At 60.7% G+C, this 55,717-nt stretch carries 54 protein-coding genes, 2 tRNA genes and 3 pseudogenes (1 of these 59 cut by a window edge); 40 read left to right on the top strand and 19 right to left on the bottom strand.

The genetic code is table 11. The features are described 5' to 3' along the window. Window positions 1-140 carry the 3' portion of a helix-turn-helix domain-containing protein gene (locus ATY75_RS35125; protein ID WP_348627415.1) on the top strand. It extends 118 nt beyond the left edge of the window, so only the last 140 of its 258 coding nucleotides appear in the window; its start codon lies beyond the left edge, outside the window; the stop codon is at window positions 138-140. Between the two features lie 225 nt (window positions 141-365). Here ATY75_RS35125 and ATY75_RS20055 read toward each other — a convergent pair. Next, window positions 366-442, bottom strand: a tRNA-Arg gene (locus ATY75_RS20055). A gap of 57 nt (window positions 443-499) precedes the next feature. Continuing rightward, a complete protein-coding gene (locus tag ATY75_RS20050) occupies window positions 500-805 on the bottom strand; it encodes an ETC complex I subunit (RefSeq protein WP_064838320.1) in 306 nt (101 codons plus the stop codon). Window positions 806-901: 96 nt separating this feature from the next. Between ATY75_RS20050 and ATY75_RS34670 the strand changes: the two genes are divergently transcribed. Together ATY75_RS34670 and ATY75_RS20045 are read left to right on the top strand one after the other, a co-directional pair. Next, complete coding sequence (locus ATY75_RS34670) at window positions 902-1,045, top strand: hypothetical protein (RefSeq protein ID WP_190241392.1); 144 nt, start codon at window positions 902-904, stop codon at window positions 1,043-1,045. Window positions 1,046-1,387: 342 nt separating this feature from the next. Then, a tRNA-Pro gene (locus tag ATY75_RS20045) sits at window positions 1,388-1,464 on the top strand. Window positions 1,465-1,753: 289 nt separating this feature from the next. Here the strand turns inward: ATY75_RS20045 and ATY75_RS20040 are convergent. Beyond that, window positions 1,754-3,790 carry a choice-of-anchor Q domain-containing protein gene (locus tag ATY75_RS20040; RefSeq protein ID WP_088938885.1) on the bottom strand — a complete coding sequence of 679 codons (2,037 nt, stop codon included), beginning with the start codon at window positions 3,788-3,790 and terminating at the stop codon, window positions 1,754-1,756. A gap of 487 nt (window positions 3,791-4,277) precedes the next feature. Here ATY75_RS20040 and ATY75_RS35120 point away from each other — a divergent pair. Then, window positions 4,278-4,432, top strand: a pseudogene (locus ATY75_RS35120) (NADH-ubiquinone oxidoreductase); the annotation flags it as partial. Between the two features lie 238 nt (window positions 4,433-4,670). On the opposite strand, the gene ATY75_RS20030 reads toward ATY75_RS35120, so the two are convergent. The 4 genes from ATY75_RS20030 to ATY75_RS20015 all read right to left on the bottom strand — a co-directional run bounded on the left by ATY75_RS20030 (window position 4,671) and on the right by ATY75_RS20015 (window position 7,541). Further along, window positions 4,671-5,900 carry an RDD family protein gene (locus ATY75_RS20030; RefSeq protein ID WP_088938884.1) on the bottom strand — a complete coding sequence of 410 codons (1,230 nt, stop codon included), beginning with the start codon at window positions 5,898-5,900 and terminating at the stop codon, window positions 4,671-4,673. A gap of 154 nt (window positions 5,901-6,054) precedes the next feature. Beyond that, complete coding sequence (locus ATY75_RS20025; protein WP_088938883.1) at window positions 6,055-6,387, bottom strand: hypothetical protein; 333 nt, start codon at window positions 6,385-6,387, stop codon at window positions 6,055-6,057. 214 nt (window positions 6,388-6,601) lie between these two features. Further along, a complete protein-coding gene (locus tag ATY75_RS20020; RefSeq protein WP_088938882.1) occupies window positions 6,602-6,913 on the bottom strand; it encodes a hypothetical protein in 312 nt (103 codons plus the stop codon). Window positions 6,914-7,100: 187 nt separating this feature from the next. Continuing rightward, a complete protein-coding gene (locus tag ATY75_RS20015; protein WP_088938881.1) occupies window positions 7,101-7,541 on the bottom strand; it encodes a DUF3597 domain-containing protein in 441 nt (146 codons plus the stop codon). 499 nt (window positions 7,542-8,040) lie between these two features. Here ATY75_RS20015 and ATY75_RS20010 point away from each other — a divergent pair, with 499 nt between their 5' ends. Further along, window positions 8,041-8,697 (top strand): hypothetical protein, encoded by a 657-nt coding sequence (locus ATY75_RS20010; protein WP_088938893.1) that lies wholly within the window; start codon window positions 8,041-8,043, stop codon window positions 8,695-8,697. A 64-nt stretch (window positions 8,698-8,761) separates the two neighbouring features. Here ATY75_RS20010 and ATY75_RS20005 read toward each other — a convergent pair whose 3' ends face one another. The 4 genes from ATY75_RS20005 to ATY75_RS19990 form a co-directional block, all read right to left on the bottom strand. Further along, window positions 8,762-9,535, bottom strand: coding sequence for an amino acid ABC transporter ATP-binding protein (locus ATY75_RS20005; RefSeq protein ID WP_064838327.1), 774 nt, complete (start codon window positions 9,533-9,535; stop codon window positions 8,762-8,764). Window positions 9,536-9,570: 35 nt separating this feature from the next. Further along, window positions 9,571-10,725 (bottom strand): amino acid ABC transporter permease, encoded by a 1,155-nt coding sequence (locus ATY75_RS20000; RefSeq protein WP_088938880.1) that lies wholly within the window; start codon window positions 10,723-10,725, stop codon window positions 9,571-9,573. A gap of 1 nt (window position 10,726) precedes the next feature. Beyond that, on the bottom strand, window positions 10,727-11,929 hold the full coding sequence (locus ATY75_RS19995) for an amino acid ABC transporter permease (RefSeq protein ID WP_088938879.1): 1,203 nt from the start codon (window positions 11,927-11,929) through the stop codon (window positions 10,727-10,729). A 102-nt stretch (window positions 11,930-12,031) separates the two neighbouring features. Continuing rightward, entirely contained in the window at window positions 12,032-13,057 is a 1,026-nt protein-coding gene (locus ATY75_RS19990; protein WP_064838330.1) for an amino acid ABC transporter substrate-binding protein, read from the bottom strand. A 359-nt stretch (window positions 13,058-13,416) separates the two neighbouring features. On the opposite strand from ATY75_RS19990, the gene ATY75_RS19985 reads away from it, so the two are divergent. Next, window positions 13,417-14,607, top strand: a complete 1,191-nt coding sequence (locus tag ATY75_RS19985; RefSeq protein ID WP_088938878.1) for a cystathionine beta-lyase — start codon at window positions 13,417-13,419, stop codon at window positions 14,605-14,607. Between the two features lie 15 nt (window positions 14,608-14,622). On the opposite strand, the gene ATY75_RS19980 is transcribed toward ATY75_RS19985, so the two are convergent. Both ATY75_RS19980 and ATY75_RS19975 read right to left on the bottom strand, forming a co-directional pair. Further along, entirely contained in the window at window positions 14,623-15,777 is a 1,155-nt protein-coding gene (locus ATY75_RS19980; RefSeq protein WP_088938877.1) for an FAD-dependent monooxygenase, read from the bottom strand. Window positions 15,778-15,804: 27 nt separating this feature from the next. After that, entirely contained in the window at window positions 15,805-16,050 is a 246-nt protein-coding gene (locus ATY75_RS19975) for a zinc-finger domain-containing protein (RefSeq protein ID WP_003539274.1), read from the bottom strand. Window positions 16,051-16,206: 156 nt separating this feature from the next. Between ATY75_RS19975 and ATY75_RS19970 the strand changes: the two genes are divergently transcribed. The 6 genes from ATY75_RS19970 (at window position 16,207) to clpA (ending at window position 22,084) form a co-directional block, all read left to right on the top strand. Continuing rightward, entirely contained in the window at window positions 16,207-16,992 is a 786-nt protein-coding gene (locus ATY75_RS19970; protein ID WP_088938876.1) for an alpha/beta fold hydrolase, read from the top strand. Window positions 16,993-17,132: 140 nt separating this feature from the next. Beyond that, window positions 17,133-17,966 carry a serine O-acetyltransferase gene (gene cysE, locus ATY75_RS19965; protein WP_064838334.1) on the top strand — a complete coding sequence of 278 codons (834 nt, stop codon included), beginning with the start codon at window positions 17,133-17,135 and terminating at the stop codon, window positions 17,964-17,966. A gap of 139 nt (window positions 17,967-18,105) precedes the next feature. Then, complete coding sequence (locus ATY75_RS19960; protein ID WP_037094675.1) at window positions 18,106-18,309, top strand: DUF3126 family protein; 204 nt, start codon at window positions 18,106-18,108, stop codon at window positions 18,307-18,309. 273 nt (window positions 18,310-18,582) lie between these two features. Beyond that, window positions 18,583-18,954 carry a phasin family protein gene (locus tag ATY75_RS19955; protein ID WP_088938875.1) on the top strand — a complete coding sequence of 124 codons (372 nt, stop codon included), beginning with the start codon at window positions 18,583-18,585 and terminating at the stop codon, window positions 18,952-18,954. A 276-nt stretch (window positions 18,955-19,230) separates the two neighbouring features. Continuing rightward, the gene (gene clpS / locus ATY75_RS19950) at window positions 19,231-19,581 is read left to right on the top strand and encodes an ATP-dependent Clp protease adapter ClpS (protein ID WP_003586692.1); all 351 of its coding nucleotides are present in this window, start codon (window positions 19,231-19,233) and stop codon (window positions 19,579-19,581) included. Window positions 19,582-19,591: 10 nt separating this feature from the next. Then, window positions 19,592-22,084, top strand: coding sequence for an ATP-dependent Clp protease ATP-binding subunit ClpA (gene clpA / locus ATY75_RS19945; protein WP_088938874.1), 2,493 nt, complete (start codon window positions 19,592-19,594; stop codon window positions 22,082-22,084). Between the two features lie 92 nt (window positions 22,085-22,176). On the opposite strand, the gene ATY75_RS19940 is transcribed toward clpA, so the two are convergent. From ATY75_RS19940 to ATY75_RS19925, 4 genes are all read right to left on the bottom strand, one after another. Continuing rightward, the gene (locus ATY75_RS19940) at window positions 22,177-22,602 is read right to left on the bottom strand and encodes an HIT family protein (RefSeq protein ID WP_088938873.1); all 426 of its coding nucleotides are present in this window, start codon (window positions 22,600-22,602) and stop codon (window positions 22,177-22,179) included. A 57-nt stretch (window positions 22,603-22,659) separates the two neighbouring features. Then, the gene (locus ATY75_RS19935; protein WP_088938872.1) at window positions 22,660-23,850 is read right to left on the bottom strand and encodes a GNAT family N-acetyltransferase; all 1,191 of its coding nucleotides are present in this window, start codon (window positions 23,848-23,850) and stop codon (window positions 22,660-22,662) included. A gap of 77 nt (window positions 23,851-23,927) precedes the next feature. Next, entirely contained in the window at window positions 23,928-24,647 is a 720-nt protein-coding gene (locus ATY75_RS19930) for a glycerophosphodiester phosphodiesterase (RefSeq protein WP_088938871.1), read from the bottom strand. After that, window positions 24,644-25,114, bottom strand: coding sequence for a RidA family protein (locus tag ATY75_RS19925; protein WP_088938870.1), 471 nt, complete (start codon window positions 25,112-25,114; stop codon window positions 24,644-24,646). Before ATY75_RS19925 ends, ATY75_RS19930 begins: the two co-directional genes overlap by 4 nt. 136 nt (window positions 25,115-25,250) lie before the next feature. Here ATY75_RS19925 and ATY75_RS19920 point away from each other — a divergent pair, with 136 nt between their 5' ends. The 14 genes from ATY75_RS19920 (at window position 25,251) to lpxB (ending at window position 39,488) form a co-directional block, all read left to right on the top strand. Further along, window positions 25,251-26,087 (top strand): cell envelope integrity EipB family protein, encoded by an 837-nt coding sequence (locus ATY75_RS19920; protein WP_088938869.1) that lies wholly within the window; start codon window positions 25,251-25,253, stop codon window positions 26,085-26,087. 272 nt (window positions 26,088-26,359) lie between these two features. Then, on the top strand, window positions 26,360-27,127 hold the full coding sequence (gene rpsB / locus ATY75_RS19915) for a 30S ribosomal protein S2 (RefSeq protein ID WP_003559062.1): 768 nt from the start codon (window positions 26,360-26,362) through the stop codon (window positions 27,125-27,127). Between the two features lie 238 nt (window positions 27,128-27,365). Continuing rightward, on the top strand, window positions 27,366-28,292 hold the full coding sequence (tsf, locus tag ATY75_RS19910) for a translation elongation factor Ts (protein ID WP_003586678.1): 927 nt from the start codon (window positions 27,366-27,368) through the stop codon (window positions 28,290-28,292). A gap of 96 nt (window positions 28,293-28,388) precedes the next feature. After that, entirely contained in the window at window positions 28,389-29,111 is a 723-nt protein-coding gene (gene pyrH / locus ATY75_RS19905) for a UMP kinase (protein ID WP_064838348.1), read from the top strand. 62 nt (window positions 29,112-29,173) lie between these two features. Beyond that, window positions 29,174-29,734 (top strand): ribosome recycling factor, encoded by a 561-nt coding sequence (gene frr / locus ATY75_RS19900; protein ID WP_088938868.1) that lies wholly within the window; start codon window positions 29,174-29,176, stop codon window positions 29,732-29,734. A gap of 37 nt (window positions 29,735-29,771) precedes the next feature. After that, window positions 29,772-30,515 (top strand): isoprenyl transferase, encoded by a 744-nt coding sequence (locus ATY75_RS19895; protein WP_088938867.1) that lies wholly within the window; start codon window positions 29,772-29,774, stop codon window positions 30,513-30,515. Continuing rightward, a complete protein-coding gene (locus tag ATY75_RS19890; RefSeq protein ID WP_088938866.1) occupies window positions 30,515-31,345 on the top strand; it encodes a phosphatidate cytidylyltransferase in 831 nt (276 codons plus the stop codon). Before ATY75_RS19895 ends, ATY75_RS19890 begins: the two co-directional genes overlap by 1 nt. Window positions 31,346-31,373: 28 nt before the next feature. Continuing rightward, the gene (rseP, locus tag ATY75_RS19885) at window positions 31,374-32,507 is read left to right on the top strand and encodes an RIP metalloprotease RseP (protein WP_172599214.1); all 1,134 of its coding nucleotides are present in this window, start codon (window positions 31,374-31,376) and stop codon (window positions 32,505-32,507) included. A gap of 197 nt (window positions 32,508-32,704) precedes the next feature. Then, on the top strand, window positions 32,705-35,044 hold the full coding sequence (gene bamA, locus ATY75_RS19880; protein ID WP_064838352.1) for an outer membrane protein assembly factor BamA: 2,340 nt from the start codon (window positions 32,705-32,707) through the stop codon (window positions 35,042-35,044). Between the two features lie 50 nt (window positions 35,045-35,094). Further along, the gene (gene lpxD / locus ATY75_RS19875) at window positions 35,095-36,162 is read left to right on the top strand and encodes a UDP-3-O-(3-hydroxymyristoyl)glucosamine N-acyltransferase (protein WP_088938864.1); all 1,068 of its coding nucleotides are present in this window, start codon (window positions 35,095-35,097) and stop codon (window positions 36,160-36,162) included. Beyond that, window positions 36,155-36,622, top strand: coding sequence for a 3-hydroxyacyl-ACP dehydratase FabZ (fabZ, locus tag ATY75_RS19870; RefSeq protein ID WP_003586669.1), 468 nt, complete (start codon window positions 36,155-36,157; stop codon window positions 36,620-36,622). Before lpxD ends, fabZ begins: the two co-directional genes overlap by 8 nt. Then, on the top strand, window positions 36,619-37,437 hold the full coding sequence (lpxA, locus tag ATY75_RS19865; RefSeq protein WP_064838354.1) for an acyl-ACP--UDP-N-acetylglucosamine O-acyltransferase: 819 nt from the start codon (window positions 36,619-36,621) through the stop codon (window positions 37,435-37,437). The genes fabZ and lpxA overlap by 4 nt, the downstream gene beginning before the upstream one ends. A 3-nt stretch (window positions 37,438-37,440) precedes the next feature. Continuing rightward, window positions 37,441-38,322: an LpxI family protein gene (locus ATY75_RS19860; protein ID WP_088938863.1), complete on the top strand. Its 882-nt coding sequence runs from the start codon at window positions 37,441-37,443 to the stop codon at window positions 38,320-38,322. Beyond that, complete coding sequence (gene lpxB / locus ATY75_RS19855) at window positions 38,319-39,488, top strand: lipid-A-disaccharide synthase (RefSeq protein WP_088938862.1); 1,170 nt, start codon at window positions 38,319-38,321, stop codon at window positions 39,486-39,488. The genes ATY75_RS19860 and lpxB overlap by 4 nt, the downstream gene beginning before the upstream one ends. Window positions 39,489-39,529: 41 nt before the next feature. Here lpxB and gltA read toward each other — a convergent pair whose 3' ends face one another. Then, window positions 39,530-40,819 carry a citrate synthase gene (gene gltA / locus ATY75_RS19850; protein ID WP_049735207.1) on the bottom strand — a complete coding sequence of 430 codons (1,290 nt, stop codon included), beginning with the start codon at window positions 40,817-40,819 and terminating at the stop codon, window positions 39,530-39,532. A 289-nt stretch (window positions 40,820-41,108) separates the two neighbouring features. Between gltA and ATY75_RS19845 the strand changes: the two genes are divergently transcribed. Beyond that, window positions 41,109-43,526: a ComEC/Rec2 family competence protein gene (locus tag ATY75_RS19845; RefSeq protein ID WP_088938861.1), complete on the top strand. Its 2,418-nt coding sequence runs from the start codon at window positions 41,109-41,111 to the stop codon at window positions 43,524-43,526. On the opposite strand, the gene lexA is transcribed toward ATY75_RS19845, so the two are convergent. Next, entirely contained in the window at window positions 43,507-44,226 is a 720-nt protein-coding gene (gene lexA, locus ATY75_RS19840; RefSeq protein WP_029873161.1) for a transcriptional repressor LexA, read from the bottom strand. The two genes, ATY75_RS19845 and lexA, sit on opposite strands and share 20 nt — an antisense overlap. Window positions 44,227-44,422: 196 nt before the next feature. Between lexA and ATY75_RS19835 the strand changes: the two genes are divergently transcribed. The 13 genes and pseudogenes from ATY75_RS19835 to ATY75_RS19775 form a co-directional block, all read left to right on the top strand. Beyond that, complete coding sequence (locus tag ATY75_RS19835) at window positions 44,423-45,316, top strand: VOC family protein (protein ID WP_088938892.1); 894 nt, start codon at window positions 44,423-44,425, stop codon at window positions 45,314-45,316. Next, window positions 45,316-46,161 (top strand): 3-deoxy-8-phosphooctulonate synthase, encoded by an 846-nt coding sequence (kdsA, locus tag ATY75_RS19830; RefSeq protein ID WP_088938860.1) that lies wholly within the window; start codon window positions 45,316-45,318, stop codon window positions 46,159-46,161. The genes ATY75_RS19835 and kdsA overlap by 1 nt, the downstream gene beginning before the upstream one ends. Window positions 46,162-46,302: 141 nt before the next feature. After that, window positions 46,303-47,577 (top strand): phosphopyruvate hydratase, encoded by a 1,275-nt coding sequence (gene eno / locus ATY75_RS19825; protein WP_088938859.1) that lies wholly within the window; start codon window positions 46,303-46,305, stop codon window positions 47,575-47,577. A gap of 136 nt (window positions 47,578-47,713) precedes the next feature. After that, window positions 47,714-48,034 carry a septum formation initiator family protein gene (locus tag ATY75_RS19820; protein WP_049735204.1) on the top strand — a complete coding sequence of 107 codons (321 nt, stop codon included), beginning with the start codon at window positions 47,714-47,716 and terminating at the stop codon, window positions 48,032-48,034. A 145-nt stretch (window positions 48,035-48,179) separates the two neighbouring features. Further along, window positions 48,180-49,226, top strand: a complete 1,047-nt coding sequence (pdhA, locus tag ATY75_RS19815; protein ID WP_064838360.1) for a pyruvate dehydrogenase (acetyl-transferring) E1 component subunit alpha — start codon at window positions 48,180-48,182, stop codon at window positions 49,224-49,226. Window positions 49,227-49,242: 16 nt separating this feature from the next. Continuing rightward, complete coding sequence (locus tag ATY75_RS19810; RefSeq protein ID WP_088938858.1) at window positions 49,243-50,634, top strand: pyruvate dehydrogenase complex E1 component subunit beta; 1,392 nt, start codon at window positions 49,243-49,245, stop codon at window positions 50,632-50,634. A gap of 15 nt (window positions 50,635-50,649) precedes the next feature. Next, window positions 50,650-52,002 carry a pyruvate dehydrogenase complex dihydrolipoamide acetyltransferase gene (locus ATY75_RS19805; protein WP_088938857.1) on the top strand — a complete coding sequence of 451 codons (1,353 nt, stop codon included), beginning with the start codon at window positions 50,650-50,652 and terminating at the stop codon, window positions 52,000-52,002. A 19-nt stretch (window positions 52,003-52,021) separates the two neighbouring features. Then, window positions 52,022-52,663 carry an SGNH/GDSL hydrolase family protein gene (locus ATY75_RS19800; RefSeq protein ID WP_088938856.1) on the top strand — a complete coding sequence of 214 codons (642 nt, stop codon included), beginning with the start codon at window positions 52,022-52,024 and terminating at the stop codon, window positions 52,661-52,663. 2 nt (window positions 52,664-52,665) lie between these two features. Next, window positions 52,666-53,247 carry a GNAT family N-acetyltransferase gene (locus tag ATY75_RS19795; protein WP_088938855.1) on the top strand — a complete coding sequence of 194 codons (582 nt, stop codon included), beginning with the start codon at window positions 52,666-52,668 and terminating at the stop codon, window positions 53,245-53,247. A 17-nt stretch (window positions 53,248-53,264) separates the two neighbouring features. Further along, a complete protein-coding gene (gene lpdA / locus ATY75_RS19790) occupies window positions 53,265-54,710 on the top strand; it encodes a dihydrolipoyl dehydrogenase (protein WP_088938854.1) in 1,446 nt (481 codons plus the stop codon). A gap of 92 nt (window positions 54,711-54,802) precedes the next feature. Beyond that, window positions 54,803-55,057, top strand: coding sequence for a GlsB/YeaQ/YmgE family stress response membrane protein (locus tag ATY75_RS19785; protein WP_003573335.1), 255 nt, complete (start codon window positions 54,803-54,805; stop codon window positions 55,055-55,057). A 14-nt stretch (window positions 55,058-55,071) separates the two neighbouring features. After that, window positions 55,072-55,319 (top strand): annotated as a pseudogene (locus ATY75_RS19780) (GlsB/YeaQ/YmgE family stress response membrane protein). 46 nt (window positions 55,320-55,365) lie between these two features. Then, window positions 55,366-55,717, top strand: a pseudogene (locus ATY75_RS19775) (lipoyl synthase); the annotation flags it as partial.

Below are 55,717 nucleotides of genomic sequence, written 5' to 3'. Positions count from 1 at the left end.
CCTGCGGACTGGAAGGACTGACGGATCGCTCGCGACGTCCTTACCGGCACGCCAATCAGCTTCCTTTCCAAATCGAGAAGCTGATTGTGCGTGCCAAGCAGGAGAAGCCGAGCTGGGGCGCGCGGCCGCATCTGCTATAAGCGAAAGAAGATCAATCTCAGCCTGGTCTTTGCCGGCCAGGCCGTCGGCATCAAACAGGTCGAAGACCATATCTGGCTCGCAAGCTTCATGGATTACGACCTGGGATACTTCGATGACGAGACATGCAGGCTCGAACCGCTGCCGAACCCTTTCGGCGCGAAAGTGTTACCTATGTCTTAGGAATAAACCGTAACCTATGTGTCCAGAACGGACCATTGAATTTGTGGCGACCCCTGCAGGAATCGAACCTGCGACAACCTGCTTAGAAGGCAGGTGCTCTATCCAGCTGAGCTAAGGGGCCGTCCGGCGGTCGCGTTTATGGCTCGCGACCGGATGCGGCAGTTCTGGACGAGAAATCTCAATGCGTCCAGGGCTGTGTGCGGGTATAGCGGAAATTATCCGGATAGGCGACAACCTGGCGGACCGGATCCTTCGGGGCGATGACCCTGTATTCGATGCCGTTGCGCTGGGCATAGGCTTCGGCCAGTTCCTGCGTTTCGAAGGTGAGTTTCACCTGCTGGCGCATATCGCCGGAGGAGGTGTACCCCATCATCGGATCGATCTTGCGCGGCGACTCCTGATCGAATTCAAGCACCCAGAGATGAGTCTTGGCCTTGCCGGACTGCATGGCGGTCTTGGCTGGACGATAGATCTTGGCAGACATGACTGCGCGTCTCCGACTATGCGGGCAGCGCCCGCCTGTGATGGTCTGAGCCCATTGCCGGGGCTCTTTCTTCATCGCTAGAGATAGCGCGAAGAGATGAATTTTGCTTATCCGCGATTCCTCGGCTTTTCAAGAAAAAAGGCGGTGTATGAGGCGCTGCTGGTCCATCGCGATGATAAGGCGATGCTGCGCAAACAAGCAGAACGGTTGCGCAATATTACCGACCGTCTCATGTTGTGATCACAAGCTGATTGCCGCAACCAGCCCTCGGGACTATTTACGGCGCAGTCAATATCAATGGATTTGCACGCATGATGAGACGTTCGGCGGAGTTCAATGCCATTGTGATCGGGGCCGGCATCACGGCTTTCTTCTACGTTGCCATCAGCTACGCCCAATATATCGGCCTGCTCGAAGGCGGCTGAGGCGGTTCTCTCGCGACGTCCAGTGCGTCCGGCGGCGCAGAGGTGCGCCATCCAGATTTTTCTGTTGCCATCGACATATCAGGCGGGATTCTTCGAGCGGAGCTGGATTTATGGGTTGCGACGGCGAGGTGAACCGTGTATTTCCCCGCGCACGGCACGGAGTGTAGCGCAGTCTGGTAGCGCATCTGGTTTGGGACCAGAGGGTCGGGAGTTCGAATCTCTCCACTCCGACCATTCAATATCCTGATATCTTGCATCTTTGACGGCTGCATCATGGCCCGCATTGTCGGGCGTGCGTCCGGCCAACTGCTTCTGGAAACGGATGACAGACTGCCAAAGAGCGTCGCATCAAACTTGATTGATGCGACGCTCTTTGGCTTTGTTATATGCATGAGTGCCACGTTGATCACCGTCAACCTTCCGTCCGACGATGAACGGAGACCTTGGTGTCCGAACGCCTGACCGGCGCTCGGATTGTCAGCACGATTGTTGTGGCGATCGGACGACCGCCACAACGCTATCGTTACAGGAGAAAATCACCTGCCCCCAGGTGGACGAGGCCCTTCAGCTGAACCTCGAAGTCATGAATGCCGTCGCCGTTAATGTCGGCCTGGATAACGGTAACATCGCTCGCAGATCCGGCGTGGTCGTCATAGTGCCAAGCGAGCGCGCCAGCCTTGTGATCGAACAAGGCATTCTCCTGTGCCTGGAAATGGAAGGTACCATTGCCCGCCGCAGAGCCATTCGCATCGATCGCCGAGATGTCGATCTTATCCACGCCGTGCTGGAAGTCGGTGATGCCGTCGCGGTTCAAGCCGGACCCGGTTTCCGTCGGTGCCTTCAAGATAAACGTATCCTCACCGATGCCACCGGTCATGATGTCCTTTCCGGCGCCACCAATGAGGACATCATTGCCGGCGCCGCCGTCCAGCTTGTCCGCGCCCGCCCCGCCATTGAGAACGTTGCCGCCGCCGTTGCCGCCGGTCAGCACGTCGTTGTAGCTTGAGCCGGTCAAGTTTTCGATGCCGACGATCTTGTCACCGGCGGCCTGGCCGCCCGATGCCGCCTTAGTCGCCAGGTTGACGTTGACCGCGCCGGAGCCCTCATAGCTGGCCGTGTCGTTGCCAGTACCGCCGTCGAGCACGTCCGCGCCGGCGCCGCCCTTCAACACGTCACTACCGCCGAGACCCTTGAAGGTTTCGTTGCCGCCGTTGGACTGGCCGGTGTGTGGCAGGATGTCGTTACCGTTGGTGCCGATGAATTCCTTCGTCGGCGTTGTCGGCGTTGTCGGTTGAGTCGGCGTTGTCGGTTGCGTCGGCGTTGTCGGCGTTGTCGGTGTTGTCGGCGTGGTTGGCGTTGTCGGCGTCGAGGTGGAGCCCGATTCGTAGGCACCCATATCGACAGTTCCCACGACGCGAGCGTGGTCGTCCAGATCGACCGAGCTGACGCCGTACTTGGCGGTTCCGCCGTCGATCGCTGCCGAGCCCGAGGCGAGGTGGAAGTTGTCGCTCGCTGCTCCCGCGAAATGCGGGTCGACGCCGAGCTTGTTGCCGTTCGCCGTGCTCGGCATAGCGTTGCCGCCGTCGGTCCTGACAGAGGCCTGGCCGGCCGTGCCGTTGTAGGTGTTGTTGTTGGCCCAGACGACGTTGGCGTTGGTATAGCCGCCGTAGGACGTGTTATCAACCGCGGTGTTGTTCTTGTTCACCGATGGGTCCGCGACGGCGATGTTGTTGACCCAGGTGTTGTTGCTCGACTGAGCGTTGCTGAGTTCGCCGCGCCAGGTGCCGTCGTTGAGCGGGTCCTGATTGTTGTGGTATGCGGTGTTGTTCTGCACCGTAACGGAGTCGCTCCAGGCAACTTGGATGCCTTTGCCGCCGTTCTCATAGACCAGGTTGTTGTCGACCAGGGTCTTGAACGTATAGTTCGGATGACCATCCGTCTGCGTGCTCTGAAAATCGTCGATGATGATGCCGTTGCCGTCGGTGTGCGCACCGGTCTTGGTGATGTTGTCGTGCGAGATGTTGTTCTGCACGATATTCCGGTAGCCGGTCGTCGAGGTGTCGCCGGTGATGTTCCTGTTCTCGTAGAGCGAGATGCCAGAGTACCAGCCCGTCGAGGCGTTGTTGTAGGTCTCGTTGCCTATGACCTTGACGAAGTCGGAATAGTTGAACTGAATGCCGGACTCGCCGCTGTCGTGGACCTTGTTGTTGAGAATGGAGACGTGATGGACGTTGTTCGCTTCGATGCCGTCACCGTTGCCGCCCTTGATGTCGAAACCGTCGATGGTCACGTAGTTGGCGTTGACGCTGATCCCCGTATACGAGCCTGCAGGCGGCCGGATCAGTGCCGCACCTGGCACTTCCGAGCGCAGCGTGATGTCGCCTGCCGCCGAGCCGTCCTTGTCGATGTTGATGGCCTCGTTGTAGGTCCCCGCTTTCACCACGACCTCGTCGCCGGGCTTAAGGTTCGACGCCATCGCGTCACCGATCGTGCGGAAAGGCGAGGAGGCACTGCCGTTACCGCTGCTGCTGCCAGTCGTCGCTACGTAGTATGTTGTCATTGTCTTGTTCCTCAACCCCTGCCCGTTAATATTTTAGGTTAATCATGTCTTACGGCGGGGGGTTATAGGGCGACATTTTGGAGGGCGCAACAGCAACGCCACGGTAAGTACTTGAGAATCATAGCCATATTGCTGCCACAATATCCCAATCACTTCGATGTTACGTTTTGAAATATTTGTAGAATTTCGAGTCGCCCAAATTGGGGCAGTATTAATGTCCCGCATTTCGCGAATTATTCTTTCTGCAACTATAGCGAAATGCATCCATTGAAAACATTAGAAAAACCTGACGGCGCCGCTGGATTCTTCTTGCCAAAGGCGGAATCGACATTTTTTTCTGATTTTAGCATTTTTGGGCAGAATCGCCCTAATAATTGGCACTGATAGAGATGCTAGGGGCAGGTGATTCGACCGAATCCGTTGCGCAGCATTCCAAAGTACCACCGCTTTCCCGCCGAGATCATCGGGCATTTGCTGTGGCCGCAACACCTCCTTCGGCGGTACGCGCAGGGAGGTGAAGCTCACCTTCGAAACACAGGAGCTGGCTAAAGCCTACGCCCAGTGCAAGGGCATCGAATAAAGGGTCATCGCCCGAAGGATCCGGTCCGCCAGGTCGTCGCCTATCTTGCTAATTTCCACTAAACCCGCACGCAGCCCCACGCATTGAGATTTATCGTCCAGGACTGCCGCATCCGGTGGCGCTGCGTAAACGCGACCGCCGGACGGCCCCTCAGTTCCGCTGAATAGAGCCCTGCCTTCTAAGCAGGTTGTCGTTGGGGCGCCATCTAACAATTGCATCGCCACTATCGTCTGAGCAATTTCGCGACGCGAGAGCGCAGGTGTTTTATGAAAGTGCTCTGCGACACGGCGTTTCATAAATTCAATCCGCCGTCCCGAATATTGCTTGCACCAACTTGTCCTTCTCGGCCGACTGGGCAGGCGAGTTACCCCTTGCGAACACGAGTGTCCTCCATGCATCACGGCCGGTGACGACAATGGTCACCTCGACGCTGGCGTCACTGATTTTTACAGACTTCCCTGTGGCTCGCAGAGCGGGTATCCCCTGAACAGTCAGTGGCTTCCATTCAGTGTTGATATGAACGTCCGAGGCAACGGCCTTCTTTATCGCATCCGCATAGACGACGGGTTCCATTCCCTCTGACGAAAGCCGCTGGTAGCCGAGCAGGGCCTCGGCGAGTAGTTCGTTAGAAGCGAAGTAGAAAGTGCGACCGCTGTCGGTCGTCATTTCCTCCACCCTCCAGGTCTTTCCGATGGTTGCTGGCTTCTTCGTCACCGGGTTGACCCACGTCTGGGTGGCAGCGAGGTTACGGGAAGCCTGTTGATCTTCGACTCGCAGGACGATGTTGCCCGCGAACAGGCCCATAACGACCACGATCGCTGCTCCAAGCCGCACCTTCGACGGATTGGCGACGACCGCAGGATTGCCTTCGTCGTAGCTTGCCGCCTTACCTTCCGCGAGGCGACGATATTGGCCGATTTGCGTGAAGAGGGCGACAAAGGGTATGCCAAGACCCAGACCGGCGGCCCACACCTTGAACTCTCTACCGAGGAAGAAGCCGATGCGGTTACGGCCAGAGGGAGCGGGGACGCGCACACCGACGATAGCCTTGCCGGGCGTAGAACCCGTTGCGACCATGCATAGGGCGAGGAATAGAGCGACGAACGGTAACAGAAGGAGACCGAATAGGCTGCTGTTTATCGTAGCAATCTGTAAGTAGATGTCGGGCGCATACAGGGCCGACAGGAGCCCGATAGCGAACGCCAACAGCGGCACAAATAAAAGATTGTCGATGAACCTCGCCCAGAAACGAGGCCATGGTCGAGACGAGATGACCATGCCTTCTCCTCCCGCCCGCGGCTCGAATGCGGGCGGTGGCCGCTTTGCAGGTTGGCTAACAGGAAAAGGCGGTGGCATAACGAAGGCGGACGCAAACTCTGGATGTTCGATGGCGGGTTGCCATGCATCCATTCCCTCATGCCAAAGGTAGGTTTCCTTTTTGATCTGCCCGTTCTTGATGCGTTCTTGAAGTTCGTCTGCGCCAACAGGACCCCTTCGTTCCTCCTCGAACACATAATACCAATCTGTCATGCCTTAGCCCCGTGCTCTCTATGCCGACAGCGAGCAGTAGCGTCGAACGTCCGGAAGTTGCCGCAAAGCGATGAGGCAAACGCTAATCGCATTACCGGTACACCAAGATCGGTTCGTCGCTACCCCTAAGCGAATTCGGGTGTGTCGATCCCGTCTAGCGACCCTGAAGAATTTTGATCAGCTTCGGTGAGGGACGGTGGCGTTTGATGTCGACGATATCGTCATAGGTGGCGCGACCGGAAATCACCGCATTCACAAATCGACTGCATGCAACTCGCGGAGCGTTTTTGTCCGAGGCGTCGGTCAGAAGGCCAAAGATGCGACGGGCGTTTGCGTCGAAGCCGTTCGCGCAATCTTTAATTGCTTCATTTCGCGCTCTTGAGCTGCCCTGCAGCAATGTGACGTAAGTATCGTAGTCCTGGCGCGTCGGCACGCAGGCAGTGAGCAATCCCATGGCAATCATTACTGTTATAGTACGAGCGCGCATTATTATTCTATTCCCTTTATTACCCAATGATCAGCGTCAGATGTTTATTTCGATTCGTGCGACGCGCAAAAGACCCCAGCGCGAAATCGCAAGGATTTCGCCGGCAGGTAGAAGGGATTTTGCTCAAATTATGAATGAATCACAGCCGCTCCGGCCGGAATTCCGGAACGGTTGTTACGACCGCGTGTCCCGCTGTCGCGAGCTTCAGCTCTTCTCAGCGGTCGAGGAAATGCTGGAAGTAGACTTCGGGGATCGGGTAGGCGTAGACGCCTCGGTCGACGAAGCCGTATCTGTAGAGGCAGCTTCTGAGAGACGTGTTGTAATGCAGGCTTTGCGGATCCGGCGAGCCGCGTCGCAAGGAGCCTGCCTCCGGCACGCACCATCGGAGCGCTTTGTCGTATCGAGCCAGGAGGACCGGGTCGGTATCGACCCGGGTGCCGCTATAGGATTGATAGTTTGAAGGAGATTCCGCGGCCGAAATACAGCCCAAGCTAAGCGCAACGCCAACGACTGCAATCAATCTCATTGGATTTCTTTCTCCCCTGATCGATTATCGAAGTAATCAGGCGAAACGTTATTGGTTCCAGTGCCTGCCGGCAAGGGGCCTCGTGGCCTGGGCTGATGGCCGGGGTGCGGTCCGAGCGGCGCAGGCCCTGGATGGCCGACGCTCCGTGACAGATGAGCTCTATCGCGAAGCGCCGGGCGCTCTTCGATCAATCCAGCAGATCGGCCGGTACTTTGCCGCCATTTTCCGAAAGCCGTTTCATCAGCGCCTTGTGCAGCCACATATTCATTTTGGCGGAATCACCGGTGTCGCCGGTATAGCCGAGTTCAGTGGCAAGTTCCTTGCGCTCGGCCATGCTCGCATCCATCCCGACCGCTTTCATCAAATCCACGATCGAGTGGCGCCAATCGAGTTTCTGGCCGCTCGTTTTCACAGCCGCGTCGAGGATCGGGACGATATCGACATTTGCTGCGGCCGGGGCCGCGGCCGGCTTGCTCTGAGCGGGGGAGGCGGCAGGTGCGGCACTCGGTGCTGCCGATGGCGAGACGGGAGCCTGGGCGGGCTGCGTCTTCGGCGCGCCAGATGCAACGGGTTCGGCTGCTTTCGCTTCTCCGAAGATTGCATGTTTGATCTTGTCGAAAATGCCCATTCTTGAACCTCCAGTTCCATTAGATGAGAACATGCTGAAACATGGACTTCCCGCCTGATATATCCAGACGGAAGGGAGTTCTTTTTCGCGGTCTCAATCAATGAGGATCCAGTTCTCCGGCAAGGTGCGGACGACATGCAAAAGGCTGCGGATGGATCAGTTACCGCCAATCGCACCGCGAACTGAGCTTTGCTTGCCGGCGCTGAAGATTGCTGATGCGGCCGGGAGGGAAATACTCGGCCGGCGCTCCAGCCGCTGCAAGACATGTTCGTTTTCGGCGCAGTCGGGTTGGCAATTCGTATTTCAATAACCGTGAAAGATCTTTGCACGCCACTGAGCCGACTTGCCCCGCCGTGTTGTGAAACATTCGTCATCCCTTCACGTTGCCTTGCCATGGATGTCCTGCAGGTTGCAGGCGATCCAGACGATCGAAGGCACGCGCGTTCCTCGATTTTCGATTGCCCGGCAGCTCGCCCGGCGAATGGAAACGGAGGAAAACATGAACCATAATCACAATGGACTATCCCTGGCGGTGCTTGCATCCGCCTGCACCCTGCTTGCCATGCCGGCAAGCGATGCACACGCTATCGACGTCGGCGTATCGGTGAATGCAGGCAATGTCGCCAGCGCCGATGTCAGGGCATCGCTTGGCGGCGGCAGTGGCGTCAGCGCCGATGCTAATGCCTCCGTTGGCGGTTCGCGCGGCATCAATGCCAATGCGACCGCCAATGCCCGCGGCGGGCAGGGCGTTGATGCCGATCTCAATGCCGGAGCGCGCGGCGGCAATGGTCTCGACGCGAAAAGCAATGCCGGGATCGGCGGCGGGCGCGGCGCCAATGCGGATCTCAATGCACGCATCGGCGGCTCCGATGGGCTGGATACCGACTCCACGGCCTCGGTCAGACGCGGCAGCGGCGTCGATGCCGATCTCGCCATCGGCGGGGCAGGCGGCAGCAGCAAATCCGCAGCCGGAGGTAGCCTCAGCGCATCGCAAGCCCGCATCCTGGACGACTTCCGGTCGAGGCCGGTCAACGAGCAGCGCAAGATGCTTGTCCGTTGCGCTGATATCTCCTCCCCGGATGGTTCGGCCTCAGGCGCCTCCGATTCCGGTCTGGCCGCTCTCTGCAGCCTGCTGCAGGCCTCAGCCTCGCGCTGAACGTGAAAGACCCGCCGAACCGGAAGGCACGGCGGGTCTTTTCAACTGGGGTCAGTTCCCAAGCTTAATGCAGGATCTGGCTGAGGAACAGCTTGGTGCGTTCGTGCTGCGGATTGTCGAAGAACTCGGCCGGCGAATTCTGCTCGACGATCTGGCCCTGGTCCATGAAGATGACGCGGTTGGCGACCTGGCGGGCAAAGCCCATTTCGTGGGTGACGCAGAGCATGGTCATGCCTTCCTCGGCAAGACCCACCATGGTGTCGAGCACTTCCTTGATCATCTCAGGATCAAGCGCCGAGGTCGGCTCGTCGAACAGCATGATCTTCGGGTTCATGCACAGCGAGCGGGCGATCGCCACGCGCTGCTGCTGGCCGCCGGAAAGCTGCCCCGGATATTTGTTGGCCTGCTCGGGGATCTTGACGCGCTTGAGGAAGTGCATGGCGATCTCTTCCGCCTGCTTCTTCGGCATCTTGCGCACCCAGATCGGCGCCAGCGTGCAGTTCTCCAGGATCGTCAGGTGCGGGAAGAGGTTGAAGTGCTGGAACACCATGCCGACTTCGCGCCTGACCTCGTCGATCTTCTTCAGGTCATTGGTGAGCTCGGTGCCGTCGACGATGATCTGGCCCTTCTGATGTTCTTCCAGGCGGTTGATGCACCGGATCATCGTCGATTTGCCGGAACCCGACGGGCCGGCGATGACGATGCGCTCGCCGCGCATGACCTTCAGGTTGATATCGCGCAGCACGTGGAAATCGCCGTACCACTTGTTCATATTGACGATATCGATCGCCACTTCCGTTGCGGAAACGGTGAGCTTTTTCGCTGGAGCTTCAGCCATGATTGTTTTCCCTCATTTTTATCGTTTTAGCGTTCTTATCGTTTGTGGCCGGTATCGAGATGGCGTTCCATGAACCCTGAATAGCGCGACATGCCGAAGCAGAACAGCCAGAAGATGAAGCCCGCGAAAATCAGGCCCGTGATCGGAGTGACGGCGCTTGCCCAGTTGGCATCGGAGAAGTTCTGTTTGACGATACCGAGCAGATCGAACATGCCGATAATGGTAACCAGCGACGTGTCCTTGAAGGTTCCGATGAAGGTGTTGACGATGCTCGGGATAACCAGCTTGATGGCCTGCGGCATGATGATCAGCCGGGTCTTTTGCCAATAGCCGAGGCCAAGTGAATCGGCGCCTTCGAACTGTCCCTTCGGTATCGCCTGAAGACCGCCACGGATCACTTCAGCCATATAGGCCGACGTGAAGATCGACACGCCGATCAGTGCCCGAAGCAGTTTGTCCACGTTCCAGCCGGTGGGAAGGAAAAGCGGCAGCATAACGCTTGCCATGAACAGAACGGTGATCAGCGGAACGCCTCGAATGACCTCGATGAAGGTAACGCAGAGCATGCGGATGACCGGCATCTTCGAGCGGCGTCCCAGTGCAAGCAGAATGCCGCAGGGCAAGGAAACGGCAATGCCGACAAAGGACAGGACGAGCGTCACCATCAACCCGCCCCAGAGCGGTGTCTCCACCACTTCGAGACCCAAGCCGCCGTGAAGAAGCCAGAAGGCGATGATCGGCAGGACGGCGAACAGAAGAATGGCGTTCACGCCCTTGCGCGGCGCCGACGGAATCAGCATCGGAACCAGAAGCAGAATGAAGAGGATTCCGACGATTGCCGGCCTCCAGCGCTCGTCGAGCGGATAGCGGCCGAAAATAAACTGATCGTACTTGGCACTGACGAAGGCCCAACATGCGCCACTCCAGCCCTCGGGCTGGATGCCGCCCTGGATCGTCGTCGCGCAGAATGTGCGGTCCGGCCCGGACCATACGGCCTGGATGAACAGCCAGTTGACGAGATGCGGTACGGCCCATGCGATCAGCGCAAGAGCCAGGATGGTCAGGATCACGTCTTTCGGGGTTGCGACGAGATTGCGGCGTATCCAGGCAACGGCTCCCCTTTCCCCGGGCGGGGGTGGTTCGGCGGCAAGGATGGACGTTCTGACGAAGGGTTTATCGGCGACCGACATCTTATCTCTCCACCAGTGCCATCTTGGCATTGAACCAATTCATGAACAGTGACGTCAGAATGCTCAAGCTGAGATAGACGATACCCCAGATGCACACGATCTCGATCGCTTGACCGCTCTGATTGAGGATCGTGCCACCGACGGCAACGAGATCGGAGAAACCGATGGCGATGGCGAGCGAGGAGTTCTTGGTCAGGTTCAGGTACTGGCTCGTCAGCGGCGGGATGATGATGCGCAGCGCCTGCGGCACCACGACAAGTCTCGTCACGCTCGATGGATGCAGCCCCAGCGCGCCGGCTGCCTCGGATTGCCCCTTTGGAACGCCACGAATGCCGCCGCGAACGATCTCGGCGATGAAGGAGGCTGTATAGAAGGACAGAGCGAGAAACAGCGATATGAATTCTGGGCCGACGACCGAGCCGCCCGTGAGATTGAACTTCCCGGCGATGGGAACATCGAAGGTGAGCGGAAAGCCCGAGACAACGAAGACCAGCAAAGGTAAGCCGACAATCAGGGCGATCGACGCCCATACCGTATGGAACGGTCGGCCGGTTGCGGCCTGGCGTTTGTGGGCCCAGCGAGCCATGATGATGGTGGCGACAATCGCAATCACCAGAGCAATGCCGACCGCGATCATGCCTGTCTCGAAGATCGGCTTCGGGAAGGCTAGTCCTCTGTTATTGAGGTACATACTGAACGGCAGCCCCACCGATTCGCGCGGCTGCGGCAGGACGGAGAGAACGCCGAGATACCAGAAGAAGATGACGAGCAGCGGCGGAATGTTGCGGAAGATTTCGACATAGACCGTGCAGAGCTTGGCAATCAGCCAGTTCCGCGACAGCCGGCCGATCCCGATAATGAAACCGATGCTGGTCGCCGTGACGATACCCGTCACCGCCACCAGCAAAGTATTCAGAATACCGACGAAAAGTGCGCGTGCATAAGTCGAGTCGCTTGAATAGCCGATCAGCGACTGGCCGATTTCGAAACCGGCGCGACCGCGAAGAAAGCCGAAACCCGATGCCGTATTGCTGCGGGCAAGGTTTACGGCCGTGTTGTGGGCCACCCACCACACAAACGCCACGAGGGCAACAATTGTCAAAGCCTGGAAAAATATGCTCCGGTATTTCGGGTCGTATATTGCCGACCGGAAACTCCAGCCGGTGTCATGCAAAGGTGTCCTATCCACAGCCCCATGCGTCATGCCGCGCCAATCCCCTTGTGCCCGTTTTCGGGCTTTCTTTTTAACTTTTTGGAAGTGGGAAGGCGGCTGGCCGCCTTCCCGGCATTTCATGCCAAAGTTCGACTAACGAACCGGCGGTGCGTACTGGATGCCGCCCTTGTTCCAGAGAGCATTCAAGCCGCGGGCGATTTTGAGTGGGCTACCCTGGCCGATGTTGCGCTCGAAGATTTCGCCATAGTTGCCGACGCCCTTGATGACGTTGGCGGCCCAATCATTGGTCAGGCCGAGATCGGTGCCAATCTTGGTGTCGGTCTCGCTGCCGAGGAAGCGCTTGATATCCGGATTCGGCGAATTCTTCATCTCGTCGACATTTGCCTGGGTGATGCCGAACTCTTCGGCATTGATCAGCGCATAAGCCGTCCAGGAAACGATATCGAACCACTGATCATCACCCTGACGGACAGCCGGGCCAAGCGGTTCCTTGGAGATAATCTCAGGAAGGATGACGTGTTCGTCGGGGTTCTTCAGCGTCAGACGCAACGAATAGAGACCGGATTGGTCGGTCGTGTAGACGTCGCAACGACCGGCGTCGTAGGCAGCGTTGACCTCAGGAAGATTTTCGAAGACGACCGGATTGTACTGCAGATTGTTCGTCTTGAAGTAATCGGCGAGGTTTAGTTCCGTGGTCGTGCCCGACTGCACGCAGATGGCGGCGCCGGAGAGTTCGAGAGCCGACTTCACGTTCAGGCTCTTGCGCACCATGAAGCCCTGGCCGTCGTAATAGGTGACAGGACGGAAGTTGAAGCCGAGCGCGGTGTCGCGATTGATCGTCCAGGTCGTGTTGCGCGAGAGGACGTCGATTTCACCGGACTGCAGGGCGGTGAAGCGTTCCTTCGCGTTTGTCGGCGTATACTTGACCTTGGTGGGGTCGCCGAACACAGCCGAAGCGACGGCCTTGCAGAAGTCGACGTCGAAGCCGGCCCAATTGCCGGAAGCGTCAGGCGCGGCAAAGCCAGTAAGGCCGGTATTGACGCCGCATTGTACGAAACCCTTCGCTTTGACGTCTCCGAGAGTGGTGGCCGAGGCCGCTGAGGCGCCAAGTGCCAAAACTGCTGCGCCGAGAGCGGCGGACAGGAGCTTGTTCTTCATTTTTTCCCAACCTTTTCCGTTGTCTTATATTTTCTTGTGGGGAGTTCCGGCGGAAAAAACCTGCCGCCCCCAGTGTCTCGACACCCTCCCGGCGCGAGTGCCCTATCACAGTCGCAAATGTCACCATGGTCAAGTGTCGCCATCAATAATTGCGGCAAAATTCGGAATTTTGGCAGATTGCGCCGCATTCGCGGGCGGTTGGCTAGGAAATAGGCGTCCCGTTGCGGAAAAATAACGCGAAATTCGGAAATTTCACCAATTCTCGGCGTTGACCGCGACCGATCGTCGAGGGGTTGACCGGACACGGCGGGGCGTCCAAAAGTCTGGCTTCGTGCCACTCGCCAAAGGCTATTTCCGACATGAAAGACAAAGACAGCTTGCTGCAGAATGCCGGCATCAACACCCGCCTGACCCATATCGGCAATGACCCTTTCGACTATCACGGCTTTATCAATCCACCGGTCGTGCATGCCTCGACCGTGCTGTTTCCGAACGCGCGGACGATGGAGACGCGGGCGCAGAAATACACTTACGCCACCCGCGGCACGCCGACGACGGATGCGCTCTGCGAGGCGATCGACGCGCTTGAAGGTTCGGCCGGCACGATCCTCGTCCCGTCGGGCCTTGCGGCCGTCACCATTCCGTTCCTTGGTTTCGTCGCCACCGGCGACCATGCGCTCGTCGTCGATTCGGTCTATGGCCCGACGCGCCATTTCTGCGACACGATGTTGAAGCGTCTTGGCGTCGAGGTCGAATATTATGACCCGTCGATCGGCGCCGGCATCGAGGCGATGTTCCGGCCCAACACCAAGCTCGTTCACACCGAGGCTCCCGGTTCCAACACTTTCGAGATGCAGGATATCCCGGCGATCTCCGCGGTGGCGCACCGCCATGGCGCCGTCGTCATGATGGACAATACCTGGGCGACGCCGCTCTATTTCAAGCCGCTCGATCACGGCGTCGACATCTCGATTCACGCATCGACGAAATATCCGTCCGGCCATTCCGATATCCTGCTCGGAACGGTTTCGGCCAATGCCGAGCATTGGGAGCGGCTGAAGGAAGCGAACGGTGTGCTCGGCATCTGCGGCGCACCCGATGACGCCTATCAGATCCTGCGCGGCTTGCGCACCATGGGCCTGCGCCTCGAGCGGCATTATGAAAGCGCGCTCGGTATCGCAAAATGGCTGGAGGGCAGGGAGGATGTCGCCCGCGTGCTGCATCCGGCCCTGCCGAGTTTCCCCTCCCACCATATCTGGAAGCGCGATTTCAAAGGCGCCAGCGGCATCTTTTCCTTCGTGCTTGCCGCCGATGGTCCCGAGAAGTCCAGAGCAAAGGCGCATGCCTTCCTCGATACGCTCAGGATTTTCGGTCTCGGCTATTCCTGGGGCGGCTTTGAAAGCCTCGCCTTGCACGCCTATCTCGCCGACCGCAAGGTCGCCAAAGCCCCGACCGACGGTGCGGTCATCCGCCTGCAGATCGGCATCGAGGACGTGGTTGACCTCAAGGCCGATATCGAACGCGGTTTTGCCGCCGCAAGTGCTGTCTGACCGACCGTATCGGCGCTATGGCAGACGCAGAGCCTGATAGCCGTAAATCCAGTCGAGATCGGCGGCGAGGCTTTGCGGCGGCTTGAGGCCAAGCACGAGATCGCGGCCGATCCGGATCGGCCCTCGCGCATGATAGGCGAAGCGGTTGAAGGCGCCGCGCTGACGAAGCTTGGCGATGCGTGGCGCGCGATGTCTTTCGAAGAGTTGGAGCGCGTCCGCCACCGGACGATCGGAAAGAAACGCGGCCAGTTCGTAGGCGTCTTCGATCGCCATCGCCGCTCCCTGTGCGGCAAACGGCATCATCGCATGGGCGGCATCGCCGATCAGAACCGTCTTGCGGCCGTCCTGCCAGGCACCTGGCGTGGTTTCGAACAGCGGCCAGAACGTCAGCTTCCGCTGTCCTTCAAAGAGTGAGACGATCGCCGCGTTCCAGCCGGAAAAGCGTTTCCTGAGTTCCGCGCGCTGCTCGGCCGTCGGCTCGCTCTGCCAGGCCTGCGGCGCGATATTGCCGGCGGTGATCGCCACCATGTTGAAGCTGCCCGTCTCCTTTAAGGGATAGCAGACGAGATGCGCGGACGCGCCGAGGAATGCGCAAACACTGACCCGGTCGAGAAAACCGGGCGCCTCATCGGCGGCAATGGTGAAGCGATAAGCGATGTTGCCGGAAAAGCGCGGCGAGGGGCCGCCCGGAACCAATTGCCGCAGCTTCGACCAGACGCCGTCGGCACCGATGACGACATCGGGCGCCCGCTCGAGATCCGGCAGCGCCGATTCCATCCTGATACCGAGGCGAAGCCGGCAGAGCGGATCCGCCTCGACCTCCGCCAGAAGGGCTTTCTGCAAAGTCGTGCGGTGCAGAACGCCATAGGGAGCGCCCCAGCGTTGCCGCGCGAATGTGCCTGCCGGCACCGCCGCCAACTGGCGCAGCGAACTGCCCGAGATCAGCCGGATCGTCTCCGGTTCAAGCCAGACCTTTGACAGATCTTCGAGGATGCCGAGTTCGGCAAGAATGCGCGAGGCGTTGGGCGAAACCTGCAAGCCGGCGCCGATGTCGGTGAGTTCGCCCGCCTGCTCGAAGATGTCGGAGCTGATGCCCCGGCGCGACAGCGAAAGGGCCGCGGTCAGCCCCGATATCCCGGCGCCGATGATGGCGGCATGTTCGACCGGCATTATCAGTCCGATCCGTATCTCGGCGGGTTAGGCCGCCTTCACGTGGAAAACGCAGCCGGCCGGATTGGTCTGGCTGGGCTTCAGCGCCGAATTGAAGCGATAAAGCGTCGAGCAGTAGGAGCAGACCTTCTCGTTGTCGTCGCCCATGTCGATAAAAATATGCGGATGATCGAAAGGAGCTGAGGCGCCGGTGCACATGAATTCCTTGACGCCGACTTCGATAACCCGGTGACCGCCATCGTTCTGGAAGTGGGGAATGTTGTGGCCGGCCATGTCGCTCTCCGAATGCTTGAAATCTGCGCGGACCTTATAAGCCTTCGCCGCAAATGTGTAGAGCCAAAGCGCCGCGCCAGGCACAGTTTTTAAGCTGCGGTTTTGGCTTCACGGGGAAGGGCGGCTCGATTATGGTCGCGCCAAAAGGAAGACCCGATGAACCTGAACACGCCTGCATTTTCAAGCTTCACCCATGACGGATTGCATCTCGCCTTCTTCGACGAGGGCGATCCGGCCGGCGTGCCCGTCCTGTTGATTCACGGTTTTGCCTCGACCGCAAACGTCAACTGGGTGCATCCGGGCTGGCTGAAGACGCTGGGGGATGCCGGCTACCGGGTAATCGCCATCGACAATCGCGGCCACGGCGCAAGCGACAAGCCGCACGACACTGAGGCCTACCGTCCATGGGTGATGGCAGGCGATGCGATCGCGCTTCTCGACCATCTCGGCATTCCGGAAGCCAATGTCATGGGCTATTCGATGGGCGCGCGCATTTCCGTCTTTGCCGCCCTTGCCAATCCGCATCGTGTCCGTTCGCTGGTGCTCGGCGGCCTCGGTATCGGCATGACCGACGGCGTCGGCGACTGGGACCCGATCGCCGATGCGCTGCTTGCTCCTTCGCTCGAGGACGTCACGCATGAGCGCGGCCGGATGTTCCGCGCCTTCGCCGAGCAGACGAAGAGCGACCGCGTCGCCCTGGCTGATTGCATCCGCGGCTCGCGCGATCTCGTCGCCCGCTCGGATATGGCAAGGCTCGACATGCCGGCGTTGATCGGCGTCGGCACGAAAGACGATATCGCCGGCTCGCCGCAGGAATTGGCGGCGCTCATGCCCGATGCCGAAGCGCTCGATATTCCGGGCCGCGATCACATGCTCGCCGTCGGCGACAGGGTTTTCAAGCAGGCGGTGCTGACCTTCTATGCGAAAGTCGCCAACGGGTGACATCGGCGGTGACATCATCGTGATGCCGAAAACCCATGCTAAAAAACCATGGCGACGGCACCCATTTATGTTATTGCCGTTTTCCACTATATATTGGCATTCCGAAAACGGCATTCCTGTTGGCAACGAGGAGAGCGGCGATGGTCGCCAAGACTGACATTCGTGCTTTTGAGACAGGCCATCCGCTGAAGGTGATGGATCCCATCTGGGACAGCCTGCGCGAGGAAGCCCGGCTCGCCGCCGAACGGGATCCGGTTCTCGCCGCCTTCCTCTACTCGACGGTGATCAACTACCATTCGCTCGAGGAATGCGTCATCCATCGCATCTGCGAACGTCTCGATCACCCCGACATGCAGGCGAACCTGCTTCGCCAGACTTTCGAGGAAATGCTGTTCGATTGGCCGGAATGGAGCTCCATTCTGCGCGTCGATATCCAGGCCATCTACGATCGCGATCCCGCCTGCCTGCGCTTCATGGAGGCCGTGCTCTATTTCAAGGGCTTCCATGCGCTGCAGACGCATCGTCTCGCCCATTGGCTGCTGAACCGCGGCCGGCGAGATTTCGCGCTCTATCTGCAGAGCCGCTCCTCCAGCGTCTTCCAGACCGATATCAATCCGGCCGCCCGTATCGGCAAGGGCATCTTCCTCGATCACGCCACGGGCCTCGTCGTCGGCGAGACGGCTGTTATCGGCGACAATGTCTCGATCCTGCACAACGTCACGCTCGGCGGCACCGGCAAAGAGGGGGCCGACCGCCATCCGAAGATCGGCAGCGGCGTCATGATCGGCGCCGGCGCTAAGATCCTCGGCAATATCGAGATCGGCTACTGCTCACGCATCGCCGCCGGCTCCGTCGTCTTGAAGGCGGTGCCGCCGAAGAAGACCGTCGCCGGCGTGCCGGCCAAGGTCGTCGGCGAGGCCGGGTGTTCCGAGCCGTCGCGCAACATGGACCAGGTGATCGGCGCCGATATCTGAGGGGCTGCCGGAAAAGGATCGGGAAAAGTCGGCAGGCCCCAGGTGGGGACGGAAATTGCCAAGTGGCAACCTTGCCTTTACACCGCTGCTTTTCCTGTGCAAGAAGCGGCCAATCAAGACCGTTTACGGAGATGACAGAGTGAAGCCAGAAGAAATCAAGAAGCTCGACGCCTATTTCAAACGCATGCTCAACCCGCAGATCGTCGTCAAGGCGCGTCCGCGCAAGAATGATTCTGCGGAAGTCTATCTCGGCGAAGAATTTCTGGGCGTCGTCTATATCGATGACGAGGACGGCGACCGCTCCTACAACTTTTCGATGGCGATCCTCGACGTCGATCTCTGATCACGCTCGAACGCTTTCAAAGGACCGAACGGCGCGATCCGTTCGGTCCTTTTTCATTTTCTGGGTTCGGGCCGAAAATTTATTTAAAGCTTCCGGTTGCGCTGATCTGATATATATTAGCAAAATCAGTTAAAGACGTACGTGCCCCGGCGCGCATCCTTTGTTTTATTATTGTAACACAACCCTTGGGCGTTTTGCAACGCACAAGACTACTTGACTATTTGTGCGTTGCAGCTACCCTGCCGCCATCCCACAGCCCAACGGAGGACGGTCATGTTCAACTTTGACGATGCAAACAGGAAGAGCAAGGAAGCTGTCGATACGGCGCTGAGAACCTATTCCGATACGACCAGGGGCTTCCAGGCGATTGCCGCCGAAGCTGCTGACTATTCGAAGAAATCCTTTCAGGACGCGGTGACGCATTTCGAAACGCTGGCCGGCGTCAAGAGCTTCGAGGCCGCCTTCGAACTTCAGACCAATTACGTCAAATCCTATTTCGAAGGTCTCGTTTCCGAGACGACGAAGCTCAGCGAGATGTATGCCGATCTCGCCAAATCCGCTTACAAGCCCTATGAAGCGCCGATCGCCGCTGCCGTCGCCAAGACCACCAGGCAGGCGCAGCCTTCCACACCCGCCGCTGCATGAATTGATTGCGACGGCGCAACCTGCGCTACATATTGAAATTTAGAGACCGGCTACGCATCTGTGGCCGGTCTTTTTGTTTCTACTTTCGCTGCAACGCCTCCAATGGGATCGCCGGGGACTTTTTTGGTCTTTCCCGTGCATGCCCGCCATTTCTTGATTGCAGTGACTGACAGGGGGCTTAAAATCGGCCTATTATGAACTAAGTTAGTGTTTCAGATATTCGGCGGGAAAAGCACCCTCCCATGCTCCGCCGGATTGCTTGAGGAATGAATGACAATGATCGCAAAGCCGATCCGGATGCAGAACGACAGCGATAGGAACGGGGAGAACGGAAATCGAACCTCGGTCATCACACGCACCAAGCCGAAGACCAAGAAGCCCAATCTCTACCGCGTGCTGCTTTTGAATGACGACTACACGCCCATGGAATTCGTCATCCATATTCTGGAGCGTTTTTTTCAAAAGGATCGTGAAAGTGCCACCCGCATCATGCTCCATGTCCATAACCACGGCGTCGGCGAATGCGGAATATTCACATACGAGGTAGCGGAAACGAAGGTCAGCCAGGTGATGGATTTCGCCCGGCAGCACCAGCATCCGCTGCAATGCGTCATGGAAAAGAAGTGAGGATCTGAACGTGCCAACATTTTCGCCTAGTTTAGAGAAGGCGCTCCATCAGGCACTGACCTTTGCCAACGAGCGGCATCACGAATATGCGACGCTCGAGCATCTGCTGCTCGCCCTGATCGACGATGCCGATGCGGCCGCGGTCATGGGCGCCTGCAATGTCGATCTCGACGCGCTGCGCAAGACGCTCGTCGAATATGTCGATAATGAACTCTCCAATCTGATCACCGGGTATGACGAGGATTCGAAGCCGACCTCCGGCTTCCAGCGTGTCATCCAGCGTGCCGTCATCCATGTGCAGTCGTCTGGCCGTGAAGAAGTGACCGGCGCCAACGTGCTCGTCGCGATCTTCGCCGAGCGGGAAAGCCATGCCGCCTATTTCCTGCAGGAGCAGGAGATGACCCGCTACGACGCCGTCAATTATATCTCCCACGGCATCGGCAAGCGCCCGGGCGCTTCGGAAGCGCGCCCCCCGCGCGGCGCCGAGGAGGAAGCCGAGAGCAGCAAGCCAACCGCCCGCGGCGGTGAGGAAGAGGGCGGCCCCAAGAAGCAGCAGGATGCGCTCAAGGCCTATTGCGTCAATCTCAACGAGAAGGCCAAGGGCGGCAAGATCGACCCGCTGATCGGCCGTCACGCCGAGGTAAGCCGCACCATCCAGATCCTGTGCCGCCGTTCGAAGAACAATCCGCTCTATGTCGGTGATCCCGGCGTTGGCAAGACGGCGATCGCCGAGGGTCTCGCCAAGCGCATCGTCGAAGGCAAGGTTCCCGAAGCGCTCGCCGATGCGACGATCTTCTCGCTCGACATGGGCACGCTGCTTGCCGGCACGCGCTACCGTGGCGATTTCGAGGAGCGCCTGAAGCAGGTCGTCAAGGAACTGGAAGAATATCCGGGTGCGGTGCTGTTCATCGACGAAATCCACACGGTGATCGGTGCGGGCGCCACCTCAGGCGGCGCGATGGATGCATCGAACCTCTTGAAGCCGGCTCTGTCATCTGGCGCGATCCGCTGCATCGGTTCGACCACCTACAAGGAATACCGTCAGTTCTTCGAAAAGGATCGCGCGCTGGTCCGCCGGTTCCAGAAGATCGACGTCAGCGAGCCGTCGATCGATGATGCGATCGAGATCATGAAGGGCTTGAAGCCCTATTTCGAGGAATACCACCATCTGCGTTATTCCAACGATGCCATCAAGTCGGCCGTCGAACTGTCGGCCCGCTACATCTCCGACCGCAAGCTGCCGGACAAGGCAATCGACGTGATCGACGAAACCGGTGCTGCCCAGATGCTGCTGCCGCCGTCGAAGCGCCGCAAGTTGATCACCGAAAAGGAGATCGAAGCGACGGTCGCGACGATGGCGCGCATTCCGCCGAAGACCGTGTCGAAGGACGACGAAGCGGTGCTTGCCAATCTCGAGCAGGAATTGCGGTCGGTCGTCTACGGCCAGGATATCGCCATCGAAGCCCTGTCGACCTCGATCAAGCTGGCGCGCGCCGGCCTGCGCGAGCCGAACAAGCCGATCGGCGCCTATGTCTTCTCCGGTCCGACCGGCGTCGGCAAGACCGAGGTGGCAAAGCAACTGGCCTCGTCGCTCGGCGTCGAGCTGCTGCGCTTCGACATGTCAGAATATATGGAGCGCCACACGGTCTCGCGTCTGCTCGGCGCACCTCCCGGCTATGTCGGTTTCGACCAGGGCGGTCTTCTCACAGATGGCGTCGACCAGCATCCGCATTGCGTGGTCCTGCTCGACGAAATCGAGAAGGCGCATCCGGATATCTACAATATCCTGCTTCAGGTCATGGACCACGGCACGCTGACGGACCATAACGGCAAGAAGATCGACTTCCGCAACGTCATCCTGATCATGACGACGAATGCGGGCGCGTCCGAAATGGCCAAGGCGGCGATCGGCTTCGGCTCGTCAAAACGCACCGGCGAGGACGAGGAGGCGCTCACCCGCCTGTTCACGCCGGAATTCCGCAACCGTCTCGATGCGATCATTCCCTTCGCGGCGCTGCCGACGGCCGTCATTCACAAGGTCGTGCAGAAGTTCATCATGCAACTGGAGGCCCAGCTTTCCGAAAGGAACGTCACCTTCGACCTGCATGAGGATGCGATCGCCTGGCTGTCGGAAAAGGGTTACGACGAGAAGATGGGCGCCCGCCCGCTGGCCCGCGTGATCCAGGACACGATCAAGAAGCCGCTTGCCAACGAAATCCTCTTCGGCAAGCTGAAGAAGGGCGGCGTCGTCAACGTCACCGTCGGTCCGAAGGAAGACGGCAAGCCCGGCATCGTGCTGGAGGCCATCCCGGATACGGCGCCGATCAAGCCGAAGCCGGAAGCCGAAGTCGCTCATCCCGAAACCGACGGCGAGGGCGATGGCGAGCTGAAGACCAAGGCGGCGCCCAAGACCCGCGCCAAGACGGTCCCGCAGGCCGAGCCCGAGGTCCGTGACGCGCCCAAGAAGGGAAGCACGGTTCCGAAGGTTCCGCGCAAGAAATGAGCTTTCGTCGCTGAATTGAAAAAGGCCGCGTCATCGCGGCCTTTTTCGGTTTGTGCTCTTTCCGTAGCCTCTGCCTCGCTTCGGGATCGATGTCAGGCCAGTGCCGCCCTGATTTTTTCGGCATTGGCGGCCAGCACGGCGCCATCCTCCATCTTGCCGGAGTGCGGCTTGAGTGCGGCGCCCTCATGGCGCGGGATGACGTGGAAGTGCAGATGAAAGACCGTCTGCCCGGCGGCCGGTTCGTTGAACTGGGCGATGAACACGCCGTCGGCGTCGAAGACGTCCTTGACCGCGTTGGCGACCTTCTGGACGACGCTAATGGCATGGGTGAGGGTGGCGGGATCGGCGTCAAGAATATTGCGCGACGCTGCCTTCGGAACGACGAGCACGTGGCCCGGCGCTTGCGGCATCACATCCATGAAAGCGACAGTATGCTCGTCCTCATAGATCCGGTGCGAGGGAATTTCGCCGCGCAGGATCTTGGCGAAGATATTGTTGTCGTCATAGGCGCTGGTCATCGCGAAATCTCCTCTTCGTGCAGTCGTTGATCGGGTAACGCGGCCGGCAGGGCGGCGTCAATCCTCCTGCTGGCGCTCGCCCTTGCGGAACGGGCTGTGCTCGGTGAGCAGTTCGCTCATCTGTTCGACATCGGCGCGCTCGCGGGCGAGATAATCGCCGATCGCCCGGCGAAGGCCGGCATGGGCGACATAATGGGCCGAATGCGTCGTCACCGGCAGGTAGCCGCGCGCGAGCTTATGTTCGCCCTGAGCACCGGCTTCGACCCGCTTCAAGCCTTTCGATAGGGCGAAGTCGATCGCCTGGTGATAGCAGACCTCGAAATGCAGGAAGGGATGATCCTCGATGCAGCCCCAGTGACGGCCATAGAGCGTATCGCCGCCGATGAAGTTGATCGCACCGGCGATATAGCGCCCGTCGCGCTTGGCCATGACCAGCAGGATGTCGTCGGCCATACGCTCGCCGATCAGCGAGTAGAACTTGCGGGTGAGGTAGGGACGGCCCCATTTGCGCCCGCCGGTATCCATGTAAAATTTGAAGAACTGATCCCAGATGCGTTCGGTCAGGTCGCTGCCGGTCAGCCAGTCGATGCTGATGCCGTTTTCCAGCGCGGCGCGGCGCTCCTTGCGCAACGCCTTGCGTTTGCGCGAAGCAAGCGTTTCGAGAAACTGCTCGTGGTTGGCATAGCCGTCATTGATGAAATGGAACTGCTGGTCGGTGCGGTGCAGATAGCCGTCCATCTCGAAGACGCCGATCTCCTCATCCGGCACGAAGGTGATATGGGCCGAGGAGACGCCGAGCCGGCGCACGACCTCCTTTAGGCTTTCGGCAATCGCGCTTTGGACAGGCAGCCGCGGCAAGTCCTCGGCGACGAGAAGGCGCGGGCCTGTCGCCGGCGTGAACGGAATGGAACACTGAAGTTTGGGGTAATAATGCCCGCCGGCTCGCTCGAAGGCATCGGCCCAGCCGTGATCGAAAACATATTCGCCCCGGCTGTGGTTTTTGAGATAGCCGGGCAGAGCGCCGATCAGTTCGCCGCGATCGGTCTCGAGCAGCAGGTGGTGGCCGAGCCAGCCGGTCTCGGCATCGGCAGAACCGGACTCCTCAAGCGACGATAAAAAGGCGTGTGAAACGAAGGGGTTGTAGGCAAGCGTCGTGCCGCTCTTCGACGCCCCGGCAAGCCTGGCCCAGCTCTCCGGGGAAATCGCAGTGAAGGAGCGTTCTACGCGAATGGTGAGGTCATCGGTCATGGGGCGGATGCGAAGCCTGTGGGCGGGCGGTTTCGGCTTTCCTCAATCTGCGCATGATCTTGGCCAAAAAGCGAGCGTCAAACCGCCACACGCGGGTCGAAGCCTTCGAAGGTCATCTGGTCCGCATTGGCGAAGGTCCGTCGGCGCGCCTCCTCGTCGCGCACCGTCCAGGTGATGACGGGAATACCCTTTTCGCGTTCGCCTGATATGAAGGCATTCGGCAGGTCGTCATAATAATAGGAGATGAAATCGAGACCGATCTCCATCGCCTTGGCATGCGTCGCGAATTCCTCCGGCGTGTTGCCATTGGCGGTCAGCCCGAGGGGATAGGGCGCGCCAAGGGCCTTCAGATCGCGCAGCAGCCAGTGGTCGAAGCTCATCAGCGCCACCTTGCCCTCATAGGCCTCAAGCACCTCGAGGACGGCTTCGGCGAAACCCTCGTCGTCAGCCTCGCGGCCCTTGAGCTCCAGCACCAGCGGCACCTTGCCCTGCACGAGATCGAGGAGCCGGCTGAGTGTCGGCACCTTGTCTCCAGTGCCGCCGACAGCGATCAGTCCGAGCTCCCGGGAGGTGCGCTCGCGGATGTCGCCGGGGAGATTGCAGAGTCGCTGCAGGTCCTCGTCGTGAAAGACGACCGGCACGCCGTCGGAGGCGTAATGCAGATCGCATTCGATCGCAAAGCCCGCTTCGACGGCGCGCGAGAAGGCCGAAAGGGTATTTTCCCAGACGAGTTTGTTGAGGTCGTGATAGCCGCGATGGGCGACCGGCACATCCCGGATCCAGGCCGCATTGGTCATTCTGCGATTTCCATGATAGCATCGATCTCGACGGCGGCGTTCAGCGGCAGGGCGGCCATGCCGACGGCGGCGCGCGCATGTTTGCCGGCCTCGCCGAGCACGCCGGCAATCAGGTTCGAAGCGCCGTTGATGACGAGATGCTGCTCGATGAAATCGGGCGCCGAGGCGACGAAGCCGTTCAGCTTGATGACGCGTCGGATACGGCCGAGATCGCCGCCAAGTGCTGCCTTTGCCTGGGCAAGGATGTTGATGGCGCAGAGTTCGGCGCCGCGCTGGCCCGCGGCAACGTCGACCGTCTTGCCGAGATGGCCGGAGACGGCGATCTTGCCGCCTTCGAGCGGCAGCTGGCCGGAGATATAGAGAAGATTGCCGCTGATGACGTAGGGAACGTAATTTGCAGCAGGGGCTGCGGCTTCGGGCAGGGTTATCCCCATCTCAGTCAGGCGCTTTGCAATTTCATCGGACATTTTCGTCTCCACTTTTGTTGTCAATTCTTCTAAAATTATGCATCAAGACTAGAATCTTTAATATGACAGGTTCGAGCCTCGATTTGGCCGAAAGCGTTCTTATAACATCGCGACCGAGTCCAACAGGAGTTAATGAATGTTCCGATCAGGTCTTGTCGCTCTGCTTCTCGCCAGCGTTTCCGCCAATGCATGGGCGGCTGCGCCCGCGGTAAGCGCTGCGATCGCGACCGGCCTCGTCGCACATCGCGCGGTCTACGATCTGGAACTCAAGGATGCTTCGGACCGCTCCGGCATCTCCGGCATGTACGGTCGCATGGTCTATGAGTTCGACGGCAGCTATTGCCAGGGCTTCACCACCAACTTCCGCTTCGTGACGCAGATCGACACAGGCGACAGTGTGCGCGTCAGCGACCAGCAGACCAAGACCTTCGAGAACCTCAAAGACGGCAAGTTCACCTTCGACACCAAATCCTTCACCGACGAACAGCTCGATAAGGAGGTCAACGGTGCGGCTCAGGATCAGCCGGATGGCGTCAAGGTTGCTCTCAAGCAGCCGTCGAGCCGCGAACTGCAGCTTGCCGATAGCCGGTTCCCGACCGAACATATGCTCGACGTGATCCAGAACGCCAAGGCCGGCAAGCGCTTCTTCGAGGCCCGCGTCTTCGACGGCTCCGACGACGGCGACAAGTCGCTGGTGACGACGACGATCGTCGGTAAGCAGGAGACGCCGGTTGCCGAGGAGGCCGATGCCGGCAATGCCGGCGCTTTCTCCAAGACGGCCTTCTGGCCGGTGACGATCGCCTATTTCAATGAAAATGCGAAATCGGACGCCTTGCCGGTCTACCGCATGTCGTTCAAGCTCTACGAGAACGGCATCACCCGCGACCTGACGATGGATTACGGCGATTTCGTTCTGACCGGAAAACTCGCCAAGCTCGAACTGCTCGACCGAAAGGCCGAGGCCTGCAAGTAGGGAAGCTGCGACACGCGCTTCGATGGCTGAGCGTGGCATTCGCAAGCCAACCATCCAGCTCTTCATTATCCCATATCTCTGACCGCCAGGCGAATTCCGGGATTTTTCTGCGTAAGCCTTGCTTTTGCGTCAAATCGAATGTATGGGCAGCGGCATTCCACACGTAAGGCATGGGATTGTCCGGGAGAAATCCGGATCGTTCCGCCCGGTGGCATCTTCGAAGAGGATGCTGTTCGCCTTGCGGAGGTTCAACCGGAAAAGGATACAAAGGCATGGCATTGCCCGATTTCTCTATGCGCCAGCTTCTCGAAGCAGGCGTCCACTTCGGCCACCAGACGCACCGCTGGAACCCGAAGATGAAGCCGTACATCTTTGGCGATCGTAACAACATCCACATCATCGACCTGGCTCAGACCGTTCCGATGCTGTCGCGCGCCCTGCAGGTCGTCAGCGACACCGTTGCCCGCGGCGGTCGCGTTCTCTTCGTCGGCACCAAGCGCCAGGCGTCCGAGATCATCGCCGACAGCGCCAAGCGTTCGGCCCAGTACTACGTCAACTCGCGCTGGCTCGGCGGCATGATGACGAACTGGAAGACGATCTCCAACTCGATCCAGCGCCTGCGCAAGCTCGATGAGATCCTCAACGGCGAAGCCCAGGGCTTCACCAAGAAGGAACGCCTGAACCTCGAGCGCGAGCGTGAAAAGCTCGACAAGGCTCTCGGCGGTATCCGCGATATGGGCGGCACGCCGGACCTGATGTTCATCATCGACACCAACAAGGAAAAGATCGCGATCGACGAAGCCAAGCGCCTCGGCATCCCGGTCGTCGCCATTATCGATTCGAACTGCGATCCGGACCTGATCGACTATCCGATCCCGGGCAACGACGACGCATCGCGCGCCATCGCTCTGTATTGCGAGCTGATCTCCCGCGCTGCCATCGACGGCATCGCCCGTCAGCAGGGCTCTTCCGGCCGCGATCTCGGCGCGTCCTCCGAGCTTCCGGTCGAACCGGCGCTCGAAGAAGCAGCCGAAGGCTGATGAAAGCCGGCGGAGCGAAGGTTCCGCCAAAGCTTGCATGACTGGAAAGGCCGCTCGCGACTCATCGAAGTTCGGCGGCCTTGCCTGTTTCAGGGCGAGGGCATCAGGCTCTTTGCCAGAGAAGTTTCGTTATGACGCGTCTTCATCACGCTGTCATACATACAGGTACATTTCGTGCCTCAATCCGGTGCCGCGCCGCGCTTTGCGGCCCACCGTATGAACCCACAAGAGGAAGCTAATGAGCGAGATTACGGCTGCAATGGTGAAGGAACTGCGCGAAAAGACCGGCGCAGGCATGATGGATTGCAAGAAGGCTCTTGCTGAGACCGGCGGCGACATGGAAGCCGCGATCGACTGGCTACGCGCCAAGGGCATCGCCAAGGCCGACAAGAAGTCGGGCCGCACCGCCGCCGAAGGCCTCATCGGCGTTTCGAGCCAGGGCACCAAGGCCGTTGTCGTCGAAGTCAATTCCGAAACCGACTTCGTCGCCCGCAACGATGCCTTCCAGGATCTCGTCCGCGGCATTGCCAAGGTCGCCGTCTCCACAAACGGCACCGTCGACGCCGTTGCGGCTGCGACATACCCGGCATCCGGCAAGTCCGTTTCCGACACGATCAAGGACGCGATCGCAACAATCGGCGAGAACATGAACCTGCGCCGCTCGGTTGCGCTCTCCGTCGAGGACGGCGTCGTCGCCACCTATATCCACAATGCCGTTTCCGACGGCCTCGGCAAGCTCGGCGTTCTCGTCGCGCTGAAGTCGACCGGCGACAAGGAGGCCCTGAACGCGATCGGCCGCCAGGTCGCCATGCACATCGCCGCGACCGCACCGCTGGCGATCCGCCCTGAGGAAGTCGATGCCGCCGTCGCCGAGCGCGAGCGCAACGTCTTCATCGAGCAGTCGCGCGCCTCCGGCAAGCCGGACAACATCATCGAGAAGATGGTTGACGGCCGCATGCGCAAGTTCTTCGAGGAAGTCGCTCTTCTCTCGCAGGCTTTCGTCATCAATCCGGATCTGACCGTCGCAGCCGCCGTCAAGGAAGCTGAGAAGGCCGTTGGTGCGCCGATCGAAGTCGCCGGCATGGCCCGCCTTCTGCTCGGCGAAGGCGTCGAGAAGGAAGAGACCGATTTCGCAGCCGAAGTCGCGGCTGCCGTCAAGGGTTGATCTTCCAGCCATAATTCTGAAAACACGAAGGGCATCGCGTGACAACGCGGTGCCCTTCGTGTATCGGGCACTCACGGCAATTTACGAGGAGCCAAGATGTCTTTAGAGCCTGTCTATAAACGCGTTCTACTCAAGGCTTCCGGCGAAGCGCTCATGGGTAGCCAGGGTTTCGGGATCGATGTCACGGTGGCGGACCGTATTGCATCCGATATCGCCGCGGCAAGGCATATGGGCGTGGAAGTCGGCGTCGTCGTCGGTGGCGGCAATATTTTCCGCGGTGTCGCGGTGGCGTCCAAGGGCGGCGACCGGGTCACCGGCGACCACATGGGTATGCTCGGCACCATCATCAATGCACTGGCGCTGGCGACCTCGCTGCGCAAGCTGAACATCGACACGGTGGTGCTTTCGGCCATCTCCATGCCCGAGATCTGCGAGAGCTTTTCGCAGCGTGCGACCCTCTATCATCTGTCGATGGGACGTGTGGTGATCTTTGCCGGCGGCACCGGCAACCCCTTCTTCACCACCGATTCGGCTGCGGCACTGCGCGCCGCCGAAATGGGCGCCGAAGCGATCTTCAAGGGCACGCAGGTGGATGGCATATACACTGCCGACCCGAAGAAATATCCCGATGCGACCCGCCTCGACCGCCTGACGCACCAGGAAGTGCTGGACAGGGGGCTTGCGGTGATGGACGTTGCCGCCGTGGCGCTCGCCAGGGAGAATTCCATTCCGATCATCGTCTTCTCGATCCACGAGAAAGGCGGTTTTACCGAAATCCTGACGGGCGGTGGCCTCAAGACCATCGTCTCGGACAATTGATATAGACTGCGCCACTTTATCGGGCGCAACCATCGCGACGCGCTTTATACGGGAGCATCGACATGAGTGAAGGTATCGACATCAAGGAACTGAAGCGCCGCATGGACGGCGCGGTTTCCGCATTCAAGAGCGACATCGCATCGCTGCGCACCGGCCGTGCTTCGGCCAACATCCTCGATCCGGTCACGATCGAGGCCTATGGTTCGCGCATGCCGCTGAACCAGGTCGCCAACATCACCGTGCCCGAGCCGCGCATGCTGTCGGTTTCCGTCTGGGACAAGTCGATGGTCAGCGCCGTCGAGCGCGGTATCCGCGAATCCAATCTCGGCCTCAACCCGATCGTCGACGGCCAGAGCCTGCGCATCCCGCTGCCGGAGCTGAACGAGGAGCGCCGCAAGTCGCTCGTCAAGGTGGCTCATGATTATGCGGAAAAGAGCAAGGTCGCGATTCGCCAGGTCCGCCGCGACGGCATGGACGGCCTTAAGAAGGCCGAAAAGGACGGCGTAATCGGCCAGGACGAGGGCAGGGCGCAGTCGGAACGCGTACAGAAGATGACGGACGAGACGATTTCCGAAATCGACCGCTTGCTTGGCGAGAAGGAAAAGGAAATCATGCAGGTCTAGTGGATCTGTGCCTTTGCCTGGAAAGACCGGACGGGAAATGTCGGAATCTGTATTTGTGACTGTGCCAGAGCATGTTGCCATCATCATGGACGGCAATGGCCGTTGGGCCAAGCAGCGCGGCCTGCCGCGCACGATGGGCCATCGTAAGGGCGTCGAGGCGGTCCGCGAGACAGTGCGCGCCGCCGGCGCGGCCGGCATAAAATATCTGACCCTGTTTGCCTTCTCCTCGGAGAACTGGCGCCGGCCGGAGGCCGAGGTCTCCGATCTGCTCGGTCTGCTCAAGGCTTTCATCCGCCGTGACCTTGCCGAACTCCATCGCCAGAATGTGCGGATCAAGGTGATCGGCGACCGTCACAGCCTGCGCAGCGACATTCTCGGCCTGCTGCTCGAGGCGGAGGAAACCACCAAAAACAATACGGCGCTGACGTTGGTCATCGCCTTCAACTACGGCTCGCGCGACGAGATCTCCCGGGCTGTAGCGAGCCTGGCGCGGGACGTCGAGGCCGGCCGCCTGAGGGCGCAGGATATCACGCCCTCGCTGATCAACGCCCGTCTCGACACGGCCGGTATCCCCGATCCCGATCTCATCATCCGCACCAGCGGCGAGGAGCGGCTTTCCAATTTTCTTCTCTGGCAGGCTGCCTATTCGGAATTCATCTTCGTTCCGGAATATTGGCCGGATTTCAGCCCGGAGATCTTCCGCTCGGCGCTCGAGAAGTTCGCCTCCCGCGACCGGCGCTTCGGCGGCCTGTCGTCGCAGGCAGCCGCGGTCGGCACCTGATGCAGCAGGAATTGAAGCTCCGCATCGTTTCGGGACTGATTCTTGCGGCCGTCGTTCTTGCCGCCACCTGGTATGGCGGGTTTGCCTTCCGCGTCCTGGCGGCCGTGATCGGCCTGCTGATCTACTATGAATGGTCGACAATAACCGGCATCGCGCGTGATTGGGTCGCCAACGCGGTCGGCTGGATCGGCCAGGCGGCGGTTGCCTTCCTCGTGCTTGTCGGCAATTTTGAATTCGCCGCCGGCATGCTGGCCGGCGTCACCGCAGTCGGCATCGCGCTGATCATCCTGCACGGCACAAGCCGCTGGTTGCCGGTGGGCCTGTTTTATGGGGGTGCCACGGGCCTAGCGCTCGCCGCCATCCGCAGCGATGACCAGCCCGGCCTTTACGCCATGCTCTTCGTCTTTGCCGTCGTCTGGGCAACCGACATCCTTGCTTATTTCGTCGGCAGGGCGCTTGGCGGACCAAAGCTTGCCCCTTCGATCTCGCCGGGAAAGACTTGGTCGGGCGCAATCGGCGGCGCCGTTTCGGCGGTCGCGGCCGGCGTCGTTCTCGTCCATTTTCTCCTTCCTGGCGCTGAACTCATCGCAGCCGTCGCAGCCCTCGTTTTCTCGGTTTGCAGCCAGTCGGGAGATCTGTTTGAATCGTTCATCAAGCGGAAATTCGGCGTCAAGGATTCAAGCCGTCTCATTCCGGGTCATGGCGGCGTGATGGACCGTGTCGACGGACTGATTTTCGCCTGTTTTTCGGCGTTCTTGCTTGCTGGATTATTTTCCCTGATAAAGGGGACTGCGATGACGTCGCTCGGCGCGGCCTTGTTCGGCCTTTGACGACGCGGCAGCCTGACGGAAGGAACTGATAGAAGTGATGGCCGATATATACGCATTCCTGATGGGGAATATCGTCACCTTCATCCTCGTGCTCTCGCTGCTCGTCTTCGTGCACGAGATGGGCCACTACCTCGTCGGCCGCTGGAGCGGTATCCGCATCCTTGCCTTTTCAGTCGGTTTCGGCCCGGAGGTCTTCGGCTTCACCGACCGCCATGGAACGCGCTGGAAGATCTCGGTGGTCCCACTTGGCGGCTACGTCCGGTTCTTTGGTGACGAAGACGCGTCCAGCAAGCCCGACAGCGACAAGCTCGCCGCCATGTCCGAAGAGGACAGGGCGCGTTCCTTCGCCGGCGCAAAGCTGTGGAAACGCGCCGCGACGGTCGCTGCTGGCCCGATTGCCAATTTTCTGCTGGCGATCGCCATCTTCACCATTCTGTTCTCGATCTACGGCCGTTCGGTCGCCGATCCGGTCGTTTCCGAGGTCACGCCGGATGGGGTGGCCGCCGCCGCCGGCATCCTTCCGGGCGACCTCCTGGTCGCCATCGACGGCGGCAAGGTCGAGACCTTCGACGACGTGCGCCGTTATGTCGGCATCCGCCCAAGCCAGCAGATCGTCGTCACCATCGAGCGGGGCGGCCAGAAGCTCGACTTGCCGATGGTGCCGCAACGCGTCGACAGGACCGATCAGTTCGGCAACAAGATCGAAGTCGGCCAGATCGGCATCGTCACCAGCAAGGAGGTCGGCAATTTCCGCCTGCAGACCTATACGCCGCTCCAGGCGCTGCGCGAAAGTGTGATCGAAACCCGGGATATCGTCACCGGCACCTTCAAATATATCGGCAATATTTTCCGCGGTACGATGCGGGCCGATCAACTGGGCGGGCCGATCCGCGTTGCGCAGGCCTCGGGCCAGATGGCTTCGCTTGGTATAGGGGCAGTGTTGCAGCTTGCCGCCATGCTTTCAGTTTCGATAGGATTGCTTAACCTGATGCCGGTTCCGGTACTTGATGGCGGCCACCTGATGTTCTATGCGGTGGAAGCGGTCAGAGGGAAACCGCTGGGCGCCAAGGCTCAGGAAATCGCATTTCGCATCGGCTTGGCCATGATACTAACATTGATGGTTTTCACGACCTGGAACGACGTTGGCGCGATCAGAGGGTAAACGCGCAGGGCAAGGGAATTACTATTTATTTACGATGTTTCAAGGCTGTAGTGGCGAATGGGTCACGCTTCGAAATGAAGTAAACAGAAATTAACGACCTCCCTTGCTTGTATGTCAAAAGCGGGTAAAACGACACACGTGACCGGAATCGGGCTCTCCCGGAGCCGGGGACGAGGGAAAAAAAGGTAATAGGTGAAATGAAGGCTGGTTCAAAGTTTTTGAACGCAGTATCGGCGGTTGCGCTGTCTGCTAGTGTTGTTGCTTCGGGCGCAGGTGCTTTGACGTTCGTTTCCGCTACGGCTGCTGAAGCCGCGGTCATCCAGCGCATCGATGTGCGCGGCGCCAGCCGCGTCGGCGCGGAAGCCGTCCGGTCGAACCTCACCATCGCTCCCGGAAAGAGTTTTTCGAACACTGATATCGATGCCTCGGTCAAGCAGCTCTACGGCACCGGTTACTTCTCCGACGTCAAGATTTCGGTCTCCGGAAGCACGCTGGTCGTCAACGTCCAGGAAGCCCAGCTCGTCAATCAGGTCGTCTTCAACGGCAACCGCAAGATCAAGGACGACAAGCTCGCGACGATCGTCCAGACGCATGCCGCAGGTCCCTATAGCGACACCCAGATCCAGGCCGACATCCAGGCGATTAAGGAAGCCTATGCCGCCACCGGCCGCAGCGAGGTCGAAGTGACGACGCAGGTGGTGCCGCTCGGCGAAGGCCGCGTCAACCTTGCCTTCGTCATCAACGAAGGCGACCGCACCAAGATCGATTCGATCAACTTCGTCGGCAATAATGCCTACAGCGCCGGCCGCCTGGCTGCCGTCATCGCTACCAAGCGTTCGAACTTCCTGTCGTTCCTGACCCGCAAGGACGTCTATAACGATGACAAGCTCCACGCCGACGAGGAAGCGCTGCGCCAGTTCTATTACAATCGCGGCTACGCCGACATGCGTATCGTCTCTTCTGACGCGACCTTCGATGACGCGACCAACAAATACACGCTCACCTTCAATATCGAAGAAGGCCAGCGTTACAATTTCGGACCGGTGACTGTGCAGTCGACCGTCGAAGGCGTCGGTTCCGAGCAGTTGCAGCCGCTCGTGCGCACCCATGAAGGTCATGTCTACAACGCCAAGGAAGTGCAGAAGTCGATCGAGGCGATCTCCGATCAGGTCGCGTCTGCCGGTTATCCCTTTGCGCGCGTTACGCCGCGCGGTAACCGCGACCTCAACAACAATACGATCGGCGTCGAATATCTGGTCGACCAGGGCGAGCGCGCTTATGTCGAGCGCATCGAAATCCGTGGCAACAGCCGCACCCGCGATTACGTGATCCGCCGCGAATTCGATATGAGCGAAGGCGACGCCTTCAATCAGCAGATGATCACCAAGGCCAAGCGCCGCCTCGAAGCGCTCGGTTACTTCTCCTCCGTCAACATCTCCACCCAGCCGGGCAGCTCGCCGGATCGTGTCGTGGTGGTTGTCGACGTGCAGGATCAGTCGACAGGTTCGTTCGGTGTCGGCGCAGGTTATGCCGCCGGCGGCGACGGCCTGCTGCTTGAAGCCTCCATCGAGGAAAAGAATTTCCTCGGCCGCGGTCAGTACATCCGCATCTCTGCCGGCGGCGGTCAGGAAGGGTCGCGCGCCTACGGCGTCAGCTTCACCGAGCCTTATTTCCTTGGTTACCGCCTGGCGGCAGGCTTCGACGTCAACCACAGCGAGACGTCGAGCAACGACAATTACGATTACGAGGAAACTAGCGTCGTTCTGCGCGTCACCGCGCCGATCACCGAGGATCTGGCGACGACCTTCCGCTATAACTACAAGCAGATGAAGTATGATGCCGACAATAACGATCTTTCCGATCTGTCGGCGCCGTATCAGCACCTCGTCGAGGACAGCCCGTGGACGCGGTCTTCCATCTCGCAGACGCTGACCTACAACACGCTTGATGACACCGTCCTGCCGCGCGAAGGCATCTACGCGACGGCGACGCAGGAAATCGCCGGTCTCGGCGGCGACTCGCAGTTCTACAAGATTTACGGCAAGGCCCGTTACTACCGTCTGCTCGCTGACGATGCCGATATCATCGGCTCGGTTTCGGCCTCGGCTGGTTATGTCGTCGGCTTCGGCGAGCATCTGAACGTCTTCGATCAGTTCACGCTGACCAACGGCGACATTCGCGGCTTTGAAAACAAGGGCATCGGCCCGCGCGTTGCCGGCACCAACGACGATCCGCTGGGTGGCACGACTTATTTCACCGCATCGGCCGAAGCAACCTTCCCGATGCCGGGCTTCCCGCGTGACTTCAATCTGCGCGGCGCGGTCTTCGCTGACGCCGGCACGCTGTTCGGCAACGACGTCGACCTCAGGGGTGACGGCATTGAGGGCGAAGACGCCTCGCTACGCGCTTCGGTCGGTGTCGGCGTCGTCTGGCAGTCTCCCTTCGGTTCGTTGCGCCTGGATTACGCGATCCCGGTTCTCAAGGAAGACTTCGACAAGACGCAGAACTTCAAGTTTGGCATCAACAACCAATTCTGATATCGGCAGTCCGGAACTGTAAGACTCAATTCCGTTCTGGAGCATTGCCGATGGAGCAAAACGTTTTTTTTCTGCCCCATGAAGGTCTGAAGCTCGTTGAGCTGGCAGAGTTTCTTGGGGCGGAACTCGCCAATTCCGACCATGCCGATGTCATCGTCCGCTCCGTCGCTCCCATCAACCGGGCGCGGGCGGGTGATGTCTGTTATATCCTGTCGCGCCGCAGCCGCGATGAACTGGCGACCTGCGAAGCTTCGGCGGTGATCTGCGACAAGGCGCTCGTCGATCTCGTACCCCCGCATATTCCGGTCATCCTGTCGTCCAATCCGCACGCGGCCTTTGCTATGGCAGGCGGCCTGTTTTACCCGTCAGCACTGCGTCCGGTCGCCATTTCCCTAGGTGAAAGCGAGATCGCGCCGAGCGCGGTGATCGATTCGAGCGCCAGGCTGGAAAAAGGTGTGATCGTCGAGCCGCTGGCGGTTATCGGCGCACATGCCGAGATCGGCGAAGGAACACGGATCGGCGCGAATAGCGTCATCGGCCCGAACGTCAAGATCGGTCGCGATTGTTCGATCGCGGCCGGCGCCAGCGTTCTCTGCGCGCTGATCGGCAACGGCGTTATCATCCACAACGGCGTCCGCATCGGCCAGGATGGTTTCGGGTATGCGCCCGGTCCGCGTGGCATGATCAAGATCGTCCAGATCGGCCGGGTGATCATCCAGGACAATGTCGAGATCGGCGCCAATACCACGATCGACCGTGGCGCCATGGACGATACTGTCATCGGCGAGGGGACCAAGATCGACAACCAGGTGCAGATCGGCCACAACGTCCAGATGGGCCGCCATTGCGCCATTGTCGCGCAGGTCGGCATCGCCGGCAGCACGAAGATCGGCAATGGCGTGCAGATCGGCGGCCAGGCCGGCATCAAGGGCCATGTGACGATCGGCGACGGCGTGCAGATCGCTGCCAAAAGCGGTATCATGACTGATCTTGCCGCCGGCGGGCAATATGGCGGTGTACCGGCGCGTCCGCTGAAAGACTATCTGAGAGAGGCCGCACAACAAGTGTCGAAGTCCAAGTTGCGCGGCCGGAACCCTGGAGGCAAGGAAAATGACTGAGGAAGCCACGACAACGCTTTCTTCGGCTGACATCATCGAGATCATGAAGCTGCTGCCGCATCGTTACCCCTTCCTCATGGTCGACAAGATCATCGAGATCGACGGTGACAACAGCGCGATCGGCATCAAGAATGTCACGGTGAACGAACCGCATTTCACCGGCCATTTTCCCGAGGCTCCGATCATGCCGGGCGTTCTCCTGATCGAGGGCATGGCGCAGACCGCGGGTGCGATCTGTGCCAAGAAGGAGGGCCAGCCCGGCAACCTCGTCTACTTCATGACCATCGAGAACGCGCGCTTCCGCAAGCCGGTCGTTCCCGGCGATCGCGTCGAATTCCATGTCGCCAAGCACAAGCAGCGCGGCAATATCTGGAAATTCCATTGCGACGCCAAGGTTGACGGCGCCCTTGTCGCCGAAGCCGATATCGGCGCAATGATCGTTCGTAAGGAACAGGCATGAGCACTATCGCCGAAAGCGCCCGTATTCATCCGATGGCTGTCGTCGAAGACGGGGCTGTGATCGGTGAGGGCGTCAAGATCGGTCCCTTCTGCCATGTCGGGCCGCACGTCGTCCTGCATGAGAATGTCGAGCTCCTGTCGCATGCGGTCGTCACCGGACGTACCGTGATCGGCAAGGGCACGCGCATCTTTCCGATGGCCGTCATCGGCGGCGATCCGCAGAGCGTGCATCACGGCGGCGAGGAAACGACGCTTTCGGTCGGCGCCAACTGCACGATGCGCGAAGGCGTGACGATGAACACCGGCACGGCCGATTTCGGCGGCCGAACGATCGTCGGCGACAACAACCTTTTCCTGGCCAATTCCCACGTCGCGCATGACTGCAAGGTCGGCAATCACGTGATCATGTCGAACAACGTCATGCTGGCCGGGCATGTCGTCATCGAGGATCGTGTCATCCTGGGCGGCGGTTCGGCTGTTCACCAATTCACCCGCGTCGGCCGTCAGGCCTTCGTCGGCGGGCTTTCTGCGGTGAGTTACGACGTCATTCCCTACGGCATGCTGAACGGCAATCCCGGGCTGCTGAGCGGCCTCAATGTCGTCGGCATGACGCGCGCCGGCGTCGAACGCGCCGTCATCCACCGGGTGCGCCGCGCCTATAAGTCGATCTTCGAAGGAACGGGTTCCGTCCGCGAAAACGCCGCCGCCATCCGCGACGAATATGCCGATTGCGAGCCGGTGGTCCGGATCCTCGATTTCATCGCGGCCGACAGCGATCGCGCCCTGTCCTCGCCGACCCGGGGGCAGAAGGGCTGATCCGTGGCTTTATCGGGCGACACCGCTGCGGGCCGGCTGGCGATCATTGCCGGCGGTGGTCTCCTGCCTTCCTATGTCGCCGAAGCCGCGCGTGCGGCGGGTGAAAATCCCGTCATCGTCGCCCTGAAGGACGAGAGCGACCGGCGCTGGGAAGGCTATGACCACGCCGTCATCGGCATCGGCGATTTCGCCGCTCTTGACGGGCTGTTCAACCGTTATGGCGTCGGCCGTGTGGTGATGTCGGGCAGCGTGGCCCGCCGGCCGGAATGGCGCGAGGTGCGTCCGACGCTGCGTATCCTGATGAAGGTCCCGGCCGCCATCCGCACCCTGCTCTCCGGTGGCGACGACACCGTTCTGCAGATGGTCATCCGGCTGATCGAGGGAAACGGCCGCCGGGTCGTCGGCGCTCATGAAATCGCGCCCGATCTGCTTGCCTCCGTCGGTCCGCTTGGCGCAGCAACGCCGGGTGACGAAGACCGGCGTGATATCCGCCGCGCCGCGGAAGCCGCGGACATGCTCGGCCGGCTCGATGTCGGGCAGGGCGCCATCAGCATCGGCGGGCGCGTCGTGGCACTCGAGGGTGTCGAGGGCACGGATGAGATGCTGGACCGTGTCGCAAGTCTCAGAGTAGCCGGGCGCATCTCGCCGCGGCGCCGCGGCGCGCTTGTCAAGCTCTGCAAGCCGCAACAGGATATCCGCGCCGACCTGCCGGCGATCGGCGTTTCCACCATTCTGAACGCAAAAAAAGCTGGTCTCGGCGGCATCGCGGTGGAGGCAGGCCGCTCGCTGGTGCTCGATCGAGCCGCCGTCATCAAGGCCGCCGATGAGGCGGGGCTTTTTGTCTGCGGCATCGATCGCGGACTGCCGGCATGGGGGCTCGAATGAACGGGGCGCCGCTGAAAATTGCCGTCATTGCCGGCGAGGTGTCGGGTGATCTGCTCGGTGCCGATCTCATCGCCGCCCTGAAGCGGATTCATTCGGGGCCGGTGGAACTTGTCGGCGTTGGTGGTGAGGCACTGCAGGCGGAAGGCTTGCAATCGCTGTTCGATTTCTCCGAGCTGTCGATCATGGGCATCACCCAGGTGCTGAGCCGGCTGCCGAAGCTTTATACGTTGATCCGCCGGACGACCGCGGAAATCATCGCTGCGAGGCCTGATGTTCTGCTCATCATTGACAGCCCGGATTTCACCCATCGCGTCGCAAAGCGCGTGCGCACCGCGCTGCCCGATCTGCCTGTCGTCAATTATGTCTGTCCGAGCGTCTGGGCCTGGAAGGAATATCGCGCCACGCGCATGCTCGCCTACGTCGATCATGTGCTGGCCGTCCTGCCCTTCGAGCCGGCAACGATGCAGCGCCTCGGCGGGCCGGCAACCACCTATGTCGGCCATCGCCTGACTGCCGACCTTGCGCTGCTGGAGACCCGGCGCCTGCGCGCCGGCAGGCAGCCCGGCAATCGCACGATCCTGCTTCTGCCCGGCTCACGCTCCTCCGAAATCCAGAATCTCCTGCCGCATTTCGAGGTGGCGGCAAACGAACTTGTCGCCCGCAATGGACCGATGCGCTTTATTCTGCCGACAGTGACGCACAGGCAGGCGCTGGTCCGCCAATTGACGGAGAACTGGGCGGTCAAGCCGGAGATCGTTGTCGGTGCGCAAGCAAAATGGCAAGCCTTCGCGGAAGCCGATGCCGCCATGGCGGCATCCGGAACCGTCATCCTCGAACTGGCGCTGGCCGATGTTCCCGTCGTCTCCGCCTACAAGGTCGACTGGATCATGCGGCTGCTGACATCGGCCATCAAGACCTGGACCGGCGCGCTGCCAAACCTGATTGCCGATTACGCGGTCGTGCCGGAATATCTGAACGATATCCTTCGCGGTGCAAGTCTCGCACGCTGGATGGAGCGGCTGTCGGCCGACACCTACCAGCTCAAGGCGATGAAAGAGGGCTACGATCTGATCTGGCAGCGCATGCAGACCGAAAAACCACCCGGCGAACATGCCGCCGAAATCCTTCTCGACGTGCTGAACAAGAAAAAACCCGGTCGTCTCTGACCGGGTTTTCTTCTTTTCGGGCAATATATTGGCCGAAGCGATCAGCGCTTCGAAACCGGAATGTAGTCGCGCTTCGGTTCGCCGACATAGAGCTGGCGCGGGCGGCCGATGCGCTGTTCCGGATCCTCGATCATCTCGTTCCACTGCGCGATCCAGCCGACGGTGCGGGCAAGCGCGAAGAGCACGGTGAACATGGTCGTGGGGAAGCCCAGTGCCTTCAGCGTGATGCCGGAATAGAAGTCGATGTTCGGATAGAGCTTCTTTTCGATGAAATATTCGTCGGTGAGCGCGATGCGCTCCAGCTCCATCGCTACTTCGAGCAACGGATCGTCCTTGATGCCGAGCTCGCCGAGCACCTCATGCGTCGTCTTCTGCATGATCTTGGCGCGCGGATCATAGTTCTTGTAGACGCGGTGGCCGAAGCCCATCAGGCGGAACGGATCGTTCTTGTCCTTGGCGCGGGCAATATATTCCGGAATGTGGTCGACCGAGCCGATCTCATTCAGCATGTTGAGCGCTGCTTCGTTGGCGCCGCCATGGGCGGGGCCCCAGAGGCACGCAATGCCGGCCGCGATGCAGGCGAACGGGTTGGCGCCCGACGAACCGGCGAGGCGGACGGTCGAGGTCGAGGCGTTCTGCTCGTGATCGGCATGCAGGATGAAGATGCGGTCCATGGCGCGGGCAAGCACCGGATTGACCACATATTCCTCGCAAGGCACGGCAAAGCACATGCGCAGGAAGTTCGATGCATAATCGAGGTCGTTCTTCGGATAAACGAAGGGCTGGCCGATATGGTACTTATAGGCCATCGCGGCAAGCGTCGGCATCTTGGCGATCATGCGCAGGCTGGCGACCATGCGCTGGTGCGGATCGGTGATATCCGTGGAGTCGTGATAGAAAGCCGAAAGCGCGCCGACGCAGCCGCACATGACGGCCATCGGATGCGCATCGCGGCGGAAGCCGGTGAAGAAGCGGCTCATCTGCTCGTGCACCATGGTGTGGTGCGTGACACGGTAATCGAAATCCTTCTTCTGCGCGGTGGTCGGCAGTTCGCCGTAGAGGAGCAGGTAGCAGACTTCGAGGAAGTCGCCATGCTCGGCCAACTGCTCGATCGGATAGCCGCGGTGCAGCAGCACACCTTCGTCGCCGTCGATGTAGGTGATCTTGGATTCACAGGATGCGGTCGAGGTAAAACCCGGATCGTAAGTGAAGGAAGCGGTGTTCTTATAGAGAGCACCGATATCGATGACGCTCGGGCCGATCGTGCCGCTCTTGACGGCTAGGTCGACAGATTTGTCACCGATTTTTATTGTAGCGCTTTGATCCGTCATGCTGATCCTCCGAAATGGCGGTGGCGCCATAAAAGCGCCATAGGGGTTAAGCGTCCTCACCGATAGCTATATGATCGCGAAGCTAATGCCAAGTTACCGTGACGGCATTTTGTGCATTGCAGTATCACCTTTTAGGCACTGCAGCGATGAGCAGCGTGCATATCGGAAGCCAATGATTCGACTGGCCTTTTGGCGCTCGCGATTTTCCCTCATATTTCAATCGATTATCCTTGCCCGATTTGTTGGGAGGTTGCATTCTGGGCGCCTTCGCGGGTGACTTGGGCGGCGCATGCAGGAATTGACGACAGTCGAATTGCGGCCGGAAGCTGGCGCCGGATCCTCCGGCGTTTCTCTGCCTGTGGTGGCGACGCCATCGGCAAGGACGCAGTCGGCGACGCCCTGGCGCCACCGGCTGCCGGCCGCAGCCCGCCAATCCTTGCGCGCTTGCAGGTCCATGCTGGGCGAGGAGGCGGATCACGGCCGCCTGCTGCTGTTTTCGCCGGTCTTCCTCGGCGCCGGCGCATCCTTCTGGTTTCTGGCCGAATCCGATTTTCCGCTTTTGACATTACTGCTCTCGCTGTCGGTGCTGACCATTGCGGTTCTCATCACCGACCGTAGCCGGGCCGTGTTGCGAGCGACGTTGTTGGCGCTTGCACTTGTGGTCTGCGGCATGCTCTGCGCACAGTTCGAGAGCTGGCGGGCATCGACCGTGATCCTCGATTCATCCGTGACGACGACGCTGACCGGCCGTGTCGAACGGCGCGAAGGCGACGGCCGTGGGCGTTGGCGCTACATTCTCGCCGTCAGGGCCACAGACGAGCCGGAGTTGAAGCGGCCGCCGGGGCGCGTAACCGCGATTGTCCGCGGCGCCGACACGCCTTTCGAGATCGGCGACATTATCACCGGCAGGGCGCGGCTAACGCCGCCCTCGGGCCCCGCACTTCCCGAACTCAATGACTTCTCCTTCGGCGCCTATTTCGACGGCATCGGCGCCAACGGCTTCTTCTACGGCGCTCCGGCGAAAGATTTGGAGGCGGGCCCGCAGGGTGCAAGGTCGACGTCGGAAGCTATGCTCGAATGGCTTTACCGGCTGCGCAGCAGCATCGGCGACCGCATCAGGTCGATCCTGCCCGGTGATACCGGCGCCTTTGCCGCCGCCCTGGTGACCGACGAGCGGCGCGCGATCTCGAATGCGACGACGGAGGCGCTGCGCCAGTCGGGCCTCGCCCATATCGTCGCGATCTCGGGTCTCAACATGGCGCTGTCGGCCGGCATCTTCTTCGTCGGCTTCCGGATGCTGCTCAGCCTCTTTCCGGGCGTCGCCCAAGCCTATCCGACAAAGAAGATCGCCGCCGCAGGCGCGCTCATCGCCGTCACCGCCTATTACCTGATCTCCGGATTCGGGGTCTCGGCCGAACGCGCCTTCATCATGATGGCCATCATGCTGATCGCCGTCTTCTTCGATCGGCCGTCGATCAGCCTGCGCAATGTCGTTCTCTCGGCGCTTGTCATCATCGCCATTTCACCCTCCGAAGTGCTGGGCCCGAGCTTCCAGATGTCCTTTGCCGCGACATTGGCATTGGTATCGGGCTATCAGTTGTGGAAGGACCGGCGCGTCCGCGAAAACGCGTTGCTCAAGCTGCCGATCTTCCGGCCGGTCGTTGCGGTCGCCGGTTTCTTCGGTGGCGTCCTGCTGACGTCGCTGATCGGCGGTTTTTCCACGGCGCTGTTTTCGATCGAGCATTTTCATCGGTTGACGGCCTACGGCCTGCCGGCAAACCTCGCGACGATGCCGATCATCTCGTTCATCGTCATGCCGGCCGGGCTGCTGGCAATGTTGCTCATGCCGTTCGGCCTGGACGCTCCGCTCTGGGAGGTGGTCGGCTTCGGCCTCGATCTGGTGATCGCTGTCGCCAAGACGGTGTCCGGCTGGGGCGGCGATATCGGCGTCGGCCGTTTGCCCGCCTGGTATTTCGCCGTCGCCGTGGCCGGCTTCCTGCTGCTGACACTGCTGCGCACCCGGCTGCGCCATGCCGGCACATCGACCCTCGCCGTCTCGACGCTCTTCCTGCTGGTTCTGCCGGTCCCCCGGCCGCCGGATCTGGTGATTTCGGAGGATGGCAGTCTGGTCGCGCTCGTTGCAGTGGCGGCAATGGCTTCCAACCGCGAAAACCCGCCGGATTTCATTTTCGACCAGTGGCAGAGAGCACTGGTCCTGCCGACACATCATCCACCGAAGATGTTGGAAGGCCCTGCTATCCCGCCGGAGGGAGAAGACCGCCGCGTCAGGCTTTCCCACGATCAGCAGATCGAAGCGAGGACGGCGATGCGGGCGGCGGCGGGCGGTGAAACAAACCGCTTTTCCTGTGTCAAAAAGGCCTGGTGCACATCAAGGCTTGGCAATGGGCGCGTCGTCACCGTCATCGACAATGCCGCCTATCTCGGTCCGGCCTGCGATGCCTCCGATATCGTCGTCACGTCTGTCCGCCTGCGTTTCAATAGCTGCCGCTCGGGCGCGACGCTCTTTACCGGTGAGACGCTACGCAGGACCGGTTCCGTCGAGCTGCGCTTCGCGGACGCCGGCCTGGAGGTCGCAACCGCATTCGAGAGCCTGTCGCGGCCGTGGATACGCCATCGCGCCTATGACTGGCGCAGCAATAGTTTCGCCGAAACCGGCCCGTCCAGCGTCAGTGATAGCGGCGAATGAGACCGACGAGCTTGCCCTGCACCTTGACGCGGTCTGGCCCGAAGATCCGGGTCTCATAAGCCGGGTTGGCGGCTTCAAGCGCGATCGAGGCGCCCTTGCGGCGGAAGCGCTTCAGCGTCGCTTCCTCGTCATCGACGAGGGCGACGACGATGTCGCCGGGACTTGCCGTGCTGCCGTTGCGGATGATCACCGTGTCGCCGTCGAAGATGCCGGCGTCGATCATCGAATCGCCTTTGACCTCCAGCGCATAATGCTCACCCGAGCCGAGCATGTCGGCGGGAACGACGATGTCGTGGGTGTTGTTCTGGATCGCCGAAATCGGAACGCCGGCGGCGATTCGGCCCATGACCGGCACCGAGACCGAGTTGCCGTTGTCGGCGACGGGTTTTGCGGGTGCGGGGGCGGCGACCGGCTGGGGCTTGCCGAGGCTGCCCTCGATGACGCTCGGCGAAAAACCACGCCGGGGCTGAATGCTGGGGCTATAGGCCTCCGGAAGCTTGATGACCTCGAGCGCCCGGGCGCGGTTCGGTAGGCGGCGAATGAAGCCGCGTTCCTCAAGCGCCGTGATCAGGCGATGAATGCCGGATTTCGAGGCCAGATCCAGGGCGTCCTTCATCTCGTCGAAGGACGGTGGAACGCCGGATTCCTTCATGCGCTCATGAATGAAAAGGAGAAGCTCCTGTTGTTTGCGCGTGAGCATCGGCGTGTGACCCCTGATTGAAACAAATCCAGAACAGACACTATATGTTCCATATGTGTTCCGCAAGTAGCTAAATTTCCGTAAAACTTGGCGCCAACTCGTTGAGATTTTTATTTTCATTCGCCGGATCGGCGCCATGTCTTGCATTGAGGAAGGCGCCGTCGCACATCTCTTCGCAATTGCAGGAGGGGATATCATGAACACGAATTCCGCCAAGCCGCACCCACTGGATCATGTCGTGCTGCCGGTCGTCAATATCGATCTGGCGCGCGAAAGACTCGGCAAGCTCGGCTTCACCGTTGCGGCCGATGCCCGTCATCCCTTCGGAACGGAAAATGCCTGCGTCTTCTTCGCCGACAAGACCTATCTGGAGCCGCTCGGTATCGCCAGCGTCGAGGAGAGCGAGTCCTCGGCGCGGCAAGGCAATGTCTTCACCGCCCGCAACCGGGCCTTCCGCTTCCGTTGCGGCGATGAGGGGCTTTCGGCCGTGGTTTTCGGCACCGAGGATGCCGGCCTCGATCATCAAAGCTTCATTTCAGGCGGATTGAGCGCCGGCGAGATGCTGGAGTTCAGCCGGCTGATGAAAATGCCGGACGGTTCCAAAGGCATCGGCAGCTTCAAACTGGCCTTTGCCGCGGATCTGCGGGCACCCGATTTCTTTCTCTTCACCTGCCAACGCATCAATCCATTGCCGGCCGACCGCGGCGCGCTGGAGACACATGCCAATGGCGTGACCGGCATCGCCGAGATCGCGCTGTGCGCGCCTGATGCCTCCGCCTTCGCCGGTTTCGTCAGCCTTGTCATGGCGCAGTCGGCCGTCGAGAAAACCAGTTTCGGCGTCAATATCGCGGCGCCGAATGCGAAAATCAGCCTGATGACGCCGGAAGGGCTGGAGGCCTATTTCGAGTTTGCCATCTCATCCGCCGACCGCGGCCTGCGCGGCCGGGCCATCCGCTTCACCGTCGCCGATCTTGCCGTGACAGAAGCGCATTTGGCTGCTAACGGAGTGACCTACACGCGCAAGAACAATCGTATTCTGGTGAAGCCGGCGCCCGGGCAGGGCACGCTTTTCGCCTTCGAGGAAAGATGATGAGCACTGATACGAATTCGGAAGTCAGGATCGGCGCGGGCGCAGGCCAGGTCACCTTTTCCAATACCGGCCGCCTGTCGCTGATTGCCGGCCCCTGCCAGATGGAGAGCCGCGACCATGCCTTCATGGTTGCCGGCACGCTGAAGGAGCTCTGTGCAAAGCTCGGCATCGGTCTCGTTTACAAGAGTTCCTTCGACAAGGCGAACCGCACCTCGCTGTCGGCAGAGCGCGGCATCGGCCTTGAAAAGGGCATGCAGGTCTTCGCCGATCTCAAGAAGGAGTTCGGCTTTCCCGTCCTGACCGACGTTCACACCGCCGAGCAATGCGCCGAAGTGGCAAAGGTGGTCGATGTCCTGCAGATCCCGGCCTTCCTCTGCCGCCAGACCGACCTTCTGATCGCCGCCGCCGAGACCGGCCGTGCCGTCAATGTCAAGAAGGGCCAGTTTCTTGCCCCCTGGGACATGAAGAACGTGCTGAAGAAGCTCAACGCCAGCGGCAATCCGAACGTGCTGCTCTGCGAACGCGGCGCCTCCTTCGGCTACAACACGCTGGTTTCCGACATGCGCGCATTGCCGATCATGGCGTCGATGGGTGCGCCGGTCATTTTCGATGCGACCCATTCGGTGGCGCAGCCGGGCGGACAGGGGGAATCCTCCGGCGGTCAGCGGGAATTCGTGGAAACGCTGGCGCGCGCGGCGGTGGCGACCGGCATTGCCGGCGTCTTCGTCGAGACCCACCAGGACCCCGACAACGCACCGTCCGACGGCCCGAACATGGTCTACCTCAAGGACATGCCGCGGCTTCTGGAAAAGCTGCTGGCCTTCGATGCCGTCGCCAAGGGCTGACAGTCAAAAGCCTGACATGTTCGTGTTATAGCGACGATCGGACATGCAGGTCGAAGGTGCAGCAATGCGCCATTGTAATTTGCACGCCTTCGATTATGACAGGCTTCGAACGATTGATCACCCACCGAGCAGGAAGAACCGATGACTGCAATCACCGATATCATCGCCCGCGAGATTCTCGATAGCCGTGGCAACCCCACCGTCGAAGTCGACGTCTATCTCGAAGACGGCAGCATGGGCCGCGCGGCCGTTCCCTCGGGCGCTTCGACCGGCGCCCATGAGGCGGTCGAGCTGCGCGACGGCGGCAAGCGCTACCTCGGCAAGGGCGTACAGAAGGCGGTCGATGCCGCCAATACCGAGATCTTCGACGCGATCGGCGGCATCGACGCCGAAAACCAGATCCAGATCGACAACATCATGATCGAGCTGGACGGCACGCCGAACAAGTCGCGCCTCGGCGCCAACGCCATCCTCGGCGTCTCGCTCGCCGTCGCCAAGGCTGCCGCCCAGGCCTCCGGCCTGCCGCTCTACCGTTACGTCGGCGGCGCTTCCGCAAGTCTGCTGCCGGTGCCGATGATGAACATCATCAACGGCGGCGCCCATGCCGACAATCCGATCGACTTCCAGGAATTCATGATCCTGCCGGTCGGCGCCGATACGATCGCCGAAGCCGTACGCATGGGCTCGGAAGTCTTCCACACGCTCCGCAAGGAACTGGCCGCCCAGGGCCACAACACCAATGTCGGCGACGAAGGCGGTTTCGCACCGGGCCTGAAGAGCGCTTCGGAAGCCCTCGATTTCATCATGAAGTCGGTCGAGAAAGCCGGCTACAGGCCGGGCGAGGACATCTACCTCGGCCTCGATTGCGCCTCGACGGAATTCTTCAAGGACGGCAAATACGTTCTCGAAGGTGAAGGCCGCACGCTCGAATCGGGCGCCATGGCCGAATATCTGGCCGAACTTGCCGCCAAGTACCCGATCATCTCGATCGAAGACGGCATGGCCGAAGACGACTGGGACGGCTGGAAGACGCTGACCGACCTCACCGGCAAGAAGACCCAGCTCGTCGGCGACGATCTCTTCGTCACCAACTCCGCCCGTCTTCGCGACGGCATCCGCATGGGCGTCGCCAACTCGATCCTCGTCAAGGTCAACCAGATCGGTTCGCTGACGGAAACGCTCGACGCCGTCAACACGGCGCATAAGGCTGCCTACACCGCCGTCATGTCGCACCGCTCCGGCGAAACCGAAGATTCGACCATCGCCGATCTCGCGGTCGCCACCAACTGCGGCCAGATCAAGACCGGCTCGCTGTCGCGTTCCGACCGGCTCGCCAAGTACAACCAGCTGATCCGCATCGAGGAAGGCCTCGGCCCCCAGGCCCAGTATGCCGGCCGCTCGATCATCCGCGGCTGATCGAATCTGCTTTCGACAATTTGACCCGCGCCCCTCCCGGCGCGGGTTTTTTGTTGGCCGTTTTTACGGTCAACGAACGGTTAATCTCTGGGCGTTATGCTGAACGAATTGGTAATGCGTTCAAGAGCATGCGTGTATGTGGACAAAGCATCATAAGAAGAGAAAATTCGGCCGCTTCGTCATTCCGGCCATGACGGTCGCCTTCCTCTCCTATTTCGGCTATCATTGCATTCACGGCGATTACGGCCTGCGCGCAACGGAGACGTTCGAGCACCAGCGCGTCGCGCGTGAAAAAGAGCTTGCGATCTTGAAGGCGAAGCGCGAACATCTGGAAAATCAGGTCGCGCTGCTGAGTGATGGCTCGCTCGACAAAGATATGCTGGACGAAAAAGCGCGCTATCAGCTCAATATGTCGCGCGCGGACGAGATCGTCATATTCAACCATTATTCCAATTAACCGGAATTAGGTTAATTTGAATTTTCTGCGTATTTCCAATAGTTTAGTGCCGAATACGAGCCATGCAATTATGGCATTGCTGTGGTCGTGTTTCTTCCCTATGGTACGCGGCACCGAGAACCGACAAACCATAGGGGAGGGTTGAATGGCGCCGCGAAAGACCGCGACGGTTTCCAGCCGGAAAACATCAGCAAAACCTGCAGCGAAAGCATCGAACGGAGGCCCTGTCGCCGACTTCGATCGCGACGAGGAGCTCAAGGCCTATCGCGAGATGCTGCTGATCCGCCGCTTCGAGGAGAAGGCCGGCCAGCTTTACGGCATGGGTTTCATCGGCGGCTTTTGCCACCTCTACATCGGTCAGGAAGCTGTCGTCGTCGGCATGCAGATGGCGCAGAAGGAAGGTGACCAAGTCATCACCGCCTATCGCGACCACGGCCACATGCTGGCCACCGGCATGGAAGCGCGCGGCGTCATGGCCGAGCTGACCGGCCGCCGCAGCGGCTATTCCCACGGGAAGGGCGGCTCGATGCACATGTTCTCGAAAGAGAAGCATTTCTACGGCGGCCACGGCATCGTCGGCGCCCAGGTCTCGCTCGGAACCGGTCTTGCCTTCGCCAATCATTATCGCGGCAACGGCAACGTCTCGATCGCCTATTTCGGCGATGGCGCCGCCAACCAGGGCCAGGTCTACGAGAGCTTCAACATGGCGGCTCTTTGGAAGCTGCCGATCGTCTATATCGTCGAGAACAACCGTTACGCCATGGGCACCTCGACGGCCCGCGCCACTGCCCAGTCGAACTATTCGCTGCGCGGATCCGGTTTCGGCATCCCCGGTATTCAGGTCGACGGCATGGACGTGCGTGCCGTCAAGGCGGCCGCCGACGAGGCGCTCGAACATTGCCGCTCCGGCAAGGGCCCGATCATTCTCGAAATGCTGACCTATCGCTATCGCGGCCACTCCATGTCCGATCCGGCGAAATATCGCTCGAAGGAAGAAGTGCAGAAGATGCGCTCCGAGCAGGATCCGATCGAGCAGGTCAAGGCGCGCCTCATCGAAAAGGGCTGGGCCTCCGAAGACGATCTGAAGGCGATCGACAAGGATGTCCGCGACATCGTCGCCGACAGCGCCGATTTCGCCCAGGCCGATCCGGAGCCGGATGCATCCGAGCTCTACACCGACATTCTGCTCTAATCGGGGGAGGGAACCCATGCCTATCGATATCCTCATGCCCGCCCTCTCTCCGACGATGGAAGAAGGCACGCTGTCCAAATGGCTGAAGCAGGAAGGTGACAAGGTCACCTCAGGCGACGTGATTGCCGAAATCGAAACCGACAAGGCGACGATGGAAGTCGAAGCCGTCGACGAAGGCGTCATCGGCAAGCTGCTGGTCGATGCCGGCACCGAAGGCGTCAAGGTCAACACCAAGATCGCCGTGCTGCTGCAGGATGGCGAATCGGCCGACGCGATTTCCACTGCGCCTGCTGCTGCTCAGCCAGTCGCTGCTCCGCAGGTTGCCCAGGAAGAAAAGCCGACCAACACCGGTTCGGCTGCTGCTCCCGTTCCGGCCGAGCCGAAGGCTGCCGTTCCGAACGATCCGGAAATTCCGGCCGGCACCGAAATGGTGTCGATGACCGTGCGCGAAGCGCTCCGCGACGCCATGGCCGAAGAAATGCGCGCCAGCGACGACGTCTTCGTCATGGGCGAGGAAGTCGCCGAATATCAGGGCGCCTACAAGGTCACCCAAGGCCTGCTGCAGGAATTCGGCCCCCGCCGCGTCATCGATACGCCGATCACCGAGCACGGCTTTGCCGGCGTCGGCGTCGGTGCGGCAATGGCCGGCCTTCGCCCAATCGTCGAGTTCATGACCTTCAACTTCGCCATGCAGGCGATCGACCACATCATCAACTCCGCCGCCAAGACGCTCTATATGTCCGGCGGCCAGATGGGCGCTCCGATCGTCTTCCGCGGCCCGAATGGTGCGGCCGCCCGCGTCGGCGCCCAGCACAGCCAGGATTATGCGGCCTGGTACAGCGCGATCCCCGGCCTGAAGGTCGTCATGCCTTATACGGCGTCCGACGCCAAGGGCCTGCTGAAGGCAGCGATCCGCGATCCGAACCCGGTGATCTTCCTCGAAAACGAAATTCTCTACGGCCAGCACTTCGACGTGCCGAAGCTCGATAATTTCGTCCTGCCGATCGGCAAGGCCCGTATCCATCGTTCGGGTAAGGACGCCACTGTCGTCTCCTTCGGCATCGGCATGACCTATGCGACGAAGGCGGTTGCCGAACTCGAAAACATCGGCATCGACGTCGAACTGATCGACCTTCGCACCATCCGCCCGATGGACCTTCCGACGGTCATCGAATCGGTCAAGAAGACCGGCCGCCTCGTCACTGTCGAGGAAGGCTATCCGCAGTCCTCCGTCGGCACCGAAATCGCCACCCGCGTCATGCAGCAGGCCTTCGATTATCTCGATGCGCCGATCCTGACCATTGCGGGCAAGGACGTGCCGATGCCTTACGCCGCCAATCTCGAAAAGCTGGCGCTTCCGAACGTCGGCGAAGTCGTCGATGCGGTGAAGGCTGTTTGCTACAAATAAGGGGAGGGTATCTCGATGCCGATCAATATCACGATGCCCGCCCTCTCTCCGACCATGGAAGAAGGCAATCTGGCCAAGTGGCTGGTCAAGGAAGGCGACAAGGTCAAGTCAGGCGATGTGATCGCCGAGATCGAGACCGACAAGGCGACGATGGAAGTCGAAGCCGTCGATGAAGGCACGGTCGCCAAGCTCGTCGTTGCCGCCGGCACCGAAGGTGTCAAGGTCAACGCGCTGATCGCCGTTCTTGCCGCCGATGGCGAAGATGTCGCCGCTGCCGCAAGCGGCGCCGGTTCGCCCGCTCCGGCAAAAGCTGAGGCCGCCCCGGCTGCGAAAGCCGAGGCCGCTCCGGCCCCGTCCGCTCCGGCTGCTGCACCGGCGCCTGCCGCTACCCCTGCCGCGGTTTCATCAAACGGCAACCGCACCTTCTCCTCGCCGCTCGCCCGCAGGCTCGCCAAGGAGGCCGGTATCGACCTTTCGGCGGTCGCTGGCTCCGGCCCGCATGGCCGCGTCGTCAAGAGCGATGTGGAAGCCGCCGTTGCCGGCGGTGGCGCCAAGTCAGCGCCCGCACCGGCCGCTGCTGCTCCGCAGGCTGCCGCAGCTCCGGCTCCGGCCGCTGCGGCGCCAAAGGGCGCTTCCGAGGAAGCCGTGCTCAAGCTCTTCGAGCCGGGCTCCTACGAGCTCGTGCCGCATGACGGCATGCGCAAGACGATCGCCCGCCGCCTGGTCGAATCGAAGCAGACGATCCCGCATTTCTATGTCAGCGTCGATTGCGAGCTCGATGCTTTGATGGCGCTGCGCGCCCAGCTGAACGATGCGGCGCCCCGCAAGGACAACGCTCCGGCCTACAAGCTCTCGGTCAACGACATGGTGATCAAGGCCATGGCGCTGGCACTGCGCGACGTTCCCGACGCCAACGTGTCGTGGACAGACAGCAACATGGTCAAGCACAAGCACGCCGATGTCGGCGTCGCCGTCTCGATCCCCGGCGGCCTGATCACCCCGATCATCCGCAAGGCCGAGCAGAAGACGCTGTCCGCCATCTCCAACGAGATGCGCGACCTCGGCAAACGGGCCAAGGACCGCAAGCTGAAGCCCGAAGAATATCAGGGCGGCACCAGCTCGGTCTCCAATATGGGCATGATGGGCGTGAAGAACTTCGCGGCCGTCGTCAACCCGCCGCATGCGACGATCCTCGCGGTCGGCGCCGGCGAGCAGCGGGTCGTCGTCAAGAACGGCGAAATGGCGATCGCCACGGTGATGTCCGTCACGTTGTCGACCGACCATCGCTGCGTCGATGGTGCGCTCGGCGCCGAGCTGCTCCAAGCCTTCAAGGGCTATATCGAAAACCCGATGGGCATGCTTGTCTGATAGCGAAGCGGAGGCGGAAATGACCAAGACCGTTCTTTGCTATGGCGACTCGCTGACCTGGGGTTATGACGCCGATACGATCGGCCGTCATGAGTACAAGAACCGTTGGCCGAGCGTGCTTCAGGCAGCGCTCGGCAGCGAGGCGCGCGTCATCGCCGAAGGCCTCAACGGCCGCACCACCGCTTTCGACGATCATCTCGCCGATTGCGACCGGAACGGCGCGCGCGTCCTGCCGACGATCCTGCAGACGCATGCGCCGCTCGACCTCGTCATCCTCCTGCTCGGCACCAACGACATGAAGCCGGTCGTGGCGGGTTCGGCCTTTGCCGCCTGCCAGGGCATCAGCCGGCTGGTGCGGCTGATCCGCAATCATGCCTGGCCCTTCGAATTCGACGGGCCGGAGATCCTGATCGTGGCGCCGCCGGCGATCTGCGCGACGGGCAATGTGCCCTTCGCCGCATCCTTTCCCGGCGGCATCGAGGAATCGGCCAAGCTTGCGACACTCTATCGTGATCTTGCCGACGAACTCGGCTGCGGTTTCTTCGACGGCAATTCCGTCGCCAGGACCACGCCGATCGACGGCATCCACCTCGATGCGGAGAATACCCGTGCGCTCGGGCGTGGGCTGGAATCGATCACGCGGATGATGCTGGGGATCTGAGCATGACCGCCTTCATCGCCCTGCGGCAGGCCTCACGGCGGGATGCCTCGGAGCTGGCGATCCTGGCGGATATTGCCTCGCATGGGTTTGCCTCCTGGCTCTGGTTCGCTGATGTTGCGAATGGTGTCAGCGACACGCCTTTGGAGCGGGGGCGGCTGAAAATGAGTGAGGAGGAGGCTGTCGGCGGCTGGCGGAATGCCGTCATCGCCGAGGCTTATGGCGAAGTTGCAGGTGTGGCGATCGGCCATGCGCTGGAGGACGGCATAAGCGATATCGAGGCGACGATCCCGGCGACAGAGCCGATGCTCGCCTTGCAGAAGACGGTGATCGGAAGCTGGTTCATCGGCAGTCTCGGCGTCTATCGCCATCTGCGCGGCATAGGCATCGGACGCAGACTGCTGGAGGATCAGATCGACAGGGCCGATCGCCGGCCCGTCAGTCTCATTACCGCAAGTAATAACGAGGCGGCTTTGTCGCTTTATGGAAGAAACGGATTTTTGGAGGCTGCGCGCGCCGATGCCGTGCCGCTCTTCGATAACAGCAAGAGCCACGCGTGGGTGCTCATGACCCGCAGCGCAGCGTAACAAAGGGCAGGACACACATGGCTGAATCCTACGACGTCATCATCATCGGCTCCGGTCCGGGCGGCTATGTCGCCGCCATCCGCGCCAGCCAGCTCGGTCTGAAGACCGCGATCGTCGAGCGCGAGCATATGGGCGGCATCTGCCTGAACTGGGGCTGCATCCCCACAAAGGCGCTGCTGCGCTCGGCCGAGGTGCTGGATCACGCCAATCACTTCAAGGATTTCGGCCTCGTTCTCGAGGGCACGGTCAAGCCGGACGCCAAGGCCGTCGTCGGCCGCTCGCGCGCCGTCTCAGCCCGTCTGAATGCCGGCGTCGGCTTCCTGATGAAGAAGAACAAGATCGACATCATCTGGGGCGAAGCGAAGTTAACGAAGCCCGGCGAAATCGTCGTCGGCAAGTCATCGAAGCCGGTGGTCGAACCGCAGCATCCGCTGCCGAAAAACGTCAAGGGCGAGGGCACCTATACCGCCAAGCACATCATCATCGCCACCGGCGCCCGTCCGCGCGCGCTGCCCGGCATCGAGCCCGATGGCAAGCTGATCTGGACCTATTTCGAGGCGCTGAAGCCGGATGCGCTGCCGAAGTCGCTGATCGTCATGGGCTCGGGCGCGATCGGCATCGAATTCGCCAGCTTCTATCGCTCGATGGGCGTCGACGTGACGGTCGTTGAAGTCATGCCGACCATCATGCCGGTCGAGGATGCCGAAATCACCGCCATCGCCCGCAAGCAGCTGGAAAAGCGCGGCCTGAAGATCTTCACAAGCGCCAAGGTCACGAAAGTCGAGAAGGGTGCCGGCAGCATCACCGCCCATGTCGAGACGTCGGACGGCAAGGTGCAGCAGATCACCGCCGATCGGATGATCTCCGCCGTCGGCGTTCAGGGCAATATCGAAAATCTCGGCCTCGAGGCGCTCGGCATCAAGACCGACCGCGGCTGCGTCGTCGCCGACGGTTACGGCAAGACCAATGTCGCCGGCATCTATGCGATCGGCGACGTCGCCGGCCCGCCGATGCTGGCGCACAAGGCCGAGCATGAGGGTGTGGTCTGCGTCGAGAAGATCGCCGGCCTGCCGAATGTGCATCCGACCGATAAGGGCAAGGTTCCGGGCTGCACCTATTGCAATCCGCAGGTCGCCTCCGTCGGCCTCACCGAAGCCAAGGCCAAGGAGCTCGGCCGCGACATCCGCGTCGGCCGCTTCTCCTTCGCGGCGAACGGCAAGGCGATCGCGCTCGGCGAAGACCAGGGCATGGTGAAGGTGATCTTCGACAAGAAGACCGGCGAACTGCTCGGCGCCCACATGGTCGGCGCCGAAGTCACTGAGCTCATCCAGGGCTTCGTCGTGGCGATGAACCTCGAAACAACAGAGGAAGAGCTGATGCACACGATCTTCCCGCATCCCACCGTCTCCGAAACGATGAAGGAAGCGGTGCTCGATGCCTATGGCCGTGTGCTGAACGCTTGATAATTTCCGGGGCCGCCCTCTTTGTCCGGGGTGGAAATTTACTCCAGGAGTGGAAAGCCACTCCGGGGTGGAAAAGATGAAAGGAAATTATCATGTCTATGGAGACGCAGGCGTTGCTGGTGTTTTTGCTGATCGGCCTTGTTGCAGGCTTCCTCGCTAGCCTCGTCGTCGGTGGCGGCGGCCTGATCCGGTGCCTGCTCAGCGGCATCATCGGTGCGTTCGTCGGCGGCTATCTGTTCAGCGCGCTCGGGATTTCGCTGGGCATTGACAACGCGCTGGTCGTGCAGATCATCCACGCCACCGTCGGCGCCATCATCGTGGTGCTGATCGCCAGGGCGGTCGCTTAAGGGGTAGGGCCGGCATGGAAGGCGTGGGCTGGATTTCGGCAATCATCATCGGTGGCCTTGCAGGCTGGCTCGCCGGCAAGCTGATGGACGCACGGTACGGGATTTTCCTGAACATCGTGCTCGGCATCGTCGGCTCGGTTGTCGCCACCGCCATCCTCGCCCAGTTCCATGTCCAGCTCGCCGGCGGACGGCTCGGTTACTTCGTCACGGGTTCCTTGGCGCCTGCCTGCTGATATTCCTTGCGCGGCTGGTGCGGCGCTAGGTCCTGATAATTTGCCGCATAGGGGCGGTAGAAAGCTGAAACTGCAATGGTGACCATTCTCGACACGATCAATCCCGACGCCAAGCGTGTGCGCCATCCGGAGAAGGCGCATCGGCCGGATACGGAAGTCATGCGCAAGCCGGACTGGATCCGCGTCAAGGCGCCGACCTCCAAGGGTTATGCCGAAACGCGGGCGATCGTGAAGGAGCACAAGCTCGTCACCGTCTGCGAGGAGGCCGGCTGCCCGAATATCGGCGAGTGCTGGGACAAAAAGCACGCCACCTTCATGATCATGGGCGAGATCTGTACCCGCGCCTGCGCCTTCTGCAATGTCGCCACCGGCAAGCCGAACGCGCTCGATATGGCCGAGCCGGAGAACGTCGCCAAGGCGGTCAAGG

It is taken from the genome of Rhizobium sp. N122 (assembly GCF_002211295.1).
GTDB lineage: Bacteria > Pseudomonadota > Alphaproteobacteria > Rhizobiales > Rhizobiaceae > Rhizobium.
The sequence above is the reverse complement of the archived record's forward strand: the minus strand, read 5'-3'. Positions and strand labels throughout refer to the sequence as shown.

Excerpts from the sequence above, each read along its gene's own strand:
- ATY75_RS20050 (WP_064838320.1), bottom strand. The coding sequence starts at position 805 with ATGTCTGCCAAGATCTATCGTCCAGCCAAGACCGCCATGCAGTCCGGC.
- ATY75_RS20030 (WP_088938884.1), bottom strand. The coding sequence starts at position 5,900 with ATGACAGATTGGTATTATGTGTTCGAGGAGGAACGAAGGGGTCCTGTT.
- lpxB (WP_088938862.1), top strand. The coding sequence starts at position 38,319 with ATGAACGGGGCGCCGCTGAAAATTGCCGTCATTGCCGGCGAGGTGTCG.
- frr (WP_088938868.1), top strand. The coding sequence starts at position 29,174 with ATGAGTGAAGGTATCGACATCAAGGAACTGAAGCGCCGCATGGACGGC.
- rpsB (WP_003559062.1), top strand. The coding sequence starts at position 26,360 with ATGGCATTGCCCGATTTCTCTATGCGCCAGCTTCTCGAAGCAGGCGTC.
- pdhA (WP_064838360.1), top strand. The coding sequence starts at position 48,180 with ATGGCGCCGCGAAAGACCGCGACGGTTTCCAGCCGGAAAACATCAGCA.
- ATY75_RS20000 (WP_088938880.1), bottom strand. The coding sequence starts at position 10,725 with ATGTCGGTCGCCGATAAACCCTTCGTCAGAACGTCCATCCTTGCCGCC.
- kdsA (WP_088938860.1), top strand. The coding sequence starts at position 45,316 with ATGAGCACTGATACGAATTCGGAAGTCAGGATCGGCGCGGGCGCAGGC.
- ATY75_RS20025 (WP_088938883.1), bottom strand. The coding sequence starts at position 6,387 with ATGCGCGCTCGTACTATAACAGTAATGATTGCCATGGGATTGCTCACT.
- ATY75_RS20040 (WP_088938885.1), bottom strand. The coding sequence starts at position 3,790 with ATGACAACATACTACGTAGCGACGACTGGCAGCAGCAGCGGTAACGGC.
- eno (WP_088938859.1), top strand. The coding sequence starts at position 46,303 with ATGACTGCAATCACCGATATCATCGCCCGCGAGATTCTCGATAGCCGT.
- ATY75_RS20005 (WP_064838327.1), bottom strand. The coding sequence starts at position 9,535 with ATGGCTGAAGCTCCAGCGAAAAAGCTCACCGTTTCCGCAACGGAAGTG.
- ATY75_RS34670 (WP_190241392.1), top strand. The coding sequence starts at position 902 with ATGAATTTTGCTTATCCGCGATTCCTCGGCTTTTCAAGAAAAAAGGCG.
- ATY75_RS19800 (WP_088938856.1), top strand. The coding sequence starts at position 52,022 with ATGACCAAGACCGTTCTTTGCTATGGCGACTCGCTGACCTGGGGTTAT.
- gltA (WP_049735207.1), bottom strand. The coding sequence starts at position 40,819 with ATGACGGATCAAAGCGCTACAATAAAAATCGGTGACAAATCTGTCGAC.
- ATY75_RS19805 (WP_088938857.1), top strand. The coding sequence starts at position 50,650 with ATGCCGATCAATATCACGATGCCCGCCCTCTCTCCGACCATGGAAGAA.
- ATY75_RS19890 (WP_088938866.1), top strand. The coding sequence starts at position 30,515 with ATGCAGCAGGAATTGAAGCTCCGCATCGTTTCGGGACTGATTCTTGCG.
- clpS (WP_003586692.1), top strand. The coding sequence starts at position 19,231 with ATGATCGCAAAGCCGATCCGGATGCAGAACGACAGCGATAGGAACGGG.
- ATY75_RS19985 (WP_088938878.1), top strand. The coding sequence starts at position 13,417 with ATGAAAGACAAAGACAGCTTGCTGCAGAATGCCGGCATCAACACCCGC.
- ATY75_RS19835 (WP_088938892.1), top strand. The coding sequence starts at position 44,423 with ATGAACACGAATTCCGCCAAGCCGCACCCACTGGATCATGTCGTGCTG.
- ATY75_RS19845 (WP_088938861.1), top strand. The coding sequence starts at position 41,109 with ATGCAGGAATTGACGACAGTCGAATTGCGGCCGGAAGCTGGCGCCGGA.
- lpxA (WP_064838354.1), top strand. The coding sequence starts at position 36,619 with ATGAGCACTATCGCCGAAAGCGCCCGTATTCATCCGATGGCTGTCGTC.
- ATY75_RS19795 (WP_088938855.1), top strand. The coding sequence starts at position 52,666 with ATGACCGCCTTCATCGCCCTGCGGCAGGCCTCACGGCGGGATGCCTCG.
- ATY75_RS19955 (WP_088938875.1), top strand. The coding sequence starts at position 18,583 with ATGTTCAACTTTGACGATGCAAACAGGAAGAGCAAGGAAGCTGTCGAT.
- ATY75_RS19975 (WP_003539274.1), bottom strand. The coding sequence starts at position 16,050 with ATGGCCGGCCACAACATTCCCCACTTCCAGAACGATGGCGGTCACCGG.
- lpxD (WP_088938864.1), top strand. The coding sequence starts at position 35,095 with ATGGAGCAAAACGTTTTTTTTCTGCCCCATGAAGGTCTGAAGCTCGTT.
- ATY75_RS19785 (WP_003573335.1), top strand. The coding sequence starts at position 54,803 with ATGTCTATGGAGACGCAGGCGTTGCTGGTGTTTTTGCTGATCGGCCTT.
- fabZ (WP_003586669.1), top strand. The coding sequence starts at position 36,155 with ATGACTGAGGAAGCCACGACAACGCTTTCTTCGGCTGACATCATCGAG.
- ATY75_RS20015 (WP_088938881.1), bottom strand. The coding sequence starts at position 7,541 with ATGGGCATTTTCGACAAGATCAAACATGCAATCTTCGGAGAAGCGAAA.
- lpdA (WP_088938854.1), top strand. The coding sequence starts at position 53,265 with ATGGCTGAATCCTACGACGTCATCATCATCGGCTCCGGTCCGGGCGGC.
- ATY75_RS19920 (WP_088938869.1), top strand. The coding sequence starts at position 25,251 with ATGTTCCGATCAGGTCTTGTCGCTCTGCTTCTCGCCAGCGTTTCCGCC.
- ATY75_RS19930 (WP_088938871.1), bottom strand. The coding sequence starts at position 24,647 with ATGACCAATGCGGCCTGGATCCGGGATGTGCCGGTCGCCCATCGCGGC.
- ATY75_RS19925 (WP_088938870.1), bottom strand. The coding sequence starts at position 25,114 with ATGTCCGATGAAATTGCAAAGCGCCTGACTGAGATGGGGATAACCCTG.
- ATY75_RS20020 (WP_088938882.1), bottom strand. The coding sequence starts at position 6,913 with ATGAGATTGATTGCAGTCGTTGGCGTTGCGCTTAGCTTGGGCTGTATT.
- ATY75_RS19940 (WP_088938873.1), bottom strand. The coding sequence starts at position 22,602 with ATGACCAGCGCCTATGACGACAACAATATCTTCGCCAAGATCCTGCGC.
- ATY75_RS19895 (WP_088938867.1), top strand. The coding sequence starts at position 29,772 with ATGTCGGAATCTGTATTTGTGACTGTGCCAGAGCATGTTGCCATCATC.
- ATY75_RS19995 (WP_088938879.1), bottom strand. The coding sequence starts at position 11,929 with ATGACGCATGGGGCTGTGGATAGGACACCTTTGCATGACACCGGCTGG.
- ATY75_RS19980 (WP_088938877.1), bottom strand. The coding sequence starts at position 15,777 with ATGCCGGTCGAACATGCCGCCATCATCGGCGCCGGGATATCGGGGCTG.
- ATY75_RS19820 (WP_049735204.1), top strand. The coding sequence starts at position 47,714 with ATGTGGACAAAGCATCATAAGAAGAGAAAATTCGGCCGCTTCGTCATT.
- lexA (WP_029873161.1), bottom strand. The coding sequence starts at position 44,226 with ATGCTCACGCGCAAACAACAGGAGCTTCTCCTTTTCATTCATGAGCGC.
- cysE (WP_064838334.1), top strand. The coding sequence starts at position 17,133 with ATGGTCGCCAAGACTGACATTCGTGCTTTTGAGACAGGCCATCCGCTG.
- pyrH (WP_064838348.1), top strand. The coding sequence starts at position 28,389 with ATGTCTTTAGAGCCTGTCTATAAACGCGTTCTACTCAAGGCTTCCGGC.
- ATY75_RS19935 (WP_088938872.1), bottom strand. The coding sequence starts at position 23,850 with ATGACCGATGACCTCACCATTCGCGTAGAACGCTCCTTCACTGCGATT.
- tsf (WP_003586678.1), top strand. The coding sequence starts at position 27,366 with ATGAGCGAGATTACGGCTGCAATGGTGAAGGAACTGCGCGAAAAGACC.
- ATY75_RS19810 (WP_088938858.1), top strand. The coding sequence starts at position 49,243 with ATGCCTATCGATATCCTCATGCCCGCCCTCTCTCCGACGATGGAAGAA.
- ATY75_RS19970 (WP_088938876.1), top strand. The coding sequence starts at position 16,207 with ATGAACCTGAACACGCCTGCATTTTCAAGCTTCACCCATGACGGATTG.
- ATY75_RS19990 (WP_064838330.1), bottom strand. The coding sequence starts at position 13,057 with ATGAAGAACAAGCTCCTGTCCGCCGCTCTCGGCGCAGCAGTTTTGGCA.
- ATY75_RS20010 (WP_088938893.1), top strand. The coding sequence starts at position 8,041 with ATGAACCATAATCACAATGGACTATCCCTGGCGGTGCTTGCATCCGCC.
- bamA (WP_064838352.1), top strand. The coding sequence starts at position 32,705 with ATGAAGGCTGGTTCAAAGTTTTTGAACGCAGTATCGGCGGTTGCGCTG.